Here is a 41,018-nt window from a genome sequence, read left to right as displayed (position 1 = left end):
ATTGCTAAGTATTTAAGAGTAATTCAAAAAAACAAAGAGATAACATGATTCAAACGGTGCTATTTAGATTTCACAACATTTGTCAAAGAACCTTTATTTATAGTTTTATTTAGTAATTACCGAGAGTTTTAAAAGCATCAAGTCTATCATTATTTTCTCTTGAATCTTTTCTGGCCTCTCTAATAAATCCAAACATATTACTCAACATTTAAATCATCCTTTCTGATTAAATTATTTTAGTTATAAGGATTATTTTCTTAACTTCAAACTTAGTAATGCTTCAAATTAACATAAGCATCATGTTTGAGCTGTTTTTCTTTTACAGATTGAAGATTACTCTCAATCCTTCTACCCTCAGCATCAATGCTCTTAAAAAATGAAAACAATGTGTTAAACATTATTAATCACCCTTTCTTATAGTCTTATAATCTTATAGTATTCTAGTGACTTTATTATTTAACTTATATCTTATTTTCATTATACACGTTTTAAGTTGGGTGTCAAGCTTTTAATTAAAGTCTAAATTTACAGAAAATTACTTTACCAACGATCATGAACAGAATCTCTAATATATTTATCATAAATTCGATCAACTTCATTCATGACATCTGATGATAAATCAGCTGCTGTAGAAGCTGCCACATTATCTTTAACCTGGTCTGGCTTTTTACTACCCGGAATTACACAACTAACTGCATCATTCATTAAAATCCATTTTAAAGCAAATTGGGCCATAGTTAAATCAGCTGGTTTAATTTCTTCTAATTCAGCGACTGCTTTTAGCCCGAGATTAAAATCAACTCCTGAAAAAGTTTCCCCTTTATCAAAAGCTTCTCCATTTCGATTATAATTACGATGATCATCTTTTGCAAAACTAGAATCAGCCGAAAATTTACCTGTCAAAAGTCCACTCGCCAGGGGAACCCGACAGATAATACCAACATTTTTAGCTTTAGCTTTAGCAAATAATTTATCAGCTGGCTTATGACGAAACATATTATAAATAATCTGAATAGTTGCCAGATTATCATATTTTAAAGCCTGCTCTGCCTCTGCTACTTTTTCCACACTAACACCATAATTTTTAATTTTACCAGCCTGAACTAAATCTTCTAATGCTTCAAATACTTCTACTTTAGAATATACTTCAGTGGGTGGACAGTGCAGCTGTAATAAGTCAATAGTTTCTACCCTTAAATTTTGCAAACTTCTTTCTACAAATTTAGTTAAATTCTCCTTATTATAACCAATTGCTGTATGAGGATTCAATCTGCGACCAGCTTTGGTTGCTATATAAATTTTTTTACCAGTTTCAGCTTTCAGATCAGCAATTAACCTTTCACTGCGACCGTCACCATAAACATCTGCTGTATCAAAAAAATTAATTCCTTCCTGAACAGCAGTTTCTAAAGCTTCTTTACTCTGCCGATCATCTACTTCTCCCCAGGAGCCACCAATAGCCCAACTGCCAAAAGATACTTCCGAAACTTCGAATCCTGTTTTGCCTAATTTACGGTATTGCAATTTTTTGGCCTCCTTAGAACTTCTTTAAATAATTGAATTTTCTTAAAAATATTATATCATTCCTTTATTTAAAGCACAAATTAATAAAGCTAGTAATTCTATTCAGAATTACTAGCTTTATTCTAAACGATTTTCTGATTAAGATTTAATTAGCAAATAAATTAAATATTTTAGTTTATTAGAATTTATTTACTAAAAGTTCATATAACCATTATATTCATCATTACGATATTCATTTTTTACTTTTCTTAAGTTATTTTCAATCCGCTTACCTTCACTGGCAACCTCATCAATAAAATGAATCATTCTTTTTAGCATTATTAATCACTCCTTTTAGTGACCAAATAGATTATTAGTGATTATCTTATAAAGATTATATTTTATATTATACATAATTATTGACCACTGTCAAGAATAATTACTAATCATTTAAAAATTGTAGGACAGTTAACATTTTAAGCCAAAAAAGCAGATTAAATAACTCTATTATATTGGGCCATATAGAGATCATAGTAATGTCCCTGTTGAGCCATCAATTCAGCATGAGTACCATTTTCAATTATTTCTCCTGCTTCAAGTACCATAATTCGATCTGCATTTCTAATTGTAGAAAGGCGGTGAGCAATAACAAAAGAAGTTCTACCTTTCAGAACTGCCTGAGTTGCCTTCTGCACTAAAATTTCAGTTTGAGTATCAATACTGGAAGTTGCTTCATCTAATATTAAAATTTTAGGATCAGAAAGAATTGTTCTGGCAAAAGAAAGGAGCTGCCTCTGTCCAACAGATAATCGGGAGCCACGTTCATTAACTTCTGTATCATACCCTGCTTCCATTTCCCGGATAAAGCTGTCTGCATAAACCATGCTAGCTGCTTTTTCTATATCGGATCTTTCTGCCTCCAGATTACCATAGCGAATATTATCTGCAATTGTACCGGAAAATATAAATGTATCCTGCATCATAACTCCAATTTGCTTACGCAATGATTCTATTTTAACCTGCTGGATATCATGCCCATCAATTAATATCTTGCCTTGATCAATATCATAAAATCTAGTCATTAAGTTTATAATTGTACTTTTGCCAGCTCCAGTTGCTCCTACAAAAGCGATTGTTTCACCCGGTTTAACTACAAAATTCATATCTTTTAAAATAAGCTCTCCTTCTGGCTGATAGCTAAAATTAACTGCTTCAAATTTTATTTCTCCCTGAATAGGAGGCATTGTAACTGCACCAGGTAGATCAGTAATATCAGGTTCTGTATCTAGCACATCAAAAATTCTTTCAGCAGCTGAATTAGCCACCAGAACCTGATTATAAAAATTACTGATATCAATAATTGGCTGCCAGAGCCGCCAGATATACTGTAAAAGAGCAATTAAAGTACCAATTGTAACCAAATTTTGATTGAGATAATTAATGCCAAATAGATACATTAAAATTACACTAGTAGTATTAATCAGCAGTACAATTGGGAAAATACCATGAGACATCATAACAGTTTTCATCCAGTTTTTCAAATAATCAGTCTGCAAATCACTAAAGATACCACTATTCTTTTTTTCTCTCACAAAAGCCTGAGTAATTTGCATTCCAGTTAAACTTTCGTGAATATAGGCATTCATATTAGATCGCTTTTTTTGTACAGTTCGCCAACCAATTCTTATTTTCTTTTTAAGCAGAAAAATAATTATAATTAAGACCGGCATTACTGTAATTGAAATTAGAGTAAGCCGTAAATCAAGGTTCAGCATAATAATTAAAATTGCTAAAAAACGAAATACATCTGTGATAATATTGATCAAACCATTTTCGAGTAAATTCTGCAGTGAGTTAACATTATTCATTACCCGAACAATTATTTTACCAGCTGGAATTGAATCAAAATAGCTAAAAGAAAGCCGCTGAATATGCTGAAAAAGATGCTGCCTAATATTACGGACAACCTGATGACCAACTTTACTCATAATTAAAACTCGATAGCGAACTGCCAGGCCATTTAAAGCCAGCAAAGCTAAATAAAGTAAACTAATCATTGTCAGCCCCTGGTAATCACCTACAGTTATATAACTATCTATCGCAACCTTAGTTAAATAGGGTCCCAGAAGATCTGCAAAAGCTGCTGTTGCCATAAGCAGTAGAGAAACTGCTACTTTGTATTTATATGGCTTTAAATAAGTTAAAATACGTTTAATATTATTAGGATCAAGATTTTCCATTTCTTCGTCTTCAAAATATCTATTATAAGCCATTTAGTCCACCCACCTTTCTGCAATTTCTGCTTCGTCCATTACTTCTTTATACTGTTCTTTAAACATTTTATAGTAATGGCCTTGCTGTTTAATTAGTTCAGCGTGGGTGCCGCGTTCAATTATTTCACCATCATTGAGAATTAAAATTTGATCAGCATTTCTAACCGAAGAAATCCGGTGAGCAATTAAAAACACAGTACTTTTGTCTGCTCTGGACTCTAAAGCCTGCTGAATCTGATGCTCAGTTTCCATATCTACAGCCGAAGTTGCATCATCCATAATTAAAATAGGACTTTCCTGCACCAGAGCCCGGGCCAGCGATACTCGTTGTTTCTGTCCCCCAGATAGTCCCATTCCTCGTTCTCCAATTACTTCTTCAAAGCCAGCTTCCATTTCTTCAATAAAGTCTCTGGCACTACTAATCTCAGCTGCAGATTTAATTTTTTCTAATCCAACCTCTGGGCGGCCATAGGCTATATTATTGGCAATAGTTTCGGAAAACAAAAATACTTCCTGCATCACAACACTTATCTGCTGGCGAAGATCATATAAATCATAGCTACGGTTATCTCGACCATCAATTAATACTTCACCACTGGTAGCTTCGTAAAAACGGGGAATTAGATTAACTAGAGAAGTTTTCCCGCTGCCAGTAGTACCCATAATTGCAATTGTTTGGCCAGGTTCAGCTAGAAAAGAAATATTTTTTAATATAACTTCATCCCCATAGCTTAATCCAACATTTTTAAATTCTACCTTACCTGCAATTTTTGTTGCCTTAATTGGTTCAGCAATGTTTTTAATTTCAGGTTCTTTTTCTAAAATATTAAAAATACGTTCGGCTGAAGCACTAGTTCGAGAAAACATATTAACAATTGGTCCGATCATTCGCATTGGCATAATTAACATCCAGAGATAGCTGTTAAACTGCATCCAGACTCCCAGAGTAATTTCTCCGCTAATTACAAGTCTTCCGCCATAAAAAAGAAGCAAAACAGTACTCATCCCACCCAGAAATTCCATAATAGGAAAATATTTTGACCAAATCTGAGCAGCACGATAGTTTTTAATAAAATAACTATTATTTTCTTCTGAAAATTTTTCCATCTCAAATGCCTGCTGATGAAAAGCCTTAACTATTCTAATTCCAGAAATATTTTCCTGAACTGTTGAGTTAAGATCAGAATACTGTCTTCTTACCTGACGAAAAATCGGTTTAATCCTGACGCCAAGTCTATAAGCAAAAAAGCCAATTAATGGACTTAAACAAATAGAAACTAAAGTTAAAGCAATATTTTCCTGAATTAAAACTAGTACAACAAAAATAAGGTAAAAAATAGCTCTGGTAAACTGGATCATGCCATCAGCAAATAACATTCTAATCGCTTCCATATCACCTGTCATTCTTGACATTAGTTCCCCGGTTCTATTTTTATTATAAAAATTAAAAGAAAGCTTCTGTAGTTTTTCATAAAGAGCCTGTTTTAAATCTTTTAATAAATTCTGGGATAAAATTTCTGTAAAAAATCTTTGCAGCATTATTGCTATTGAGCGCAATAAAGTTGCTATTACATAAGCAGTCAAAAGACTAAATAATAGTTTAAGCTGCTGACCTCTAATTACATCATCAATAATACGTCGATTTAAATATCCAGGAATCATTGAAAAAACAACATTAAGTATTATAAAAATTAAAGCAGCAAAAAAATAAAGTCGATAATTTTTTAAGTAAGCCCATAATTTTTTTATTTCTGTCATAGCTTATCTCTCCTAATAACAAGTTAGGTATTAGCAGTTACTGCTGTTATTTTCCAGACCAGTGACTGAAAATCACCTCTTGATTCACTACCATCAGGCAGTAAATTAACTATTTTTTCCGGTAAAACAATTCCAACTGACATTAATTCTACACCGCTATAAACCGCTGTTTCAGGATAAAGTTTAACTTCCGTTTTCAACTGATTAATTAAATTCACCTTATAATATTTTTGGGGATCAAGTCCAGCTAACTTTAAGTAACGGCCAGGTTGGTTAGCCTCAGCCAGAACTTTATAAAAAGCAGCCACTGCTGCTGTTTTATTTTCATTTACTACCAGCCAGGCAGTATCCAGTTGATCAGCAAAGGGGCTCAATAATCTATAAAAATCACCTGTTTGAATCAAAGTTCTTTCCTGTTTATAAAATGATATTTGCTTTTTAACCAGCTCTTTTTCAGTCTGAGTTAATTTTCGTAAATCAAGTTCATAGCCAAAATTACCAAAATAAGCTGTATCACCTCTAGTGATTAAAGAAGTAGAACGACCCACTTGATGATTAGGCACAGCAGAAACATGTGCTCCCATGGCTACTAGTGGATAAAAAAGGCTTGTCCCTGTTTGAATTTTTAAGCGTGATCCAGCATCTGTATTATCACTGGTCCAGCTCTGCGGCATATAATATAACATTGCAGGGTCAAAGCGGCCACCACCACTAGCACAGCTTTCAAATAGAATTTCTGGAAAACTCTGCTGCAGCTCTTCCAGCATCTCATAAAGACCAAGTAAATAACGATGTGGTAATTCCCGCTGCTGATCAGAATCTAATTTTGCTGAACCAATTTCAGTCATGTTACGATTCATGTCCCATTTAATATAGCTTATCTTAACACTTTCCAGGATAGTGGTCAACATCTCCATAATTTTAGCTCGTACTTCAGGACGACTTAAGTCCAGAATAAGCTGACTGCGAGCTAAAGTTCTATTTCTGCCCGGAATATGAATACACCAATCAGGATGTTTTTGGTATAATTGGCTCTCAGGTGAAACCATCTCTGGTTCAAACCAGAGTCCAAATTTAAGCCCTAAATTATTTACCTTCTCAGCCAGACTAGCCAGACCTGCAGGGAGTTTTTCTCGATCAACAAACCAATCACCAAGTGAAGTTGTATCATCATTTCTGCTGCCAAACCAACCATCATCAAGCACAAATAATTCTACTCCTAATTCACTACCAGCTTTAGCTATTTCTAAAATCCTGGCTTCATCAAAATCAAAATAAGTAGCTTCCCAGTTATTAAGTAAAATAGGTCTAACTTGCTCTTTATATTTACCCCGCATCAAATGCTTACGATAAAGCTTATGGTAAGTTTGCGATAGTTTACTTAACCCTTTTCCAGAATAAGTCATTACTAATTCTGGAGTCTGAAAACTTTCGCTTGCTTTGAGCTGCCAGCTAAAATCAAATTGATTGATTCCCATTAAAACTCTAGCTTGTTCAAAACTATTAACCTGAACTCCAGCAAAAAAATTACCACTATAAACTAGGTTAAAGCCATAAACTTCTCCTTGCTCTTCAGTTGCTTCTGGTCGTGCCAGAACTAAAAATGGATTATGCTGGGCACTACTAGCTCCTCTGGTACTTTCTACTGCCTGCAGTCCAGGCTGCAGAGATCTTCTTACTAAATGATTCTCCCGTGACCAATCACCTGCTGAAGTAATTAATTCATAATTAGCATCAATAAAGTCAACTGCAGCACTAAAAGCACGCTCTAAAACTATTTTTTGCTGTCCTTTATTAGTTAAAACTGCTGACCTTGCTATAACATCAAATTCTTTAAAAACAGTATAGCTAAGTTCAACTTCAAGCTCAGCCTTTTGATCATATAATTTAATTTTTAAACTAGTTGCTGCTTTTTTATCTTCTACATAAAGAGCAGGTAAACCAGTTAATTTATCCTTACCACTTGCAATCTTATGGGATTGATATTTTAAATTACTAAGTGACGATCCATCTGCCAATCTTACTTCAAAAGCCGGCTGTCTAAAATCGGAGTTTCCATAAGCAGGATACTCCTGAGGAATATTATCTAATTTAAAATTATTTGCTGTTTCAGATTGAAGATGTTTCTTTCGTAATTCAGCACTTAATAATCTCCGATAATCAGCTGTCTGAGGCAATTTTTTACCCCAATAGAGATGAATTAAATGACCAGTTGGAGCAATTTCTATTAAATAAGATGAATTTTTTGCCTGTAAATGAAAAACTTTATTTTCAACTGTAAAAGTTATCATATCTAACCTCCTGATTTTATTTATCTAATTAAAATTGATTATACATTATTTTATCTTTAAAATTAATTATAATTGAGCAAAAAATTTATAATGACTATCTCTTAAGCCAGGTAGATCTTCATGACCAAAATCAGGATAAAGTATCAGTTCTTTGTTTGTTTTTAATTTATTATAAACAGCAAACTGAGTTGAAGGAGGACATACCTGATCTGAAAGCCCTGTTGCCATTAATATCTGTGCTTTAACTCGTGCAGCTAGATTTTGAATATCTATATAAGATAACTTTTGAAATAATTCTAGCTGTTTTTTATGTAAAGGATCAAATTTACGAAAATAATCTTTTAGTTCAGCATAAGCGCTAGCTTCAATATCAAGCTGAGTGACCCGCTTGTAATCAGCCAGAAAAGGATAAACAGGAGCCGCCAGTTTAATTGCCGGCTGTAGAGCAGCACAGGCAATTGTCAAAGCACCTCCCTGTGAGTATCCATAAACACCGACCCGATCAGCTGCTACATCTTCTCTCGCCATAACAATTTTAGCCAACTGAGCAGCATCAAGAAAAATATGCCGAAAAAGTAAGTCATCTGGACTACCAGCTAGACCTCTAATTATATGACCATTTCTAGTATTACCAATTACTCCTCCTGTATCTTCAGAATAACCAGCCTGACCTCGACAATCCATGCCAAAATAAGAATAGCCCCGGGCAGCAAAAATAAGTTTATCTGCCCAATCTTCTATTTTACAACCATAGCCATGGAATTCAATAACTGCTGGTTGTTCTGATTTAATATTTTTAGGTCTAATATATTTAACATGAATCCGGGCTCCTCGCACCCCAGTAAAATATAAATCAAAACACTCAGCAAAATTTGTTTGAAAATCAGCTCTTTTTAATTCAATTTCGGCAGAAACAGCCTGCATTTCTTTTAACGCTCTTTTCCAATAAGCGTTAAAATCTTCGGCAGCAGGAGTAGAACCCTGATATTTTTTCATTTCGGCCAGTGGCATTTCTAGTAACATAACTATCGCTCCTTTTAATATATATTAAACTACTTTAATTTTAAGTTAAATAACTAATTATAAAAATAATCAGGCTAAAGTAATTTTATACCTGATTATTTATGATAAACAAATTTAGATTGCCATAAAAGATTAATCCAGAAACCATAAATTGCTATTATAAATAATAAAAAAACAGGCTGCCAGTAAACGAGTCCAAATAAAGCTGGTAAAACTGCAACAGCTAAAATTGCTGTAATTAAATGTCTATTCACCAGAAAGAAAGCAAATTTAATTCCAGACCAGGACTTAAAATGATAGCGGGCCAGCAGAGGGAAAATTACAATTATTCCAGCAGTAAGTTCGAATAGAATTAAATACTGCAGCCAGATAAAAATTTTGCTTAAGCCTAATATATTTACACTTCTTATATTAACTAAAATTAAATAAAATCCTGCAGTAAATAATAAAAATATCATTATTCCCTGCCGCAAATTAAGCCAGAAACTTTTCCAGAAATCTTTAAATAAATAATAGTTTTCTCCTCTAATTATTTTTCCAGTTACATAAAAAAGAGCTGTAATTGAAGTTCCCATTGTTATGATCGGAATTGAAAAAATAAAGCATAAAAAATTTAAGGTTAATAAAGTGTAAATTAATTTTGAAATTTTATAGAGTGGTCCTTCTAAACTAAATAAACTCATTTACAAATCACCTTTGCTTTTAGCTAATGGTATTTCGACAATTACCTCAGTTCCCTGGTCTAAATTACTAGAGATTGTAAGTCCATATTCTAATCCATAGTATAATTTTATTCGTTTATTAATGTTTAACAGCCCAATTCCCTCTGTCTGCAGATCTTCTTTTTTAAGTTCTAAAACCGAAGTTAATTTTTTATTCAAATTAGCCAACTCTGGCTCTGCAATCCCCAGTCCATTATCTTTAATCTTAAAAATAATATTTTGGGCATCAGTTTTTGCTTCTAAAAGCAATTTGCCGGCTTTTCTTCTGCTTTCCAGCCCATGATAAATAGCATTTTCAACCAGAGGCTGTAAAGTCATTTTAATAATTTGCCGGCTTAAAATGGCTTCTTCTATCTTAAATTCAAATTTGAATTTATCTGGAAAACGAAGTTCCATTATTTTTAAATAGCTTTTAATAATTTCCAATTCTTCAGCAAAAGTAACCAGATTATTAGCTTTGATATTATAACGAAAAATATCTGCCATAGCTGTTGAAATATCAACTATTTCCTGACTTTCATATACAGCTGCTATACTGCGCATACATTCTAAAGTATTATAAAGAAAATGTGGATTAATTTGACTCTGCAATGCTGAAAGTTCAGCCTGCTGTCTGCTCAGCTGGCTTTCATAGATTTGCTTTTGCATTTTCATTTCTGTTTTGCTCAAAGTTTCTATTTTATCAAGCATTTTATTAGTATCTTCAACTATAATATTTAATTCTCCAGCTGTTTCTAATTCAATTCTTTCATCCAGATATTTATTTCCTATTTGTTCAAGATTAAGAGCCAGATTAGTAATTGGCCGTGTGATATTAAAATCCAGAATAAGTGCAATTGCACTTAATAAACTAATTAAAATTAAACCACTAAATACAATTAGCATTGGGAAAATACTTAAGTCAGCTGTTACTTCTTTTTTCAAAATTATTGCTGATAATTTCCAACCAGGAGCATCTATCTTAGCTGTTTGAATAATAAAATTATCATTTTTTTTATAATCTGCATAATTATTAGCCTGAATTCTATTGGCCAGAGAATTATTGTTAGCTGCAATAACTTGATTTTCCTGATTTAATAAAAAAAAGCTAGTATAATTATTAACTGCCACTTCATTAAGAATATTGTCAATACTAGTTTGGCTTAATAATAATAAAACTGAACCTAATCTCTGATTAAGAAGAGAATTATCATTAATAGCAAAAATAGGCAGCAGATAAGCATAAATAACTTTAGAACTTGTTTTTATAGTAATAAATCTACCTTTTTTTAAAGTCAGTGATCTTAAATTTATCTGCTGCATAATTTCCTGATAAATAGGATAATCCAAATTACCATAAAAATTGCGCCAGCTCTCATCTTCAATTAAAGCAAAAGCTGATATTTCATTATTATCCTCCAGAGTATCATTAATAATACTTTCTAAATAATTTTTCAATTCAAATTTAACTTTTATTTGATCTGTTTTTAAATATTGCCTGACAAAGGGATTATAAGCAAATTTACGTGCTGCATCCTCTACCGTTAGCAAACTCTTTGCAAGTCTTTTCTGCAGTTGATTAATACTCTGTCTCGAATAATTGCTAACTCTTGTTTCAATTAGTGTATGTATTTTATAATAGTTATAAGTTTGCAGCGAAATAACCAGTATAATTACGAACCCGATTAGAATATAAACTTGGGTTTTCAATTTTATATTTCTTCCGATAAGTCATCCCCCACTATTAAGAGTTAAATTACTTAAAACAAATAATTTCCAGCTAGCAAATAACTGTTAAATTTCACTATATTTTTTGCGATATTCAGTTGCTGTTATACCAAAATATTTTTTAAAAACCTTATTAAAGTAATAGTAATCATTATATCCTGTCTGATTTGCTATTTCACTGATAGTTAATTTGTTTTGTTTAAGCAGTTCGATTGCTTTATCCATCCGCAGATTAGTTAGATATTCGGAAAAACTCTGGGCCAAATATTTATTAAATAAATGACAAATATAATTTGAATTAAAGCCAAATTTTTTTGCCAAATTCTTCAAGTATAATCTTTTAGAGTAATTAACAGCAATATAGTTAAGCAGTTGACGAAAATCAGGATTATCAATCTCGGCAAATTTATTATCTATTAGTTTTTTCTTTATTCTTTTATTTTTACTATTTGTATTTTTATTATTTAATTTTTCTTTTAAAGATTTTAAAATAGAATCCGCCTTTGTTTTTTTAATTGGTTTTAAGCAATAGTCAAAAGCCCCAGCACGAATTGCATCCTGAGCATAGCTAAATTCTGCATAACCACTAATAATAATAAATTCTGAAACACTGCCTAGTTTGCGGCTCTTTTCTAGCAGCTCAATACCTGAAAACTCAGGCATTCTAATATCAGTAAAAACTGCATCTAACTGGTTACTCTGCAAAAAACTAAAGGCCTTTTCTGCATCAGTAGTTGCAAGCACAACCTTAAATCCATTTTCTTTAAAATTAAATGTTTTTAAAATCCCCTGTAAAATCCACCATTCATCATCAATTACGGCAACATTATACATTGAATAGCCCTCCTCTTTGCAGCTGCATATGATTATCTTATCATATTTTTAAAAATAAAAATCAATAAAACAACAAATTTATAAGCTGTTTTATTGATCTTTTTAACTGGTTTTTTAACTTTTAACAGCACCTAAAGTTAATCCTGTTAAAAAATAGCGCTGTAAAAAAGGATAGAGCAGCATAATAGGAAACATTGTTGCAACAACACTAGCCATTTTTATTCCTTCAGAAAATGTTTTAACATTAGCTACAGCAGCTGTATTACCCTGCAAAAACTTATTAGCATCTTGAACTATATTACGTAAAACCAGCTGTAAAGGCATAAGTTCTGTACTATTTACAAATAACATACCATGATACCATTCATTCCAGCGATTAACACCATAATATAAAGATAAAGTTGCGATTATTGGCAGAGAAAGCGGCAAGATTATTTTAAATAAAATAGTAATATCATTTGCCCCATCTATTTTAGCTGATTCTTCTAATGCAGTTGGTAATTGGCTAAAAAAGCTGCGCATAACTATCATATACATTATATTAAATCCCATTGGCAAAATCATAACTAAAATATTATTAATTAGTCCAATATTTTTTATTAATAAATAATATGGAATTAATCCTCCTGAAAAAAACATAGTAAATAAAATTAAATAATTAATTAATTTGCGCCCAGGTATCTCTTTAGTTAAAGCATAGGCTGTTAAAATAGTTAAGATCATATTATAAGCTGTACCTAAAATTGTTACTATAAGTGTTGTTTTTAGACCATTCAGAATTGCTGGATCACTAAGTACTTTTTTATAAGAATTAAAAGTTATCTCATCAGGCCAGAGCATAAATGGACTTGCTGCATAAACATGTTGGGGAACTATTGAAACCAGGATTGCATTATAGAAAGGATAAAGTACAGCCAGCCCAAAAATAGTTAAAATAATTAAGATTATTAAATCAACAAAATTAAATTTTCTTTTTTTCATTCTATTCACCTCTAAATTAATTTAAAAATAGGTAATTAATTTCTGACTTAAATTATTCCTGAATTGCCAAATCTTTTAGCAAAGGCATTAGCTAACATTAATAAAATAAAATTAATCAGACCATTAAATAAACCTACTGCTGTGCTTACTCCATAATCTGGTGCCTGTTGAAAAGAAATACGATAAACATAAGTAGAAATAATATCTCCTACATCATAGACAACTTCATTGTAAAGGTTAAAAACCTGATTAAAACCAGCTACCATTATTGTTCCTACCGTCATAATAAACATAATAACTACTATATTCTGAATACCGGGCCAGGTAATATACTTAATTTTATACCAGCGGTTTGCCCCATCCACTGTAGCTGCTTCGTATAAAGTAGGATCAATACCAGCAATAGCTGCTAAATAGAGAATGGTACTCCAGCCTGCTTCTTTCCAAACTTCTGAATAGACAAGTAAATATCTAAAAATACTTTTGTTCATCAAGAAATTTATTTTGTGCATCCCAATAGTTTGTAAAAAACTATTAAAAGCACCTGTATTACCCAAAAAATTAAAGACTATTCCTGAAACAATTACCCAGGATAAAAAATGTGGGAAAGTATAAATTGTCTGTAAAAATCTTTTATATTTTTTGATTCTTAATTCATTAATTAATAATGCAAGAATAATTCCAATTGGAAAACCAAGTCCTAACTTCATTAAAGAAATAATTATTGTATTTTTAAAAGCACGCCAGAAAGCAGGCTCAGTCCAGATATAACGAAAGTTTTCTAAACCAACCCAGGGACTTCCTGTAATTCCTTTATTAAGCATATATCTTTTAAATGCAAGTTGGATACCATACATTGGTAAGTATTTAAAAGTCAGTAAAAATAGTAGGCCAGGGACCAGCATTAAATAAATATATTTATAATTTAGCATCTGTTCGATTAATCCAGTTCTGGATAACTTTTTTTTCATTTGCTTAGCCACCTTTATCAGAAATAGTTTTAAGAGGAGGAGTTTAAAAACTCCTCCTGACTAAATTACTTTGTTTAGAAAACCTATTTTTCCAGTAATTGCTGATTAATTTCTTTTAAAATCTTGTTAACTGTAGTTTCTTTTGATTTTAAATATTCTTGCCAGCTTGCTTCTAACTCTGCCATATTTTGACTGGAAACAACAGCTTCACTAATCTCTGCATTTGTATCAGCAATTCGACTGACATATCTGGTATAAGTAGATCCATTAAACCAATTCACCTGATAAGGATAGGCTAAAACATTAACATCATCTTTTAAATGCCTTCTTAAAATCCCTTTGACATCTGCTTTAACTTCTTCTGGTACACTGGGATCATTAAGAGCAAATTTATCGTGCATAGTAGTTAGCTCAAAAAATCTGATGGCCCGGGAATCAAATGGATTAACTGGTTTACCATTTTCATCTTCTGGCCAGAGTAATTCAATTTCACCATTATCCTTTAGTCGATAGTTTTTATCCTTAATTCCAATAGTAGCCAGATGCATACCTTCTTGACTGGCCATATAATCTGATAACTCCAACCAGCGAGCTAATTTATCATCACTCATTTCGGGACTAAATAGAGTAGCACTCCAATAATCTACTACTTCCTGATCGAAAAAATTACCCCGGGGAGAAGCCACATACATAGGCTCAATATCTTTAAAAATATCTAAGTCAGGCTGAGCCTGCTGCATCGGGACAAGTACATTATTATAGTAATCACCTACATTAACATTTGTATAATAAATACCTAATTCACCAGCAATAAATTTATTACGGGCTGCATTATTATTTGCAATTGGCTGATCTTCCCAGAGAATTCCCTGATCATAAAGACTCTTAATTTCTTTAATGCCAGCCAAGTATTCAGGTTGGGCTGGTCCCCAGACATATTTCCCATTTTTAAGCGGAAAATCATTTGACTGATGAGTCTGAATTAAACCAGCAAACCAGGGCCATGTCCAGCCGATACCAGCAATTCCAATTGTCTTATCTTTACCATTTTCACCTGGATCTTGCTGCTTAAAGGCCAGTGCCATTTCTTTCATTTCCTGCCAGCTATAATTATTATCAGCATGATAAAGCCCCACTGCTTTAGCCCAGTCAACTCGATAAATAAAACTAAAAGTAGAAACAATTGGATTTCTCCATGCAGCCGAATTCATATAAATTGGCCAGGCATACAATTTACCATCAATTTCCCAATAATCATCTGTTTTCAATTTCTGCCGCAGCTGATAAAGATGGGGATATTTGCCTTTCAATTTAGGCAAAGGTTTATAGGCTCCCTGGCTAGCCCAATTGACATATTCACTAAAGTTACTATCATTAAAACCCATCCACATTATATCTGGCATATCACCAGATGCTGTCCAAATCCTAACTTTTTCATTCCAATTACTCCAATTAACTGGTCTAAATTTAAAGTCAACATTAAACTTATCTTTCAAATATTTATAACGGGGATCCTGTTTAACAATTTCGGGATTCATCATACTAACAGTATAAGTATATTGCTTATCATAATTATTTTGACTGGCTAAAACAGCACCACTACCACTCCCCCAAATTAAGAATACACTCATTATTAAAAGTATAGCTAAATATCTTTTTCTCATTATTCTTTTCCTCCTCAAATAGTTTAGCTACCGGTTAGCTATTAAAAATTTATTACTGCCTATCTTAGTTATAAACTTCTTATAATTGTTATAATTAAATTATATATCAGAATATTTGCAATAGAAATGTAATATCTTCAATAAAGTTTGTAATAAACTCAGTTAGAAAAATAAAAATTAACAGAGCCGATTGGCTCTGTTAAAGTTAAACTATTTGAAAAGCTCTTATGCTTTAATTTTTTATTCCGCTATAATTACAGCTCACAATAAATTTCTTGTTTAAAGTGAATTATGCTTAATAAAATTAACTAGCTGATTTACTTTTGTATAAGCTACAGCCACTACTGTATCTGCTCCTCCATAATAAATAGCAATCCGACCTGTATCAGCATCATGTAATGCAGCACAGGGGAAAGCTACATTTGGTACATCACCGACACACTCATATTCTTTTTGAGGAGAAAGCAAATATGGTTTAGTTCTATATTTAACCTGCCATGGCTTGTCACGGTCAAGCAGAGCAGCTCCCATACTATAAACATAACCATTGCAAGAGGTTAAAACACCATGATAAATCAATAACCAGCCTGCTGATGTTTCAATTGGAACTGGACCAGCCCCAATTTTAGTACTCTGCCAACCTGAAGTTGTCCCCATTACATGACGGTGTTCTCCCCAGTGAATTAAATCAGGACTCTGACTTAAAAAAATATCTCCAAATGGGGTATGACCATTATCACTGGGGCGGCTTAACATCACATATTTATCATTAATCTTCCGGGGAAATAAAACTCCATTACGATTAAATGGCAGAAAAGCATTTTCTAACTGAGTAAATTCTTTGAAATCAGTTGTATAGCCAAGTCCAATTGTAGGACCATGATAACCATTACACCAGATGACATAATATTTGCCATCAAGTTTAACAACGCGGGGATCATACTTATATTCTGATTTTCCGATCTCTGCTTTTGCATAATTAAATTTAATCGGATCTGCTTCAATTTCCCAGTTAATCCCATCTTTACTTCTACCAACATGAATATTCATCTGACGTGATCGATCATCTACCCGAAATACACCTGCAAAGCCATCTTCAAAAGGCACTACAGCACTATTAAAAATACTATTAGAATTTGGTGTAGCATCTCTCGGAATAATAGGATTTTGTTGAGAACGCCAGACTACAGAATTGGACTCAGTTGGCTGCTCTTCCCAGGGAATATTAGGCAGAGATTCTCCATAAATTTCAATTTTCTTTGTCATATAAAACACTCCTTAAAATTTATTGTAAATTAAACTAAGCTCATTTGCCAGCAGAGATATTTTTGTCAATTAGTTTTATTCTTGTTTGAACAGAAGCTGCTGACCGTAATTTATCTGGTGGTGTATTTTTTACATAATCAACTAACCTATCTATTGAAGATTCAGCAACATGAATTCTGCTATCAGAAGATGCATAATAGATTAAAACTCTCCCATTATCTTCCTGAATAACTCCATTAACAAAAACTACATTTGAAACATCTCCAACTCGTTCCAGACCTTGAGGTGCAATTAGATAGCCGCCTGGATTATAAATTACTTTGGTAGGATCTGCTAAATCTGTCATAAAAGCATAAATCACATAGCGCAGTCCAGCTGCGGTATTACGGACACCATGAGCAAGATGAAGCCAACCATAATCTGTTTTTAAAGGAGCATCTCCCTGACCATTTTTTAATTCTTTAATTGTATGATAAAAACGCTGGTCAATAATTTTTTCAGACTCAATTACTGGATTCTCAATATTAGCAGCCAGCCCCCAGCCGATTCCTCCTCCAGAACCAGTATTAATAAATCCATCTTGAGGTCTAGTATAAAAAGCATATTTTCCATCTATAAATTCAGGATGCAAAACTACATTTCTCTGCTGTGCTGAAGGTGAGACCAAATCGGGCAGCCTCTCCCATTCTTTTAAATCCTTAGTTCTTACTATGCCAGCTTGAGCTTCCGCTGAGCTTGTATCAGATGGGCCTGCTGTAGGATCTTTCCTTTCAGTACAGAAAACTCCATAAATCCAGCCGTCTTGATGTTTAACCAGTCTCATATCATAAATATTAATATCAGGTCTTTCAGTTTCTGGTATTTCCACTGGATAATCCCAGAATTTGAATTTATCTATTCCATTTTTACTTTCTGCAATTGAGAAAAATGACTTACGATCATTACCCTCAGTTCTGGCAATCAGATAATAATTACCATTTAATTTAATTGCTCCAGGATTAAAAACAGCATTAATTCCCTGTCTTTCCATTAAATATGGGTTGCTTTGATAATCAAAATCATAACGCCAGATAAGTGGAGTATGTTCTGCTGTTAAAACTGGATATTTATAACGATAAAAAATACCATTTCCTGGTTCCAGACGTTCATTTTTACGATTAATTAACTGCTGATATTTTTTTTCTAGTTTTTGCAGTCTAATCTGGAATTCTGCTTCAGTAGGTTTTTTTAATAAATCCATTTTATCACCTCTAATTAAGTATCTTCTCTACACGTTGAATTACTTCATAACAGGCTCTGCTGTTATGATAAGGAGATTTCCAGGGATTAATTTTAGACTGATTAGAAATTGTACCTGCTTGTTCAACTGACCAGAACCAGCCTCCCTGTTTTTGATCAACTAAATTATTAGAAATAAATTGCCAGCTAGCAAATGCTGCTGATAAAAATTTTTCCTGCTGACTAAGCTGATATGCATTGAGAAAACCTATTACAGCTTCTGCCTGAGGCCACCAATGTTTTTCTTGGTCAAGCTGACCATTTTTTAATTCATAGTAGAGACTGCCATCTGCAGCTCTGCCATTTTTAAAAACCTGATTTGCCATCTTTAAAGCATACTCTTCTGTCAGTTTTAAACTTACTTGATCTCCTAAAATTTCTGCTGCTTCATAGATTAACCAACTGCCTTCAATATCATGCCCATAAGAAACAATATTATCCCTGATTGTCCAATCTTGATCAAAAAAGAGATTAAAATTATAACCTGTTTGGTCAACTATATTATTAAGAGTGACTTCAATCAATTCTTTTAATTTAAGCTCCAGATCAGGATCAGGCCAGATTCTATAAAGGTTAGTATAAGCTTCCAGAATGTGAAGATGGGTATTCATAGACTTTGCAACATTTAGATCGCGAGGACTTAAACTCATATTAGCCAATGGTGACCAATCTCTAGCAAAAGCTTCAAAATAGCCTTTATCTTCAGTATCATAACTATAATTTTCTACCAGACCAAATAATTCAACTGCTTTTTTAAGGGCCCAATCTTTTTCGGTTGCTCTGTAATATTCACTGAAAGCATAAATACAAAAAGCCTGACCATAAATTTGTTTTTTTGTTTTTTGTGGTTGGCCTTGATAGTCCAGCAGCCAGTAAAATCCACCATATTCTTTATCTTCAAAGTTATCGAGCAGATAATTGGCTGCTCGATCTGCCATTACAAGGTATTCTTCTTTTTGATCTAAACGATAAGCATTAGCAAAACTCCAGAGGATGCGGCTGTTAAGAATTAGTGCTTTATCAGCTTCGTAAACTGGCTGGTTATTAATAGTTAATTCGCCAATAAATCCACCAGATTTTTTATCAGGCGAATTTTTTAGCCAGAAATCTAATAGCCTATCTTTTTCGAGAGCAACAGCTGCTGAAAGTTCAAGCAGCTGTGATTTTACTTTTTGATTCATAATTATCTACCTCAAATCATTTTACATTTTTAATGAAAAAAATTTTTAATAAGTATCAATTAATGAACGGACTTTCAATTCACTCTGCAATTCAGCAGCCGTTAAATCACACTCAGGCTCAAGTATAATTTCTGCAGTTTTACCTGGATAAAGATGAATAAAATTATCACTATAATTTGCAGATTGATTTTTTAACTCAAGCCAGGTCCAGAGCGCCGTTTTAGCAGCAGTTATTTTAATTTTATATTTAGCAGTAGTAATTTTAGTTATCTCAGTTTTAAAATCAGGTTCTAATAATTCCATATGTTTCGGTTTAGCAAAACTAACAAAATTATCTGATACAGATTTCCCAGCAACTTTTAGTTCTAAAAAGAGCATTAAATTTCTAATTCCATAGTCTGCAACATATTTGCTTAGATCTATTTTTTTAACTAGCTGATTACTCTGAGCTTTAATTGCAGCTGCAAAAGAATCTTCAACAATCAGTTTACCAGCAACAGTTCTTAACTGCCAGCTTACTTCTCCAGTTACATCACTTAGTTTATCACTGGTTAGATGAATTTCTACTGTAGAATCAGAATTATTTTCAACTCCACTAATTAGCAGCGGTGCATAAAATTTACGTGCCATGTAATGCAGAGCTTTCCAGCGACCATAATAATCAAGTGAAGACCAACTGGCAACTGGCCAGTTATCATTGAGCTGCCAGTAAAGGGTTCCCATACCACGTGGCATTCCTCGCCGCCAGTGCTCAACAGCATATTTTATACCCAAACCCTGGAGAATCTGACTGGCCCAGAGTACATCTTCAAAATCAGTAGGCAATCTAAACCAATCGAGCATATACTGCATAATGGTTGTGTTACCAATTCCACTGCGCTGATGATGTTCCATTACATAAGAAGTTATATTACGATCTTCGGGTGCTGTATAAGTGGCAACTGTCTGAGGCTCCGGAAAAGATTGGAAACCAAATTCACTATTAAAACGATGTTCACAATTGCGATACCACTCAAAAGGTTTTTTACCATGCCAGACATCCCAGACATGGACATCTCCCCATTTAGGATTGTAAAAATCATTCCGATCTCCAAGCGGACTATGGGGACTGCTGGGCCAATAATCTGTATCAGGATCATATTTAGCTACAACTTCCGGTAGTAATTCATCAAATATTTTTTTATAATCAGACCAGGGCATTGTAATTTTTTCTTTATCCCATTCTTCGCCTGCTATTCCCTGTTCTATTTCGTTATTTCCACACCAGAGAGCAAGTGAAGCATGATGACGTATTCGTTTAACATTTTCAATTGCTTCGATTTTAACATTTTCCATAAAATCATCATCAAAACCAGGATAAGTTCCACAGGCAAAAATAAAATCCTGCCAGACTGTTAAACCAAGTTCATCACAAATATCATAAAATACATCTTTTTCGTAAAGTCCACCACCCCAGACTCGAATCATATTCATATTAGCAGCTGCAGCTGACTCTAAAAGTTTACGATAATCTGCCGGAGTAACTCTGCTAACAAATGCATCAGCAGGTATCCAATTAGCTCCCTTAGCAAAAAATTCTTTGCCATTAGCTGCAAATTTAAAGGATTGACCCCATTGATCATCTTCTCTAATTAACTCTAATTTTCTTAAACCAATTTTTTGCTGGATATTATCTAGATTAGATCCATTTTTATCAAAAATAGTAACTTTCAAATCATAGAGTGGCTGTTTCCCCATTCCATTTGGCCACCATAGTTCTGGTTTAGCTACTTTAAATTTAAATTCAATCACATTATCACTTAATTTAAAATCTTGTTGATAAACCTGCTGTTCAGCTAGAGAAAATTCTAATTGACCTGTAATAGCTGTTTTAGTTAATTTTTCGACTACCAGCTCAACTGTAACCTCAATCTGACCATCTGCTAGATGTTCTTGATTAGTTACTACTTCTTCTATTCTAGCCTGATTAAGTGCAATTAATTCTATATCCTGCCAGATTCCCATTGTTACTAACATTGGTCCCCAATCCCAACCAAAGTTACTGGGCTGTTTGCGCAGCCAACTACCACTGTGTAAGCGGTGGTCTCCTACACTCCAGGCAGGCAGAAAAAATTCTTGGTCTTTCTCGGCTAAATAGGGCAGCGGAGAAGCAAAATAGATTTTCAGCTCATTTTGTCCTGCTTTTAAGTAATCCTTAACTTCAAATTCCCAGCAGCGATACATATTATTTGTTCTGGCAATTTTATTTCCATTTATAAAAATGGTAGCTAAAGTATCAAGACCTTTACAGTTTAATAGTACTTTATCTGCTTCTAGAAAATCTGCTGTTAATTCAAATTTTCGCTGATATTCCCAATCACTTTCCCCAATCCACATTAGCTTTTCTTCATTATTTCTGTAAAAAGGATCATCTATTTTTTTGGCCGCAATTAAATCAGTATGTACACAACCTGGTACCTGAGCAGAAACTTCAATTCCTTTCTCCTGCTGCTTAAGCTGCCAGCTGCCATTCAAAGATATTTTTTTCATTTCTTAATCACCTCAAATATAAATTTAATAATAAATCATTCTCATAATTAGATTTAAACTTATTCAACCTTAAAATCATTGATATTAGCAATCAATTTAGCTGACATAGACTGTAAGCTATCAGCTGTAGAAACTATATCATGAGTTGCTGCGCTTTGCTCTTGACTGGCAGCTGCTAAATGTTCTGAACTTCCTGCAAAATCTGCTGTAACTTTGGCAATATCACCAATTGAATGTTCAAGATCATCACTTTCTGCTCTCATAGAGGTAATTCGACTCACAATATTATTAATTGAAGCTGTTAATTCTTTAGTAATTTTATTGATTTCAGCAAAGATTTTATCAGTCTTTTTGATGCCATTTACAGTTGTATTCATAAACTCTTTATTTTTTTCCATTTCAGTAACTGTTTCTGTAACCCCAGTCTGAATTTTAGTGATTAACTTGGCAATATTTTCAGTTGCTGCTGCAGATTCTTCAGCTAAAGAACGTATTTCATCAGCAACTACTGAAAACCCTCGCCCAGCTTCACCAGCTCTGGCTGCTTCAATTGCTGCATTTAAAGCAAGTAAATTAGTCTGCTGTGATATATTGTTAATTAAAACTACAATATCACCAATTTCAGCTGACATTTGGCCGAGATTCTCTACCAGGTTTGCAATACTAGCTGTTTCTGCACTTAAACTTTCAATATTACTAATTGAGTTTGTAACTGACTGACCACCCTGAGCTATACTGGTTAATACTTGATCAGCATGTTCTGAAATTTGGCCTGCATTTTGATCAACTTGTTTAATCTCATTATTTAAATCCTGAACATTAAGATTACTGACTTCAATCTGGGCCAGCTGTTCTTCCGAACCAGCTGATAAATTTTCTACTTCAATTCCAACTTGGTTTACTTCCTGCCCTAGATTATAACTGCTGTTATTCATTTTTTCTGCAGCCATATTTAATTCCTGAGCCTGCTGTTCAATTGTTTTCACAAGAGTTTTAATTCCAGTTAACATTTCATTAAAATAACTAGCCATAATACCAATTTCATCTTTGCGAGCAAGCAATTTCTGATCTATCTTAACCTTTTCTCGCAAATCTCCATTTTTCATATTTTGAAAAGAACTAACAAAAGCAGCGAGAGGCTTTAACTGCCAATTAATAAAAAATATTATAATTAAAATTACTAAAAAAAGTGAAATTAAAGCTGCCGTGATAATTTTTTGGGCAAGCTTATTAACAGGTGCTAACATTTCTTTAATCGGTATATCAACTGCTAAAGCAAGATTATCACTAATATTTTCTTTTAATAAATAGTGTTCAGCTAATTCAGTTTTTTTAAGCTCTCCACTATCAACTCTGGTATTAACAAGCCAGGTATTTGATAGAGACTGGCCAAATAAATTTTTATCAGCTGCTTTAACAATTTCTCCTCTGGCATTAATTAATTTATAACTACCAGCTGTATCAACATCTAAATCAGCTAAAACTGTATAAAGAATTTGAGGATTTAAAGCTAAAACAAGATAGGCACGTACTGTCTTACCATCTTCAGCATAAAGAGGAGAATTATAAAGCAAATAAGACTGGTTAGCTGCCTGCTGTATAAAACCAAATTTTATATTTTTATATAGCTCAGGAGATAATTTTTGTTTTAGATAAGAATCTTTTTGAGCTAATGATTCAGCTGAGGTAATTCTGGAATCAGCAATTACTGTTCCATCTGGCAAACTGAGATAGGCAAAATCAATTCCAGCCAAATTCTGAGTTGTTTTTTCCAGGATACCTGCAGTTGCATACTGCATACCCAAAAAAGCATCAATACTATTCAAAAAATCTTTTCTGGCTGATTCAGCTGCTGCCGGTCCGGGATACAGACCATCCATTAGATCTAGATAGCTGGCTAAAGTTTTATCTCTTTTAACTGATCCCAATTGACGATCCAGAATTCCAAGCAGAGAACTAACATTATTTTTATAAGAAGCAGCAACCAAATTTATGTTTTCATTGATTTTGCTTTTTACTATTTTAGCAGCAGAGTTAAAAGTTAAATAACTAATCAAAGCCAGAACTATTAAGAAAATTAAAACTATAATTGCTGTAATCTTACCTTTTAGTGAATAAAAAAATGATAAATTTTTTCTGGGGCTTGCCATTTATATTCCTCCTGCAAGTTCTGATATTAAGAAAGCTTAAAGCCTTAATCTATAATTAATACCTAATTTATTAAATTAGATTTAACAAATATTAATTAACGGCTTTAAGCTTATCAAATAAAGCTAACTCTTAGTTAGCTTTATTAAACTAAATAAATTGCTAATTATTTAGTAAGTCAATCTGTTAAGCCATTATCTGCAATGACCTGTTTAAACATTTTAGCACTATCTTTAAGTGTTCTCTGTTGCTGATTTTGATAATCAACATGAATTATTCCAAAACGTTTGCTATAACCAAATGCCCATTCAAAATTATCAAGTAATGACCAGACATAATAACCAGCTAGAGGAACTCCAGCTTCAATTGCTTGATAAGCAGCCTTAAAATGTTCTCTTAAATAATCTACCCGGGGCTGATCATGAACCTGACCATCTGCTGCTAACTGATCAGCAAAAGCAGCACCATTTTCGGTAATGAAAATTTCTTTATCAGTATATTCTTTATTCAATCTAATTAGTAAATCACGCAGTCCATCAGGATAAACTTCCCAGTTCATAGCTGTATATATTGCTTGTTCAGGTTTAATGGTTTTATGCTTTAAAAGTTCATCTTCAGCATATTCTACCACAGCCCGGGAATAATAATTTATTCCTAGAAAGTCAATTTCACGACTGATAATTTCCATATCACCTGTTTCTATTTCAAAGCCACCAAACTTATCCTGATATAAAGCTAATAATTTTGTGGGATATTTAGCTTTAAAAACAGGATCTAAGAACCAGCGGTTATTAAAAGCATCACAATAATCTTTAGCCTGTTGATCTTCTTTACTGTCAGTTTTAGCATAAACATGGTTAAGATTAAGTGTAATCCCAATTTCTCCTTTAATACCACTTTCTCTAAAACTGTCAACAGCTAATCCATGTGAAACAAGCAAATTATGGGCTACCTGTAAAGCTTTATTATAATCCTGATAACCAGGTGCATGCTCCCCAAATAAATTTCCAACCATTGAAACTACAAATGGTTCATTGTGAGTAATCCAGCGGGGAACTAAATCTCCTAATTCACTATACATTAATTCTGCATATTCTTGAAAATAGTAAATAGTATCTCGATTTTCCCAGCCACCTTTAAGCTGTAACTGCTCAGGTAAATCCCAGTGATATAGAGTTGCAGCTGGTTTAATGCCAGCCTCTAAGAGCTGATTAACCAGCCGTTTATAAAAGTCAATTCCTTTTTGATTAACTTTACCTTTGCCAGCTGGTAAAACTCTGGGCCAGGAAATAGAAAAACGATATGTATCCAGACCAATTTCTTTCATTAAAGCTATATCTTCTTGATAACGATGATAATGATCACAAGCAATATCACCTGTGTCATTGTTTAGAATATTTCCCTTCTGATGAGTAAATGTATCCCAGATAGATTTTCCTTTGCCATCTTCTGCTGCTGCACCTTCAATTTGATAAGCAGCTGTAGCGGCACCCCATTCAAAATCAGAGGGAAAAATTAAATTTGCCATGCCAAAAAACCTCCCTAATATTTATTCGTCACTAAATAAAACACTGTGACCCTTTTCTACTTCTACAAAACCACGCCCCTGATTATTTTGATAAAAGTCTTTTACTTCACCTACAACTTGTTCAGGTAAAAACTCTTCTTCAGGATCCCAGCGATCACCAATTTCAGGTACAGCTTCAAAGAGCATTTTGGTATATGGGTGAGTTGAATTTTCGTAGATTTTTTTAGTTGCTCCTCTTTCAACAAGACGACCTTTATACATGATTAAAGATTGATCACTAATATAATAACCTAAATTTAAATCATGAGTAATAAAAATAACAGCCATACCATTTTTCTTACATGATTCAACTAATAAATTTAAAACTCCAATTCTAGTTGAAGCATCCAGCATACTAATTAGTTCATCAGCAATTAAAATATCAACATCCATCAGCAGGGCCCGGGCAATTAATAACCTCTGTAACTGGCCTCCACTAAGTTGATGGGGAAATTTGCCTAAAGTTCGATCAGGATTTAAATTAACATCGTGCAATACCTTTCTAATTGCTTCATCTTTATCGCTAAATCCCAGTTCATAAGAATCAAAAATCATATCAAATACTCGATCCACCCGATAAAGAGGATTAAAAGTAGCAAAAGGATCCTGAAAAATCCCCTGTACTCGGCGATAATATTTTTGAGTATCTTTTTTATCAGTAATTTCTGCTATATCCTGACCTTTATAAATAATCTGACCAGAAGAAGGATTAATTAACTTTAAAATAAGTTTACCAACTGTAGTCTTACCACTACCACTTTCACCGATCAAAGAAATAATTTTTCCTTTTTCAATATCAAAAGAAACATCTTTAACAGCTGTAGTATATTCTGGATTAAAGATTCCGCTTTTAAAAATTTTAGTTAAATTTTTAACTGACATTACTACTTCATTTTTATTATTCTTCGACATTGAGATCACTTCCTAATTCTTGCCATCTCCAGCAGGAGACATAATGATTATCAGCAACTTTTTCTCTAATTGGAGTTTCTTCACACTTTTCGATTGCATAAGGACAGCGATCTCTAAAACGACAGCCATCACCTATATTAAGTAAGTGAGGTGGTGTTCCTTCTATTCCAGAAAGCCGTTTATCATGATATTGAATTCCTACCTTGGGCAGAGAATTAATTAAGGCTCTTGTATAAGGATGACGCGGCCTGGCTACAATCTCATCAGTTGGTGCTATCTCTGCAAAATTACCGGCATACATAATCATAATTCTATCTGCTATTTGATATAAGATAGAAAGATCATGGGTAATAAAAATAGCAGATTTAATAATTTCCAGATCTCTCAAATTAGCCAGCATTGTCGCTACAAAACGCTGTGAACTAACATCAAGAGCTGATGTTATCTCATCAGCAATAATAAAATCAGGATCTAAGATCGTTGAAATAACCATTACTACACGCTGTTTCATACCACCTGATAATTCAATTGAATAACGATTTAAAACTGATTTATCAAGATTAACTAAATCAAGTCTTTCTTCTACTTTTTCCATAAAAGCTCGATCAGTTTTAATCCCATGCTGATGAGCCAAGTCTTTAATAAAAGTACGTATCTTTTTAGTTGGGCTAAAAGCATCAAGAGCATACTGAGGTATGATAGAAATAGTTTTAAGACGTAATTTTTTAAATTCTGCTTCATCCATTTTCATAATTTCATGACCAACTAGATCAACTTCACCTGAAACATATTCTAAAGGTTTTTTTCTGGAAATAAAACTACTAGCTAAAGTACTCTTACCACAACCAGATTCACCTGCTAGACCAAGTATTTCTCCCTTTTTTAGATTAAAGGTAATATCATCTACTGCTTTAACCTGACCTTTTAGTATATTATAATAAGCACGTAAATTTTTCACTTCTAAAATATTTTCACTCATAGTTACATCTCCCTTAACCTTGGATTAAAGGCTGCATCAAGTCCAGTGTTTATAAAATAAAGTGCAGTAATTAAAACTGCCAGAATTAAACCAGGAATTATGGCCCACCACCACATGCCAAGCTGGATACCGTTCCAGTTAACAGCATTTTGCATAACTAGACCAAGTGAAATTCCCTTTGTCGGTCCAAGTCCTAAAAATTCAAGCTGGACAGTGGCCAGCATTGTTCCATTAAACTGCTGGATAAAAACCATAAAAACATATGAAAACATATTAGATGCAATATCTTCTCTTAAAATCCTGCCCACATTGAGGGAAGAAATCTTTGAAAGTGATACATATTCCTGATTTTTTAAAGAAAGTGTCTGCGAACGAACAGCTCTTGCTGTCCAGGGCCAGGCAGTTATCGAAACAATCACCGCCATCACGACTACCCCTCTTACCTCCAGAAAAGCTGCAATAACTATTAATAAGGCTAACTGAGGAATTACAACAAAAATATTAGTCATCATCATTAACAGTTCATCAAAAAGAGTTCCTCCATAATAACCAGCTAAAAAACCAACAGCACAACCAACCAGAGTAGCTATTGTACCAGCTATTACTCCTACCAATAAAGTTGAACGCAAACCATAAACAGTTCGTGTAAAAACATCTTTACCGTCAATTGTTGTTCCAAAAAAATGCTGACTAGACGGAGGCATATAGCCTTCTCCTGCATAATCACCATATTCATAAGGAGTTAACATTGGTCCAAAAACTGCTAATAGAAAAACAAAAATTACTATGGTTAAACCAAAAATAACTTTTTTATTTGTTAAAGCATAATATAAATTTTCATGTTTCTTCCAGAATTCAGTTAACACAAACTACACCTCCTCAGTAAATGACAGTCTTACCCGGGGATCAATAAACATATAAATTATATCAACAATAAAATTCGCCACCAGAACCATAGTTACTATTGTCAAGAAAATTCCCTGTAATAAAAAATAGTCCTGATTTTGTACAGCATCAAGCATCATCCGGCCCAGACCAGGATAATTAAAAACAACCTGAACTGTAATGGCTCCCCCTACAATACGTCCAATTCTTAGAGCAAGACCTGTTACTTGAGGTAAAACTCCATTGCGAAATCCATATTGTCTAATTAAACCATCCGAAGCTCCCAATGAACTCATGTATTTAGAATAATTAGAACTGCGTTCATAAATGATCATATTTCTCATTCCAATTGCCCAACCTCCAAGTTGAACTAAAAACATAGTAAAGAAGGGCAAAAACCAATGATGAATAAAATCAAGGATAAAACTCAACCTAAAACCAGGTGTTGAAGTTGAACCATAAGCCCCACTAATTGGGAACCAGCCCAATTTAACTCCAAAGAAAAAGGCCACAATCCCGGCCATCCAGAAATAAGGAGAAGAAGCTAAAAAATAGAAAAAAGGCATGGTAGCATTATCCATTTTTTTATCAGTTCCAGAATAAGCTCCAAGCTTATTACCAACTATCCAGCTTAATATAATTGCAGGTAATAAAACGGATAAATCATACACAATAGCTCTTTTAATAATATCTAAAACTGGGGTTGGAAATTGTATAATTGAAATACCAAAATCAAGCGTGAAAACCGATTTCCAGAAATTAAGATATTGCTGCCAGAGTGGCTGATTGAGGTTAAATAACAGAGTTAGCTGATTTTCTAAAATTTCACGGCCACCTTCCATACCTGAAAACCGTGATAAAAGTGATTGAATGGGATCACCAGGCATTAACCTGGGAATAATAAAGTTTATCGTAACAGCTAGCACAAATGTAATAAGGTAAACAATAAGTTTCTTTCTGAGATACTTACCCATTTAAAACTACTCCTTTCTAAATAACAGGCCCGATAAATAAATATCGGACCTGTTTTTGCTAAAATAATTAACTTGCTTTTTTACTGGACATGTTTAATTTACAGGTTTAATTCCAATTAGAGTTTTGATCATACCTAATTGATAAGCATTAGCCCAGGTTACAGGGATACCATAAGGATCATCTTCACTAGGCCAGTTAGTCCAGTGATTTGTAGTAGCCTGTGCCCAGAGACCGTTATGCCAGATCGGTACTGTAGGCATGTCTTGTAATAGAATTCTTTCAATATCAGAAGCTATTTCATGTTTTTTAGCTTCATCCCTGGTAATATTAAATTGATCAATTAGATCAAATAGTTCAGGATTATCGTAAGAACCCCAGTTACCGTTATTGTTAGCATCTCCCTTAATATCTGCGTTAGCAACACCATCCCAGTAATCAAAAGGAGTTGAACTTAAAGTAGTCTGCATATTAGCAATTAACATATCAAAACCACGATTGAAACGCTTGTTGTCATAAAGTGCACTATCAGGGAAAGTTGGAACAATGTTTAGCCCAATGTCTTTAGCATTACTGGCAATAATCCGAATTGATTCCATCCAGTCTGTCCAGCCACTGGGAACTATTAGTTCCAGTTTGATTGGATCACCATTTGGCATATCACGCCAACCATCACCATCTTTATCAACATAACCAGCACTATCCAGGATAGCTTTGGCTTTAGTAGGATTATATTCAAAACCATATTCATCAACTATATCCTGATCTAAATATTCTTGCCAGCCTTCACCAAATAAACCAGTTGGATTAGCAGGTTTTACCATCCCACCATAAACACGATCAACTATTGTTTGGCTATTAATCATAAAGGCCATAGCTCTTCTAAACTGAGGATCATCCATTGGTTTGCGGAGTACATTCATTGGCATATGAGCTGTATTCCAGGATAACATATAAGGTTCATCTTCATACCATGTTTTTAAACCAAATTGATCCTTAATTTTCTGAATTCCAGGTAAGAAGTTATTACTTAAATCAACTTCTCCTTTCATCAACATTCCCATAATTACATTATTACTCTGGTTTACTAAATCAACAATATATTGGGGAGCAGGTTTTCCAAAGACTTCATTACCCCACCAATCATCATTTCTTTCCCAGACCATTCTATCCTGACCAGCATGCATGTAAGTATAAGGACCTGTACCAACAGGATTTTTCATTGTTTTAGTCAGCAGCTGATCACCAGGAACATCTTTCCAGATATGAGCAGGAATTATATATCTTTGGTACAATTCATCATCCCACTCTGCATAGTGAGGTTGGCTAAACTTAAAAGTAACTGTATAATCATCAGTTGCTTCTACAGAATCCATCCAATTCCAGATTGGAGAATAAGGAATTTGATTATCTTTAGCCAGCTGATAAGTAAAGGCAACATCTTCAGCAGTGAAAGGTTCACCATCTGTCCAGTTAATTCCTTCTCTTAATTTAAGCACATACTCTTTGTCACTGGTCCATTCTCCACTTTTAGCTAACCAGGGAGTATATTCATTTGTTAAAGGATTATAGGCAAACATTGTTTCATAAACAAGGGTACTTGTTCCAGGAACAGGATTTGGAATTAAGATATTCCAGGTAGATGGAGGGCCCCACATAGCTCCTGTAACAACTAGTGTTTTGTCACGAGGTAAATCTTGGGCAAGTGACATTCCACCAATTAAGAAAAGAAAAGCCAGGGTTAAAATCAAAACTTTTTTCCAATGGTTAATCATAAATAAACACTCCTTTTAATTATTTTGTGTTACATTTTTTCACTTCCTCTTTTGACTTAAGAGCTTATGAACTTATACAAAATCAGGAGCGAACTAAGAAAAATTTTGAATCAACTAAAACGATTTCTTAACCTAATTATAGCTTAAATTTACAGACAATTCAAGCTAATTTTTATTTTTTTTAACTTAATTTAGTGATTTAATCAACTTTGATTATAAAAGCTTAAATTTAAAATTCAAGCCCCTTTGAATTAGCTTCTTAATACTAAATTTTTCTCAACTTTTTTAAATATTTTTCTTTATTAACGAAAATTGTTTCTTATAGTATAACATTGTTTTTTCATATTTTCAAACTATTTTAACTAAATTTAGCCAATAAATTTAAATTCACTGGCTAAATTTAATTTTTAATCTCTAGTTATTTAAAATTCTATTTCAAATAAACGTGCCTGATAATCCTCATTTAATTCAACTATTAGCTCACCTTGGCTGCTATCCCACTTATAATTTTCAGCAGCAAAATTAGGATAAAGCAAATTAACAGTTACTTCTTTATTTTGCAATTCAACAAATGGCAGCTTACAATTAGTCTGATCACTTTTTCTTTTCCAGACAGCTAAATAAATTTTATGATCATTTTTAAGTCCCATGCTTAACCACTCACTACTAAAATTAGCCAGACCAAGCGGCCAAATAGGAACTGCTGTCTTTAATTCAGAACGAATTGTTTTATATAAAGTAATTGCCTCTTTGACCAAGCTGCGATTAAGGGTACTCAATTCAGCCAAATGACCACTCTGATGAATTCTCAATAAAATAGCATTGATCATATTAAAAACTACTTCTTCACGACCAGCATTAGCGAGAGGATAAGACCAGACTGCACTCTGCTCAGGAGTTAAACCTGCTGGTGCATTAGCAGCAATTGTTGCATAATAACGATAATCTTCCTGATCACTAGTTGATTGAATACTATAACGAGATAGCATCGCATAATCAATTCTCAGTCCACCAGATGAACAATTTTCAATAATTAAATCTGGATATTTGCTAAAAATACCATCTAACCAACTTAAATAGGCTCTTTCATGTTCCAACAAACCAGCTCCATAACTGTCCGCTTCAATTTCAGTTCCAATCCCTGGTTCAATGTTATAATCCATTTTAAAATAACCAACTCCATAATCATTAATTAGTCTATCGATTACTGAAGTCGCATAATCCCTAACTGCCTGTTTACGATAATCAAGCTGATAGCGACTGCGATCAAAAACTTTCTTCCCATGACGAGTAAAAAAACAGTCAGCTGGCAGTTCTTCGACTAAAGGAGAATTAATTCCCATTACCTCAATTTCCAGCCAGAGGCCAGGAACCATTCCCTTTTCTTTAATATAATTGGTTACTTCGGCCAATCCATTTGGAAATCTTTTTTTGCTTTCCTGCCAGGCACCAACCTCATCCCACCACTTTCCATCTGCATACCAACCAGCATCAATGCAATAATATTCACAGCCCACTTCAGCTGCTGCATCAATAAGAGGAAATTCCGCTTCAGCAGTTGGTTTACCCCAGAGACAATTCATATAATCATTAAAAATAACTCCTAATTTTTCATTATCAGCATTTTTTCTTCTAATTCGCCGTCTATAATTAGTTAATGTAGCCATTGCATCAGCAAAACCGCTCTCAGTTACTCCTACTGCAGCAGGTACTGTAGTAAAAGTTTCGCCAGGTTTAATATTTTTTGACCAGTGGGAATAAATTTCATTCGGTCCACTAAGTGCTAAATAAAGATGTCCATTTTGATCACCAATTTCCCAGTACCAGGAACCATTATGTTCAATCTGCCAGAAAAGACCTGTGTTACTTGCTTTATTAGCCAGATAAGCCATTGGCAAATATTCTTTACTAGACCAATTTCCAGTATTAAAAACTTTAAAAGAACTAGATGAACGTTGCTCTGCTGGAGGTTGAACCAATTCTAAACCTAACTCAGTTAACGAGTATTGCTGCCAATTCATCTCTCTCTGCCAGCTATTATGAGGTAAAGCAAGCTCCAATTTTTCTTGCTGCAGCAATTTACCTTCTTTAGCTATACCTGTATAGTTAAATGAACTTAAATATTCAATTGTCTGGGTTTCAGTTCCTAAATTACTAACTGTATTCCAACAACGTATAACTGATAAATCATTATAAAATTGCAAAACAGCTTCGACCTCTAAAGCAGTTTCCTCATCTTCCAATTTAAAAACTAATTTGCGGCCAATTTTATTTACTTCATCGTTTAGACCTCTATACTTAAGTCTATAACCAGGTGCTGTTACAATATACTTATTGCCATGCCGTTCAGATGGTCTATCAAAACCAGCCAGATTCATTTCTACAAGCCGAAAGCCATCTTTAGTAGAGCTGGCAGTAATATCTGCTTCTCGAAAAGGTTGAGCAGAAAAATGAAGTAATTTTAGACATTGCTCCTCATCAACTTCAAATACAAGATAAATTCCGTTTTCAGAAATATTAATTCTTTCCATTAATAATCTTCCTTTCTTTGTTGACAGCTGCCTTAATAATATAGAATTTATTGAATTTTTTAAATGAAATATTTTCTTACTTTTTAGTAATAAACTCACTTTTAAAGCAAATTTATTTTATTTAATTAAAGCATATGTTATAATTTAAAAGAGTAAAATTAATAATAGTTGGTTTTTGAATACTTAGTTTAAGCTGCTATTTTTTTAAAATTATGTTAATTTGTATCTTTATTATCTTACATAATTTAGGCAAAAGCAAAAAAATTTTAATTAAAATTAAATTTAATAATGGCTCAGCTAAGAAAGGTGAACTAAAATGAAAGTAACAATTAAAGATATTGCTCATAAAGCAGATGTTTCTGTTTCAACAGTTTCGAAAGCATTAAATGAGAAAAAAGGAGTTTCCAACTTTACCAGACAGAAAATAATTAATGTAGCTAAGGAGTTAGGTTATTTTTCTCAGTATACTAAAAATGATTTAAAAACATATAATTTAGCTTTTGTAATCAGCAGAAGACATATCCCTGTATTTAATAATCCTTTTTATGTTAGGGTAATTGCAGGCGTAGAAATTGAGGCTGAAAAAAATGATTATAATCTGCTCTTTTCTACTTTAAGTCTTAAAGATTTACAGAGTAAAGAAGTTCCCAGGATTATTAAGCAAAACAAAGTAGATGGATTGATTTTAGCAGGAGCAGATTTAAATCAGGCAATGATTCGTAAAATTGAAGAATTAAAATTTCCTACTGTTCTGGTTGATAATTATTTAAAATCACCAATTATGGACTCTATTGTATCCGATAATTTTAATGGTGCTCTGCAGGCCGTAAAATATTTAGTTAAAATGGGCCATCAGCAGATCGGTTATGCGGGTGGACCAGATAGTCATCCCAGTTTTAGTGAACGACAGCAAGCTTATAAGTTAGCTCTCTTAGAAAATAATTTAGCTATCAAAAACGAATATATGATAATAGCAGATGATTTAGGAGAAAATATGACTAAAAATCTCTGTAAAAGATTTATGCAGTTAGACAAATTACCAACAGCAATCTTTGCTGCTAATGATGCGATAGCAATTGGACTTATGCAGAATTTTAAAAAATATGGAATTAAGATTCCAGAGGATATTTCTCTAATTGGCTTTGATAATATAGAAATAACAGCTTTTACTACTCCTAAAATATCTACTATTGATATTGATAAGCAGGCCATGGGCCAAGAGGCTGCCCGGAAATTATTTGCCAGAATTGCTGACCCAGAAAAAAAAGCAACCAAGTCTGTTATTACAACAGACTTAATTGCTCGAGAATCCGTCAGAGAAATATAATTATTGCAGCTGATTTAAATCAAATGGTGTTTCTTGATAAACATAATAGTTAAGCCAATTAGCAAAAAGCAAATTAGCATGACTGCGCCAGCGCATAATAATTTGCTGATCAGGATCGTCATTTTTAAAATAATGAGCAGGAACTGCAATTTTTAAACCCCTATCAAGATCTCTTTGATACTCAGCTGCTAGAGTAGTTCGATCATATTCAGCATGACCAGTAGCAAAAATTTGGCGACCATTTTGATGAGCAGCTAAATAAACTCCAGCTGTCGGTGACTCCGCCAAGATTTCTAATTCAGGAACTTTTTCTATATCTTCTCTTCTAATTTCCGTATGACGAGAATGAGGCACATAAAAAAGATCATCAAAACCACGCATTAATTTAACATGTTCTTTTTTCTTAAAATGGGGAAAGATACCAAACATTTTTTCTGCCAGGGGATATTTAGGAATACCATAATGATGATAAAGAGCTGCCTGACTCCCCCAGCAAATATGCAGAGTTGAATAAACATTATGCAGGCTCCAATCCATAATTTCTTCCAATTCTGGCCAATAATCAACTTCATCGAAAGACATAGTTTCAACTGGGGCGCCAGTAATAACCATTCCATCATATTTATTTGCCTTTATTTCAGCAAAGTTATTATAAAATTTAGTTAGATGTTCTGAAGCAGTATTTTTCGACTCATGGGTAACAGGATGCAGTAAATCAATATCAACCTGCAGCGGGGAATTTCCTAGCAGTCGTAAAATCTGCGTTTCAGTTGTAATTTTAGTTGGCATTAAATTTAAGATTAAGATTTTTAAAGAACGAATGTCCTGTCTGGTGGCTCGTGATTCCTTCATTACAAAAATATTTTCTTTAGTTAAAGTGCGCACAGCAGGCAGTCCATCCTGAATTTTTATCGGCATCTGGAGATATCTCCTCTCTTTTTTAATAAATTACTTAGACTACTCAGTTACAGCAGCTGCTAAAGCTTGATCAAGATCCGCTTTTAGATCTTCTAAGGCCTCAATTCCAACTGAAAGTCTAATTAATTCTGGAGAAATACCAGTCTTATTTAAATCAGCTTCACTAAGCTGCTGATGAGTTGTACTGGCTGGGTGGATAGCTAACGACTTAGCATCTCCTACATTGGCTAAATGTAAAAACAACTTAAGATTATTAATAAAACTAGCTGCATTAGCTTTACCACCTTTAATACCAAAAGCAAGCATCCCCCCAAAGCCATTATTTAAATATTTAAGTGCATTCTGGTGAGAAGGATGATCAGTTAAGCCCGGATAGCTAACCCATTCTACTCTGGAATCAGCTGCCAAAAATTTTGCTAAAGCAAGTGCATTTTTGGCATGACGCTCCATTCGCAGGCCAAGAGTTTCGAGACCAGTTAGTGTCAAAAAAGAGTTAAATGGACTTGGAGCACTACCAAAATCTCGTAAAAGCTGAACTCTTGCTTTAGTAATAAAAGCTGCCTCACCAAATTCTGACTGAAATTTAATACCATGATAACTGGGATCTGCTTCAGTTAAACCAGGAAACTTACCATTAGACCAGTCAAATTTACCACTATCAACAATTATCCCACCAATAGAGTTACCATGGCCAGCAATATACTTAGTTGTAGAATGAATTACAATATCTACTCCATACTCAAAAGGATTACAAAGATATGGTGTTGCAAAAGTATTATCAACAATTAAAGGGACACCAGCTTGATGAGCTATTTCAGCAATTTTTTCAAAATCTGGTACAGTTAAAGTTGGATTACCAATAGTCTCTACATAAAGTGCTTTAGTATTATCCTTAATCGCAGCTTTAAAACTTGCGGGATCTGCTGAATCAACAAAGTCAACCTCTATTCCCAATTTTTTAAAAGTATGTTTAAATAAATTATGAGTTCCACCATAAATTGAACTACCACTAACTATTTGATCACCACTACCACAAATAGTTAATAGGGCAAGTACTTCTGCTGCCTGGCCAGAAGAAACTGCCAGCGCTCCTACTCCATTCTCAAGAGCAGCTACTCTTTTCTCTAGAACCGAATTAGTAGGGTTTTGAATCCTGGTATAAATATTGCCAGCATCTTTTAAAGCAAATAGATTAGCTGCATGATCTGTATTGTCAAACAAATAAGAAGTCGTTTGATAAATCGGAACTGCCGCTGCTTTCTTATTTTCCTGGGCTTCATAACCAGCATGTAAGGCTAAAGTATCAAATTTAAAATTCATTTTATTCCTCCTTAATTTTTTACCCTTATCTAAATAATTGTCAATTCAACTAACTTCAAGTCATGTCTTTTAACTACTTGTCTGCTCAATATCGCTTAAACTAACTAAATAATTGAAAATTAATAGTTCAGGCACCTGATTATTGGCCTCAAAAACAAAAATCCCACTACCTGAATATCCAGGAGTGGGTTAGAAAGTTATAACCGACTTATCTATCAGGTTTTACCTGCTGGAATTGGCACCGGGCAGTTTTAAACTGCTGGTTGCCGGGTTTCAAAGGGCCAGTCCCTCCACCACTCTGGATAAGATTTATTGTTTTTTATAACTTTACCACAGATAAATAATTCTGTCAAGAAAATTAAGCAAATTTATCATTTAACATGAATATTAGCTCGATATTCTGTCTCAGCCCAATAAATATGATCTGCTACCTCTGCTTCTGGATTTAAATCTACTCCAGCCAGAATTTTATCTTTAAAGTTATAATAACCGGCTCGATCAATTAAATGCCCCCCATGAATATAAACTGGCTTATGATTAAGCACATCTGCTGAGAAGGATTCCCAATTAGCCAGCATCTTGAGTAAAACTTCTTCTGTTACAAAATTCAAGAACATTTTTCCCATCCTGGGATACTGTTTTCCAGCTCTTCCGCCAATTGTTACACGATAAAATTCCTGAGGATTTCTGCGCCAGGCACCAGTTGGACAGGCTACAATGCATTCACCACAGCCAACACAGCAGCAGCTGTCTTTACTAATTTTTTTATCTTCAGTTAAAGTTAAAACTCTAGTTGCATGTCCCTGACAGGCCTCAACACACTTACCGCAGCCAATACAGCGTTCATAATCATATTCTGGTTTAACCAGACCAATAATTCCAAAATCATTAAAATGACCCTTAGCACAGTCATTAGGACAGCCGGAGATTCCAATTTTAATATGATAAGGACTAGGAAATATTTGTTTCTCTAATTTCCGGGCCAACTCTGTTGTGTTAACATTTGCTTTTAAACAATGCTTATTTCCGATACAGGCCATAATATTACGAGCTCCAATAGTTGCATAACCATTACTATCAACTTCCATTTCAACTCCACAAGTATCAACTTCTACTCCTTTGATATAGCTCTGTAAAAATTTATTTACAGCAGATACATCTTCATATTTAATCCCTGGAATAGAAAGAGTCTGTCTTGTTCCAAGATGAAAATCTCCATTACCCCATTTTTCAGCTATTTCAACTGCATATTTTAGGTGTTCTGCCTTAATTACTGCCCCGGGCACACGCATCTGGAGCATACATTCACCTTTAACTTTTGACTGACGAAAACAATTTGAAGTCAACTTAGAAACATCTATATCTATATTTTTCTTTTCCACACTGGAAAACCTCCTAATCGATTAAATTTTTAATTGCTGAATAATTAAAAACTGGGCCATCGACACAAACATATTTATCGCCAATTTTACAATGTCCACATTTGCCAATTCCACATGACATTCTTCTTTCAAGAGAAAACCAGATCTTCTCTAATGCCAGATTTAATTGTTTACATTCTTTTAAAGCTGCGTCCATCATTGGTTGAGGACCGACAATTACTAAATAATAATCTTGTAGTTTATTTAATGGTAGTTCTTTTAAATAATCAGTTACAAAACCTTGCTTAAATCCTGCTTTAACTTCCTCATCAAGGCAGTAAATAGTTTGAGTAAACTTTGCTTGATAAGCTGCCAGACGATTTTGATAAAGAATACTTGCCTGATTTCTAAATCCAGTTAAAAAATAGAGGGATTTAAGCTGATTATAATTCTGATAATAGTATTCGAGCAAACTATTAACAGCACAAAAACCAGTTCCTCCTGCTAAAACAATTAAATTACCGCCTTTAAATTTTTCTAAAGGAAAGTTATTACCATAAGGTCCCCGCATAAAAATAGTATCACCTGCTTTAAGCTGAAACGTATAATTAGTCAGTTTGCCAACTTTACGAATTGTGAATTCTAAATAATTTGCTGTAATACTGCTGACTGAAATTGGAGCTTCCCCAACTTTAGGCAGTGATATTTCATAAAATTGACCTGGCTTAACTTCTTCGGAACAGGTAATTCTAAAAATATATTCTTGTGCTGTTTGTCTAATTATCTGCTCAACTTGATAAGCTATTGGTTTTAAATGATTTTTAGCTGCTACTTGATTTTGACACATATTCTACACCTTCCTCTAAAACTGATAATTTTTTTATTTCCTGGCTAAGTCTATTTAGTAAAGTAGCAAAAGATATTAGCTGAGTACAGGTATCTGTGCAGCGGCCACAACCTACACACATATTAACTGTGTCAAAGCGCTTTTTATAATCATAAATTTTATGTAAAGTTCGAAAGCGTATTCTTGCTGCAGCAGTTTCACGGTAGCTATGTCCTCCCGCCATTTCTGTAAAATCAGGATGTAAACAGCTGGCCCATACTCTTCTTCTTTCTCCAGCCTTTTTATTTTCTTTATAACTAATATCTCGGGTTGTAAAACAGCTGCAGCTGGGACAGACTGCTGTACAAGAGCCACAGCTTTTACAGCGCTGACCATATTCCTGCCAGATCTGTAGATCAGAAATTTTTTCAATTTGTTCTGGCCTAATTTCAGGTAGTTCTACCTCAATTTTATTTTTTTTTACAAAATTGTATTGATAACTACATTGTTTGATATCATTAAAGTATTTATTAAAACTGCTATCGTTTACTTCTATTTCAACTGTTTTTGAATTAAAATTAACTGCCAGGCTATAATCTGAAGTCTTATTTGTTCCCATAGACACACAAAAGCAGCTCTCCCAACCACCTTTACAGTCAAGTAAAGCAAAATGAACTTTATCTCGCCTACTTTTATAGTAACTATCCGCAAAATCACCATTTTCTAGAAAAATTTTATCCAAGCGTTTAAAAGCATTTATATCACAAGGACGGGCAAAAATAATAATTGATCTACTTTCTGGTAGATTTTCAATAAACTCATTTTCTGTAAAATAAAATAAAGTCTGAGTGATCGGACTAATAATTTCCCTGGGTGAAAAATCTGATTTTTCATTATATACTATCTGTTCAGCTCGAGTAATTTTATCATACTGGATACGATCAGTAGCAGAAAATTTACCCTCTCCTACCAGTCTAACTGGAGCATAAATATCATAGTCAGAACTAAGTTTAGCCAAAATATCATCTATTTTTTGATAATTTAAACTGAAAGCCATTTAATCACTCCTAATTTAATTAAATTATTCACTAACTTAAGTTTAACCACTTCTAATGATTAAGTAAAATAATAGTTTTTTTATCTTTGTATAAGTAAATACTTATCATAAGTTGTTTTGTATAATAAGCGAATTTCATAAAAATAAGCCTTGATATAACAAAGATTTTAATGATATAAAAAGGGCTTCACCCCATCTTGTCGAATTAAATAGTAGCACCCATAAAACCCGAAAGAAGGTGAAGCCCTATTAATAATATTCGACAAGAGTGTCTCTTTCCCTTTGAAGAATTGCTAAATTTATCGGAAACAGACAAATTGATTTGTATTTTAGATCCTATTGATCTTAAACCTTTAGTTGAAAAGATAAAACCTAAGTCTAATAAAGGACCAACTGGATACAATCCAGAAGCTGTTTTAAGAGCTTTTCTGGTCCAGCAGATTGAAAAGATTCCCAGCA

General features: G+C 33.6%; 31 protein-coding genes and 1 riboswitch. Of the genes, 1 reads left to right on the top strand and 30 read right to left on the bottom strand.

The window, feature by feature from the left end:
• Window positions 1-269: 269 nt before the first annotated feature.
• The 25 genes from BMZ74_RS14765 to BMZ74_RS08840 all read right to left on the bottom strand — a co-directional run bounded on the left by BMZ74_RS14765 (window position 270) and on the right by BMZ74_RS08840 (window position 33,750).
• Window positions 270-398, bottom strand: coding sequence for a hypothetical protein (locus BMZ74_RS14765; protein WP_281244088.1), 129 nt, complete (start codon window positions 396-398; stop codon window positions 270-272).
• Between the two features lie 142 nt (window positions 399-540).
• Window positions 541-1,524 (bottom strand): aldo/keto reductase, encoded by a 984-nt coding sequence (locus BMZ74_RS08950; RefSeq protein WP_089861904.1) that lies wholly within the window; start codon window positions 1,522-1,524, stop codon window positions 541-543.
• 192 nt (window positions 1,525-1,716) lie between these two features.
• Window positions 1,717-1,842, bottom strand: a complete 126-nt coding sequence (locus BMZ74_RS14760; protein WP_281244087.1) for a hypothetical protein — start codon at window positions 1,840-1,842, stop codon at window positions 1,717-1,719.
• A 155-nt stretch (window positions 1,843-1,997) separates the two neighbouring features.
• On the bottom strand, window positions 1,998-3,776 hold the full coding sequence (locus tag BMZ74_RS08945; protein ID WP_089861903.1) for an ABC transporter ATP-binding protein: 1,779 nt from the start codon (window positions 3,774-3,776) through the stop codon (window positions 1,998-2,000).
• Complete coding sequence (locus BMZ74_RS08940) at window positions 3,777-5,534, bottom strand: ABC transporter ATP-binding protein (protein WP_089861902.1); 1,758 nt, start codon at window positions 5,532-5,534, stop codon at window positions 3,777-3,779.
• Window positions 5,535-5,557: 23 nt separating this feature from the next.
• Window positions 5,558-7,825: an alpha-galactosidase gene (locus tag BMZ74_RS08935; protein ID WP_089861901.1), complete on the bottom strand. Its 2,268-nt coding sequence runs from the start codon at window positions 7,823-7,825 to the stop codon at window positions 5,558-5,560.
• 66 nt (window positions 7,826-7,891) lie between these two features.
• Entirely contained in the window at window positions 7,892-8,848 is a 957-nt protein-coding gene (locus tag BMZ74_RS08930) for an acetylxylan esterase (RefSeq protein WP_089861900.1), read from the bottom strand.
• Window positions 8,849-8,943: 95 nt separating this feature from the next.
• Complete coding sequence (locus BMZ74_RS08925) at window positions 8,944-9,531, bottom strand: DUF624 domain-containing protein (protein ID WP_089861899.1); 588 nt, start codon at window positions 9,529-9,531, stop codon at window positions 8,944-8,946.
• Window positions 9,532-11,100 (bottom strand): sensor histidine kinase, encoded by a 1,569-nt coding sequence (locus tag BMZ74_RS08920; protein WP_177181411.1) that lies wholly within the window; start codon window positions 11,098-11,100, stop codon window positions 9,532-9,534. It abuts the gene before it with no gap.
• A gap of 243 nt (window positions 11,101-11,343) precedes the next feature.
• Entirely contained in the window at window positions 11,344-12,111 is a 768-nt protein-coding gene (locus tag BMZ74_RS08915) for a response regulator transcription factor (RefSeq protein WP_089861897.1), read from the bottom strand.
• 114 nt (window positions 12,112-12,225) lie between these two features.
• On the bottom strand, window positions 12,226-13,092 hold the full coding sequence (locus BMZ74_RS08910) for a carbohydrate ABC transporter permease (protein ID WP_089861896.1): 867 nt from the start codon (window positions 13,090-13,092) through the stop codon (window positions 12,226-12,228).
• Between the two features lie 47 nt (window positions 13,093-13,139).
• Complete coding sequence (locus tag BMZ74_RS08905; protein WP_089861895.1) at window positions 13,140-14,063, bottom strand: ABC transporter permease; 924 nt, start codon at window positions 14,061-14,063, stop codon at window positions 13,140-13,142.
• An 83-nt stretch (window positions 14,064-14,146) separates the two neighbouring features.
• On the bottom strand, window positions 14,147-15,727 hold the full coding sequence (locus tag BMZ74_RS08900) for a type 2 periplasmic-binding domain-containing protein (protein ID WP_089861894.1): 1,581 nt from the start codon (window positions 15,725-15,727) through the stop codon (window positions 14,147-14,149).
• 279 nt (window positions 15,728-16,006) lie between these two features.
• Window positions 16,007-16,993 carry a glycoside hydrolase family 130 protein gene (locus BMZ74_RS08895; RefSeq protein WP_089861893.1) on the bottom strand — a complete coding sequence of 329 codons (987 nt, stop codon included), beginning with the start codon at window positions 16,991-16,993 and terminating at the stop codon, window positions 16,007-16,009.
• Between the two features lie 40 nt (window positions 16,994-17,033).
• On the bottom strand, window positions 17,034-18,233 hold the full coding sequence (locus BMZ74_RS08890) for a glycoside hydrolase family 130 protein (protein WP_089861892.1): 1,200 nt from the start codon (window positions 18,231-18,233) through the stop codon (window positions 17,034-17,036).
• 10 nt (window positions 18,234-18,243) lie between these two features.
• Window positions 18,244-19,452 carry an AGE family epimerase/isomerase gene (locus BMZ74_RS08885; protein ID WP_089861891.1) on the bottom strand — a complete coding sequence of 403 codons (1,209 nt, stop codon included), beginning with the start codon at window positions 19,450-19,452 and terminating at the stop codon, window positions 18,244-18,246.
• A gap of 45 nt (window positions 19,453-19,497) precedes the next feature.
• Entirely contained in the window at window positions 19,498-21,981 is a 2,484-nt protein-coding gene (locus BMZ74_RS08880) for a glycoside hydrolase family 2 protein (RefSeq protein WP_089861890.1), read from the bottom strand.
• Window positions 21,982-22,040: 59 nt separating this feature from the next.
• Window positions 22,041-24,131 carry a methyl-accepting chemotaxis protein gene (locus BMZ74_RS08875; RefSeq protein ID WP_089861889.1) on the bottom strand — a complete coding sequence of 697 codons (2,091 nt, stop codon included), beginning with the start codon at window positions 24,129-24,131 and terminating at the stop codon, window positions 22,041-22,043.
• A 176-nt stretch (window positions 24,132-24,307) separates the two neighbouring features.
• Entirely contained in the window at window positions 24,308-25,657 is a 1,350-nt protein-coding gene (locus BMZ74_RS08870; protein WP_089861888.1) for a GH1 family beta-glucosidase, read from the bottom strand.
• Between the two features lie 21 nt (window positions 25,658-25,678).
• Window positions 25,679-26,608, bottom strand: a complete 930-nt coding sequence (locus BMZ74_RS08865) for an ABC transporter ATP-binding protein (protein ID WP_089861887.1) — start codon at window positions 26,606-26,608, stop codon at window positions 25,679-25,681.
• Window positions 26,595-27,587, bottom strand: a complete 993-nt coding sequence (locus BMZ74_RS08860; protein WP_177181410.1) for an ABC transporter ATP-binding protein — start codon at window positions 27,585-27,587, stop codon at window positions 26,595-26,597. Before BMZ74_RS08860 ends, BMZ74_RS08865 begins: the two co-directional genes overlap by 14 nt.
• Before the next feature lie 2 nt (window positions 27,588-27,589).
• Window positions 27,590-28,453 (bottom strand): ABC transporter permease, encoded by an 864-nt coding sequence (locus BMZ74_RS08855; RefSeq protein WP_089861886.1) that lies wholly within the window; start codon window positions 28,451-28,453, stop codon window positions 27,590-27,592.
• Between the two features lie 3 nt (window positions 28,454-28,456).
• Window positions 28,457-29,446 (bottom strand): ABC transporter permease, encoded by a 990-nt coding sequence (locus BMZ74_RS08850; protein WP_089861885.1) that lies wholly within the window; start codon window positions 29,444-29,446, stop codon window positions 28,457-28,459.
• A 93-nt stretch (window positions 29,447-29,539) separates the two neighbouring features.
• Window positions 29,540-31,219, bottom strand: a complete 1,680-nt coding sequence (locus BMZ74_RS08845; protein ID WP_089861884.1) for an ABC transporter substrate-binding protein — start codon at window positions 31,217-31,219, stop codon at window positions 29,540-29,542.
• A 422-nt stretch (window positions 31,220-31,641) separates the two neighbouring features.
• A complete protein-coding gene (locus BMZ74_RS08840; RefSeq protein WP_089861883.1) occupies window positions 31,642-33,750 on the bottom strand; it encodes an alpha-galactosidase in 2,109 nt (702 codons plus the stop codon).
• Window positions 33,751-34,066: 316 nt separating this feature from the next.
• On the opposite strand from BMZ74_RS08840, the gene BMZ74_RS08835 reads away from it, so the two are divergent.
• Entirely contained in the window at window positions 34,067-35,077 is a 1,011-nt protein-coding gene (locus BMZ74_RS08835) for a LacI family DNA-binding transcriptional regulator (RefSeq protein WP_089861882.1), read from the top strand.
• Here BMZ74_RS08835 and metA read toward each other — a convergent pair whose 3' ends face one another.
• The 5 genes from metA to asrA all read right to left on the bottom strand — a co-directional run bounded on the left by metA (window position 35,078) and on the right by asrA (window position 40,559).
• The gene (gene metA / locus BMZ74_RS08830; RefSeq protein WP_089861881.1) at window positions 35,078-35,995 is read right to left on the bottom strand and encodes a homoserine O-acetyltransferase MetA; all 918 of its coding nucleotides are present in this window, start codon (window positions 35,993-35,995) and stop codon (window positions 35,078-35,080) included. It abuts the gene before it with no gap.
• Between the two features lie 39 nt (window positions 35,996-36,034).
• The gene (locus BMZ74_RS08825; RefSeq protein WP_089861880.1) at window positions 36,035-37,315 is read right to left on the bottom strand and encodes an O-acetylhomoserine aminocarboxypropyltransferase/cysteine synthase family protein; all 1,281 of its coding nucleotides are present in this window, start codon (window positions 37,313-37,315) and stop codon (window positions 36,035-36,037) included.
• 205 nt (window positions 37,316-37,520) lie between these two features.
• Window positions 37,521-37,624: riboswitch (SAM riboswitch) on the bottom strand.
• A 62-nt stretch (window positions 37,625-37,686) separates the two neighbouring features.
• Window positions 37,687-38,697: a sulfite reductase subunit C gene (asrC, locus tag BMZ74_RS08820; RefSeq protein WP_089861879.1), complete on the bottom strand. Its 1,011-nt coding sequence runs from the start codon at window positions 38,695-38,697 to the stop codon at window positions 37,687-37,689.
• Window positions 38,698-38,710: 13 nt separating this feature from the next.
• Window positions 38,711-39,523 (bottom strand): anaerobic sulfite reductase subunit AsrB, encoded by an 813-nt coding sequence (gene asrB / locus BMZ74_RS08815; RefSeq protein WP_089861878.1) that lies wholly within the window; start codon window positions 39,521-39,523, stop codon window positions 38,711-38,713.
• Complete coding sequence (asrA, locus tag BMZ74_RS08810; protein ID WP_089861877.1) at window positions 39,498-40,559, bottom strand: anaerobic sulfite reductase subunit AsrA; 1,062 nt, start codon at window positions 40,557-40,559, stop codon at window positions 39,498-39,500. The genes asrB and asrA overlap by 26 nt, the downstream gene beginning before the upstream one ends.
• Between the last annotated feature and the right edge of the window lie 459 nt (window positions 40,560-41,018).

Origin of the sequence: Halanaerobium salsuginis (assembly GCF_900114545.1) — a bacterium.
GTDB lineage: Bacteria > Bacillota > Halanaerobiia > Halanaerobiales > Halanaerobiaceae > Halanaerobium > Halanaerobium salsuginis.
This window is presented reverse-complemented; position numbering and strand designations above follow the sequence as displayed.

What these genes read in the sequence shown, in the direction of transcription:
- asrB (WP_089861878.1), bottom strand. Translation starts at nt 39,523, where the DNA reads ATGTGTCAAAATCAAGTAGCAGCTAAAAATCATTTAAAACCAATAGCT.
- BMZ74_RS08870 (WP_089861888.1), bottom strand. Translation starts at nt 25,657, where the DNA reads ATGGCAAATTTAATTTTTCCCTCTGATTTTGAATGGGGTGCCGCTACA.
- metA (WP_089861881.1), bottom strand. Translation starts at nt 35,995, where the DNA reads ATGCCGATAAAAATTCAGGATGGACTGCCTGCTGTGCGCACTTTAACT.
- BMZ74_RS14765 (WP_281244088.1), bottom strand. Translation starts at nt 398, where the DNA reads ATGTTTAACACATTGTTTTCATTTTTTAAGAGCATTGATGCTGAGGGT.
- BMZ74_RS08935 (WP_089861901.1), bottom strand. Translation starts at nt 7,825, where the DNA reads ATGATAACTTTTACAGTTGAAAATAAAGTTTTTCATTTACAGGCAAAA.
- asrA (WP_089861877.1), bottom strand. Translation starts at nt 40,559, where the DNA reads ATGGCTTTCAGTTTAAATTATCAAAAAATAGATGATATTTTGGCTAAA.
- BMZ74_RS08845 (WP_089861884.1), bottom strand. Translation starts at nt 31,219, where the DNA reads ATGATTAACCATTGGAAAAAAGTTTTGATTTTAACCCTGGCTTTTCTT.
- BMZ74_RS08890 (WP_089861892.1), bottom strand. Translation starts at nt 18,233, where the DNA reads ATGGATTTATTAAAAAAACCTACTGAAGCAGAATTCCAGATTAGACTG.
- BMZ74_RS08905 (WP_089861895.1), bottom strand. Translation starts at nt 14,063, where the DNA reads ATGAAAAAAAAGTTATCCAGAACTGGATTAATCGAACAGATGCTAAAT.
- BMZ74_RS08865 (WP_089861887.1), bottom strand. Translation starts at nt 26,608, where the DNA reads ATGTCGAAGAATAATAAAAATGAAGTAGTAATGTCAGTTAAAAATTTA.
- BMZ74_RS08900 (WP_089861894.1), bottom strand. Translation starts at nt 15,727, where the DNA reads ATGAGAAAAAGATATTTAGCTATACTTTTAATAATGAGTGTATTCTTA.
- BMZ74_RS08925 (WP_089861899.1), bottom strand. Translation starts at nt 9,531, where the DNA reads ATGAGTTTATTTAGTTTAGAAGGACCACTCTATAAAATTTCAAAATTA.
- BMZ74_RS08835 (WP_089861882.1), top strand. Translation starts at nt 34,067, where the DNA reads ATGAAAGTAACAATTAAAGATATTGCTCATAAAGCAGATGTTTCTGTT.
- BMZ74_RS08850 (WP_089861885.1), bottom strand. Translation starts at nt 29,446, where the DNA reads ATGGGTAAGTATCTCAGAAAGAAACTTATTGTTTACCTTATTACATTT.
- BMZ74_RS08915 (WP_089861897.1), bottom strand. Translation starts at nt 12,111, where the DNA reads ATGTATAATGTTGCCGTAATTGATGATGAATGGTGGATTTTACAGGGG.
- BMZ74_RS08885 (WP_089861891.1), bottom strand. Translation starts at nt 19,452, where the DNA reads ATGAATCAAAAAGTAAAATCACAGCTGCTTGAACTTTCAGCAGCTGTT.
- BMZ74_RS08945 (WP_089861903.1), bottom strand. Translation starts at nt 3,776, where the DNA reads ATGGCTTATAATAGATATTTTGAAGACGAAGAAATGGAAAATCTTGAT.
- BMZ74_RS08930 (WP_089861900.1), bottom strand. Translation starts at nt 8,848, where the DNA reads ATGTTACTAGAAATGCCACTGGCCGAAATGAAAAAATATCAGGGTTCT.
- BMZ74_RS08860 (WP_177181410.1), bottom strand. Translation starts at nt 27,587, where the DNA reads ATGAGTGAAAATATTTTAGAAGTGAAAAATTTACGTGCTTATTATAAT.
- BMZ74_RS08875 (WP_089861889.1), bottom strand. Translation starts at nt 24,131, where the DNA reads ATGGCAAGCCCCAGAAAAAATTTATCATTTTTTTATTCACTAAAAGGT.
- BMZ74_RS08910 (WP_089861896.1), bottom strand. Translation starts at nt 13,092, where the DNA reads ATGAAAAAAAGAAAATTTAATTTTGTTGATTTAATAATCTTAATTATT.
- BMZ74_RS08840 (WP_089861883.1), bottom strand. Translation starts at nt 33,750, where the DNA reads ATGGAAAGAATTAATATTTCTGAAAACGGAATTTATCTTGTATTTGAA.
- BMZ74_RS08825 (WP_089861880.1), bottom strand. Translation starts at nt 37,315, where the DNA reads ATGAATTTTAAATTTGATACTTTAGCCTTACATGCTGGTTATGAAGCC.
- BMZ74_RS14760 (WP_281244087.1), bottom strand. Translation starts at nt 1,842, where the DNA reads ATGCTAAAAAGAATGATTCATTTTATTGATGAGGTTGCCAGTGAAGGT.
- BMZ74_RS08940 (WP_089861902.1), bottom strand. Translation starts at nt 5,534, where the DNA reads ATGACAGAAATAAAAAAATTATGGGCTTACTTAAAAAATTATCGACTT.
- BMZ74_RS08880 (WP_089861890.1), bottom strand. Translation starts at nt 21,981, where the DNA reads ATGAAAAAAATATCTTTGAATGGCAGCTGGCAGCTTAAGCAGCAGGAG.
- BMZ74_RS08895 (WP_089861893.1), bottom strand. Translation starts at nt 16,993, where the DNA reads ATGACAAAGAAAATTGAAATTTATGGAGAATCTCTGCCTAATATTCCC.